Origin of the sequence: Variovorax sp. RCC_210 (genome assembly GCF_041355175.1) — a bacterium.
Classification (GTDB): Bacteria; Pseudomonadota; Gammaproteobacteria; order Burkholderiales; family Burkholderiaceae_C; genus Variovorax.
In genome coordinates this window covers 53,883-111,157 of sequence record NZ_JBFUPJ010000008.1, presented here as the reverse complement: position 1 = coordinate 111,157, position 57,275 = coordinate 53,883, and the positions used below count along the sequence as shown (strand labels likewise).

Annotated in this window: 51 protein-coding genes (2 of these 51 cut by a window edge); 37 read left to right on the top strand and 14 right to left on the bottom strand. The window is 68.9% G+C overall.

Annotated features, from left to right (window positions below):
• From AB6807_RS22025 to AB6807_RS22010, 4 genes are all read right to left on the bottom strand, one after another.
• Nucleotides 1-681, bottom strand: partial view of a DMT family transporter gene (locus tag AB6807_RS22025; protein ID WP_116911016.1) — the 5' portion only. It extends 297 nt beyond the left edge of the window; only the first 681 of its 978 coding nucleotides appear in the window; its start codon is at nt 679-681; the stop codon falls past the left edge of the window.
• Nucleotides 678-1,535, bottom strand: coding sequence for a 3',5'-nucleoside bisphosphate phosphatase (locus AB6807_RS22020; protein WP_116911017.1), 858 nt, complete (start codon nt 1,533-1,535; stop codon nt 678-680). The genes AB6807_RS22025 and AB6807_RS22020 overlap by 4 nt, the downstream gene beginning before the upstream one ends.
• A gap of 97 nt (nt 1,536-1,632) precedes the next feature.
• On the bottom strand, nt 1,633-2,676 hold the full coding sequence (locus AB6807_RS22015) for a transporter (RefSeq protein WP_116911018.1): 1,044 nt from the start codon (nt 2,674-2,676) through the stop codon (nt 1,633-1,635).
• Between the two features lie 53 nt (nt 2,677-2,729).
• Nucleotides 2,730-4,364, bottom strand: a complete 1,635-nt coding sequence (locus tag AB6807_RS22010; protein WP_116911019.1) for an inorganic phosphate transporter — start codon at nt 4,362-4,364, stop codon at nt 2,730-2,732.
• A gap of 158 nt (nt 4,365-4,522) precedes the next feature.
• Between AB6807_RS22010 and ppk2 the strand changes: the two genes are divergently transcribed.
• Complete coding sequence (gene ppk2, locus AB6807_RS22005; protein WP_207786743.1) at nt 4,523-5,452, top strand: polyphosphate kinase 2; 930 nt, start codon at nt 4,523-4,525, stop codon at nt 5,450-5,452.
• Nucleotides 5,453-5,552: 100 nt separating this feature from the next.
• Entirely contained in the window at nt 5,553-6,599 is a 1,047-nt protein-coding gene (locus AB6807_RS22000) for a PHB depolymerase family esterase (RefSeq protein ID WP_371086244.1), read from the top strand.
• 13 nt (nt 6,600-6,612) lie between these two features.
• Here the strand turns inward: AB6807_RS22000 and AB6807_RS21995 are convergent, their stop codons facing one another.
• Nucleotides 6,613-7,173: an AraC family transcriptional regulator gene (locus tag AB6807_RS21995; RefSeq protein ID WP_371086243.1), complete on the bottom strand. Its 561-nt coding sequence runs from the start codon at nt 7,171-7,173 to the stop codon at nt 6,613-6,615.
• Between the two features lie 106 nt (nt 7,174-7,279).
• On the opposite strand from AB6807_RS21995, the gene AB6807_RS21990 reads away from it, so the two are divergent.
• From AB6807_RS21990 to AB6807_RS21955, 8 genes are all read left to right on the top strand, one after another.
• Nucleotides 7,280-8,758: an MFS transporter gene (locus tag AB6807_RS21990; protein WP_371086242.1), complete on the top strand. Its 1,479-nt coding sequence runs from the start codon at nt 7,280-7,282 to the stop codon at nt 8,756-8,758.
• Nucleotides 8,759-8,846: 88 nt separating this feature from the next.
• Nucleotides 8,847-9,164, top strand: a complete 318-nt coding sequence (locus tag AB6807_RS21985; protein ID WP_116911023.1) for a nucleotide pyrophosphohydrolase — start codon at nt 8,847-8,849, stop codon at nt 9,162-9,164.
• 127 nt (nt 9,165-9,291) lie between these two features.
• Nucleotides 9,292-10,560 (top strand): urea ABC transporter substrate-binding protein, encoded by a 1,269-nt coding sequence (gene urtA, locus AB6807_RS21980; protein WP_116911024.1) that lies wholly within the window; start codon nt 9,292-9,294, stop codon nt 10,558-10,560.
• Between the two features lie 194 nt (nt 10,561-10,754).
• A complete protein-coding gene (gene urtB / locus AB6807_RS21975) occupies nt 10,755-12,302 on the top strand; it encodes an urea ABC transporter permease subunit UrtB (RefSeq protein WP_371086241.1) in 1,548 nt (515 codons plus the stop codon).
• Nucleotides 12,299-13,537 (top strand): urea ABC transporter permease subunit UrtC, encoded by a 1,239-nt coding sequence (gene urtC, locus AB6807_RS21970; protein WP_371086240.1) that lies wholly within the window; start codon nt 12,299-12,301, stop codon nt 13,535-13,537. Before urtB ends, urtC begins: the two co-directional genes overlap by 4 nt.
• Nucleotides 13,534-14,412: an urea ABC transporter ATP-binding protein UrtD gene (gene urtD / locus AB6807_RS21965; protein ID WP_116911027.1), complete on the top strand. Its 879-nt coding sequence runs from the start codon at nt 13,534-13,536 to the stop codon at nt 14,410-14,412. Before urtC ends, urtD begins: the two co-directional genes overlap by 4 nt.
• 141 nt (nt 14,413-14,553) lie before the next feature.
• Nucleotides 14,554-15,246 carry an urea ABC transporter ATP-binding subunit UrtE gene (gene urtE, locus AB6807_RS21960; RefSeq protein WP_371086239.1) on the top strand — a complete coding sequence of 231 codons (693 nt, stop codon included), beginning with the start codon at nt 14,554-14,556 and terminating at the stop codon, nt 15,244-15,246.
• A gap of 154 nt (nt 15,247-15,400) precedes the next feature.
• On the top strand, nt 15,401-16,651 hold the full coding sequence (locus AB6807_RS21955) for an MFS transporter (protein WP_116911029.1): 1,251 nt from the start codon (nt 15,401-15,403) through the stop codon (nt 16,649-16,651).
• Nucleotides 16,652-16,715: 64 nt separating this feature from the next.
• On the opposite strand, the gene AB6807_RS21950 is transcribed toward AB6807_RS21955, so the two are convergent.
• Together AB6807_RS21950 and AB6807_RS21945 are read right to left on the bottom strand one after the other, a co-directional pair.
• Entirely contained in the window at nt 16,716-17,486 is a 771-nt protein-coding gene (locus AB6807_RS21950) for an anti-sigma factor (protein ID WP_371086238.1), read from the bottom strand.
• Complete coding sequence (locus AB6807_RS21945) at nt 17,473-18,105, bottom strand: sigma-70 family RNA polymerase sigma factor (RefSeq protein ID WP_371086237.1); 633 nt, start codon at nt 18,103-18,105, stop codon at nt 17,473-17,475. The genes AB6807_RS21950 and AB6807_RS21945 overlap by 14 nt, the downstream gene beginning before the upstream one ends.
• 167 nt (nt 18,106-18,272) lie before the next feature.
• On the opposite strand from AB6807_RS21945, the gene AB6807_RS21940 reads away from it, so the two are divergent.
• The 13 genes from AB6807_RS21940 (at nt 18,273) to AB6807_RS21880 (ending at nt 36,516) form a co-directional block, all read left to right on the top strand.
• Nucleotides 18,273-19,565 (top strand): plastocyanin/azurin family copper-binding protein, encoded by a 1,293-nt coding sequence (locus AB6807_RS21940; protein ID WP_371086236.1) that lies wholly within the window; start codon nt 18,273-18,275, stop codon nt 19,563-19,565.
• An 86-nt stretch (nt 19,566-19,651) separates the two neighbouring features.
• Nucleotides 19,652-21,220, top strand: a complete 1,569-nt coding sequence (locus AB6807_RS21935) for an alkaline phosphatase (protein ID WP_371086235.1) — start codon at nt 19,652-19,654, stop codon at nt 21,218-21,220.
• A gap of 115 nt (nt 21,221-21,335) precedes the next feature.
• Nucleotides 21,336-22,346, top strand: a complete 1,011-nt coding sequence (locus AB6807_RS21930) for an aldo/keto reductase (RefSeq protein WP_116911033.1) — start codon at nt 21,336-21,338, stop codon at nt 22,344-22,346.
• Between the two features lie 273 nt (nt 22,347-22,619).
• Complete coding sequence (locus AB6807_RS21925) at nt 22,620-24,191, top strand: efflux transporter outer membrane subunit (protein ID WP_371086234.1); 1,572 nt, start codon at nt 22,620-22,622, stop codon at nt 24,189-24,191.
• A 4-nt stretch (nt 24,192-24,195) separates the two neighbouring features.
• Nucleotides 24,196-25,494, top strand: coding sequence for an efflux RND transporter periplasmic adaptor subunit (locus AB6807_RS21920; protein WP_371086233.1), 1,299 nt, complete (start codon nt 24,196-24,198; stop codon nt 25,492-25,494).
• Nucleotides 25,491-28,670 carry an efflux RND transporter permease subunit gene (locus AB6807_RS21915; protein ID WP_371086232.1) on the top strand — a complete coding sequence of 1,060 codons (3,180 nt, stop codon included), beginning with the start codon at nt 25,491-25,493 and terminating at the stop codon, nt 28,668-28,670. Before AB6807_RS21920 ends, AB6807_RS21915 begins: the two co-directional genes overlap by 4 nt.
• A 32-nt stretch (nt 28,671-28,702) precedes the next feature.
• Nucleotides 28,703-29,482, top strand: coding sequence for a heavy metal response regulator transcription factor (locus AB6807_RS21910; protein ID WP_371086231.1), 780 nt, complete (start codon nt 28,703-28,705; stop codon nt 29,480-29,482).
• The gene (locus AB6807_RS21905; RefSeq protein WP_116911035.1) at nt 29,479-30,864 is read left to right on the top strand and encodes a heavy metal sensor histidine kinase; all 1,386 of its coding nucleotides are present in this window, start codon (nt 29,479-29,481) and stop codon (nt 30,862-30,864) included. The genes AB6807_RS21910 and AB6807_RS21905 overlap by 4 nt, the downstream gene beginning before the upstream one ends.
• A gap of 141 nt (nt 30,865-31,005) precedes the next feature.
• Entirely contained in the window at nt 31,006-31,944 is a 939-nt protein-coding gene (locus tag AB6807_RS21900; RefSeq protein WP_116911036.1) for a DedA family protein/thiosulfate sulfurtransferase GlpE, read from the top strand.
• Nucleotides 31,945-32,074: 130 nt separating this feature from the next.
• A complete protein-coding gene (locus AB6807_RS21895; protein ID WP_371086230.1) occupies nt 32,075-33,379 on the top strand; it encodes an MFS transporter in 1,305 nt (434 codons plus the stop codon).
• 12 nt (nt 33,380-33,391) lie between these two features.
• Nucleotides 33,392-34,381, top strand: coding sequence for a hypothetical protein (locus AB6807_RS21890; protein ID WP_371086229.1), 990 nt, complete (start codon nt 33,392-33,394; stop codon nt 34,379-34,381).
• A 67-nt stretch (nt 34,382-34,448) separates the two neighbouring features.
• A complete protein-coding gene (locus AB6807_RS21885; RefSeq protein WP_371086228.1) occupies nt 34,449-35,858 on the top strand; it encodes a cache domain-containing protein in 1,410 nt (469 codons plus the stop codon).
• Nucleotides 35,859-35,877: 19 nt separating this feature from the next.
• The gene (locus tag AB6807_RS21880) at nt 35,878-36,516 is read left to right on the top strand and encodes a response regulator (protein ID WP_371086227.1); all 639 of its coding nucleotides are present in this window, start codon (nt 35,878-35,880) and stop codon (nt 36,514-36,516) included.
• A gap of 615 nt (nt 36,517-37,131) precedes the next feature.
• Here the strand turns inward: AB6807_RS21880 and AB6807_RS21875 are convergent.
• Nucleotides 37,132-37,434 carry an excalibur calcium-binding domain-containing protein gene (locus tag AB6807_RS21875; RefSeq protein WP_371086226.1) on the bottom strand — a complete coding sequence of 101 codons (303 nt, stop codon included), beginning with the start codon at nt 37,432-37,434 and terminating at the stop codon, nt 37,132-37,134.
• A 99-nt stretch (nt 37,435-37,533) separates the two neighbouring features.
• Nucleotides 37,534-37,812 carry a hypothetical protein gene (locus AB6807_RS21870; protein WP_371086225.1) on the bottom strand — a complete coding sequence of 93 codons (279 nt, stop codon included), beginning with the start codon at nt 37,810-37,812 and terminating at the stop codon, nt 37,534-37,536.
• Between the two features lie 248 nt (nt 37,813-38,060).
• Between AB6807_RS21870 and AB6807_RS21865 the strand changes: the two genes are divergently transcribed.
• The 3 genes from AB6807_RS21865 to AB6807_RS21855 all read left to right on the top strand — a co-directional run bounded on the left by AB6807_RS21865 (nt 38,061) and on the right by AB6807_RS21855 (nt 39,526).
• A complete protein-coding gene (locus AB6807_RS21865; protein ID WP_116911041.1) occupies nt 38,061-38,348 on the top strand; it encodes an HU family DNA-binding protein in 288 nt (95 codons plus the stop codon).
• A gap of 213 nt (nt 38,349-38,561) precedes the next feature.
• A complete protein-coding gene (locus AB6807_RS21860; RefSeq protein WP_371086379.1) occupies nt 38,562-39,083 on the top strand; it encodes a C40 family peptidase in 522 nt (173 codons plus the stop codon).
• Entirely contained in the window at nt 39,080-39,526 is a 447-nt protein-coding gene (locus AB6807_RS21855) for a hypothetical protein (protein WP_371086224.1), read from the top strand. The genes AB6807_RS21860 and AB6807_RS21855 overlap by 4 nt, the downstream gene beginning before the upstream one ends.
• A 25-nt stretch (nt 39,527-39,551) precedes the next feature.
• Here the strand turns inward: AB6807_RS21855 and AB6807_RS21850 are convergent, their stop codons facing one another.
• Entirely contained in the window at nt 39,552-39,887 is a 336-nt protein-coding gene (locus AB6807_RS21850; protein WP_371086223.1) for a hypothetical protein, read from the bottom strand.
• Nucleotides 39,888-40,108: 221 nt separating this feature from the next.
• Nucleotides 40,109-41,383 carry an FAD-dependent oxidoreductase gene (locus AB6807_RS21845; RefSeq protein WP_371086222.1) on the bottom strand — a complete coding sequence of 425 codons (1,275 nt, stop codon included), beginning with the start codon at nt 41,381-41,383 and terminating at the stop codon, nt 40,109-40,111.
• A 256-nt stretch (nt 41,384-41,639) separates the two neighbouring features.
• On the opposite strand from AB6807_RS21845, the gene AB6807_RS21840 reads away from it, so the two are divergent.
• The 3 genes from AB6807_RS21840 (at nt 41,640) to AB6807_RS21830 (ending at nt 44,902) form a co-directional block, all read left to right on the top strand.
• Nucleotides 41,640-43,712: a carbon starvation CstA family protein gene (locus AB6807_RS21840; RefSeq protein ID WP_371086221.1), complete on the top strand. Its 2,073-nt coding sequence runs from the start codon at nt 41,640-41,642 to the stop codon at nt 43,710-43,712.
• A gap of 4 nt (nt 43,713-43,716) precedes the next feature.
• Nucleotides 43,717-43,959 carry a YbdD/YjiX family protein gene (locus AB6807_RS21835; RefSeq protein WP_371086220.1) on the top strand — a complete coding sequence of 81 codons (243 nt, stop codon included), beginning with the start codon at nt 43,717-43,719 and terminating at the stop codon, nt 43,957-43,959.
• A gap of 139 nt (nt 43,960-44,098) precedes the next feature.
• Nucleotides 44,099-44,902, top strand: coding sequence for a class I SAM-dependent methyltransferase (locus AB6807_RS21830; protein WP_116911133.1), 804 nt, complete (start codon nt 44,099-44,101; stop codon nt 44,900-44,902).
• Here the strand turns inward: AB6807_RS21830 and AB6807_RS21825 are convergent.
• Complete coding sequence (locus AB6807_RS21825; protein ID WP_371086219.1) at nt 44,872-45,828, bottom strand: LysR substrate-binding domain-containing protein; 957 nt, start codon at nt 45,826-45,828, stop codon at nt 44,872-44,874. The genes AB6807_RS21830 and AB6807_RS21825 overlap by 31 nt on opposite strands.
• 76 nt (nt 45,829-45,904) lie before the next feature.
• Between AB6807_RS21825 and AB6807_RS21820 the strand changes: the two genes are divergently transcribed.
• Both AB6807_RS21820 and AB6807_RS21815 read left to right on the top strand, forming a co-directional pair.
• Entirely contained in the window at nt 45,905-46,996 is a 1,092-nt protein-coding gene (locus AB6807_RS21820) for a YeiH family protein (protein WP_371086218.1), read from the top strand.
• Between the two features lie 124 nt (nt 46,997-47,120).
• The gene (locus tag AB6807_RS21815; protein WP_371086217.1) at nt 47,121-47,540 is read left to right on the top strand and encodes a sel1 repeat family protein; all 420 of its coding nucleotides are present in this window, start codon (nt 47,121-47,123) and stop codon (nt 47,538-47,540) included.
• Nucleotides 47,541-47,562: 22 nt separating this feature from the next.
• Here AB6807_RS21815 and AB6807_RS21810 read toward each other — a convergent pair whose 3' ends face one another.
• Together AB6807_RS21810 and AB6807_RS21805 are read right to left on the bottom strand one after the other, a co-directional pair.
• On the bottom strand, nt 47,563-48,399 hold the full coding sequence (locus AB6807_RS21810) for a hypothetical protein (protein WP_371086216.1): 837 nt from the start codon (nt 48,397-48,399) through the stop codon (nt 47,563-47,565).
• Nucleotides 48,396-49,853, bottom strand: a complete 1,458-nt coding sequence (locus AB6807_RS21805; RefSeq protein ID WP_371086215.1) for a DUF2314 domain-containing protein — start codon at nt 49,851-49,853, stop codon at nt 48,396-48,398. Before AB6807_RS21805 ends, AB6807_RS21810 begins: the two co-directional genes overlap by 4 nt.
• 329 nt (nt 49,854-50,182) lie before the next feature.
• On the opposite strand from AB6807_RS21805, the gene AB6807_RS21800 reads away from it, so the two are divergent.
• The 6 genes from AB6807_RS21800 to AB6807_RS21775 form a co-directional block, all read left to right on the top strand.
• Nucleotides 50,183-51,226, top strand: coding sequence for an alpha/beta fold hydrolase (locus AB6807_RS21800; RefSeq protein WP_371086214.1), 1,044 nt, complete (start codon nt 50,183-50,185; stop codon nt 51,224-51,226).
• 530 nt (nt 51,227-51,756) lie between these two features.
• Nucleotides 51,757-52,239, top strand: a complete 483-nt coding sequence (locus AB6807_RS21795; RefSeq protein ID WP_116911054.1) for a type VI secretion system tube protein Hcp — start codon at nt 51,757-51,759, stop codon at nt 52,237-52,239.
• A gap of 293 nt (nt 52,240-52,532) precedes the next feature.
• Entirely contained in the window at nt 52,533-54,794 is a 2,262-nt protein-coding gene (locus AB6807_RS21790; RefSeq protein ID WP_371086213.1) for a type VI secretion system Vgr family protein, read from the top strand.
• Between the two features lie 22 nt (nt 54,795-54,816).
• Nucleotides 54,817-56,163 carry a DUF2169 domain-containing protein gene (locus AB6807_RS21785; protein WP_371086212.1) on the top strand — a complete coding sequence of 449 codons (1,347 nt, stop codon included), beginning with the start codon at nt 54,817-54,819 and terminating at the stop codon, nt 56,161-56,163.
• Nucleotides 56,160-56,516 (top strand): DUF4150 domain-containing protein, encoded by a 357-nt coding sequence (locus tag AB6807_RS21780; RefSeq protein WP_116911056.1) that lies wholly within the window; start codon nt 56,160-56,162, stop codon nt 56,514-56,516. Before AB6807_RS21785 ends, AB6807_RS21780 begins: the two co-directional genes overlap by 4 nt.
• 5 nt (nt 56,517-56,521) lie before the next feature.
• Nucleotides 56,522-57,275, top strand: partial view of a hypothetical protein gene (locus AB6807_RS21775; RefSeq protein WP_371086211.1) — the 5' portion only. It continues 452 nt past the right edge of the window; the window shows 754 of its 1,206 coding nt (coding positions 1-754); its start codon is at nt 56,522-56,524; the stop codon falls past the right edge of the window.

Genomic DNA, 57,275 nt, shown 5'->3' with positions numbered 1-57,275 from the left:
GAAGGGCAGCGCCACCGACGCGATCAGCGTGCCGACCCAGCCCGTGTAGAAGTGCATGGTCAGGGGGTTCTCGGTCTGCGCCAGCTTGCTGGTGAGCACCTGGAACCACGCGTTCGTCAGCACCAGCCCCAGCGGCAGCAGGATGGCCCAGCTGAACGCGCTGCCGCCCGGGCGCAGGATGACCAGCGTGCCCGCGAAGCCCCCGGCCACCAGCGCCCAGCGCAGCGGCGACACATGCTCCTTGAGCGTGGTGGCGGCCAGCAGCGTGATCACCAGCGGCGCGATCAGCACGATGGACGTGAACTCCGCCAGCGGCATGTAGCGCAGGCTGAAGAACGCGAACACGCTCGAGGCCAGCAGCAGCGCCCCGCGCAGCACCTGGTAGCGCGGATGGCGCGTGCGCAGCAACCCCACGCCGTGCAGCGGCAGCAGCACCAGCGTGGTGGCCACCGCCTGGAAGGCATAGCGAAACCACACGCCCATGAGGATGGGCACGCCCAGCGTGGAGAACTTGGTGGCGGTGTCCAGCGTGGCGAAGCAGCCGACCGCCAGCACCACCAGGCCGATGCCCGCGAGGATGCGTTCGGACTCCCTGCTGCGGCTGGCCTGCTGGGCGGCGCGTGCATTGGCCAGCGCAACGGTCGCCGCGCTGTCGGTGCCGGGCCGCGGGCTCTGGCTCACTGCTGGATGCGGTCGCCGAGCAGTTCCCACACGGGAGTGAGCGCGCCGGGCAACGGCGGCAACTTGCCCAGGTCGCAGTGGCTTTCGTCGGGGCTGTGGAAATCGCTGCCGCGCGAGGCGGCGAAGTCGAACTCGAGCGCCTTGTCGGCGTACTCGACGAACTCGGCCGGCGTGTGGCTGCCGGTGACCACCTCGATGGCCTGGCCGCCGTGCGCCTTGAACTCGAGGAACAGCGCGTACTCCTCGTTGGCCGTGAACTTGTAGCGGCCCGGGTGAGCGATCACGGCCATGCCCTTGGCGGCGGTGATCCAGTGCACCGCGTCCTTCAGCGTGGCCCAGCGGTGCGGCACGTAGCCGGGCTTGCCTTCGGTGAGGAACTTGCGGAACACCTCGGGCGTGTCGCGGCAGTGGCCCTGCTCGACCAGGAAGCGCGCGAAGTGCGTGCGCGAGATGAGCTCGGGGTTGCCCACGAACTTCAGCGCGCCTTCGTATGCGCCCTGGATGCCGACCTTGGCCAGCCCCTCGGACATTTCCTGCGCGCGCTTGCCGCGGCCGCCGCGCGTGTCGTACAGGCCCTGCGACATGGCGGCGTCGTCGGGGTCGAAGCCCAGGCCGACGATGTGCACCGTTTCGTTGGCGAAGGTCACCGAAATCTCGGTGCCCGTGAGGTAGCGCATGCCGTTTGCACGCGCTGCCGCCGCGGCGCGGTGCTGGCCGCCTATTTCGTCGTGGTCGGTGAGGGCCCAGAGCTCCACGCCGTTGGAGGCCGCGCGCGCGGCCAGTTCTTCGGGCGTCAATGTGCCGTCGGAGACCACGGAGTGGCAGTGAAGATCGGCGTTGAGAATGGAGGACACCCCTGCATTCTATGGGGTCTGGAACATCGGTGCGGGCGCGTGGATGCTATGCAATGCGCTACTAAATAAATAGCATTACCGCACCGCTGGACGCGGCTCAGCGCTTCTTGCGAAAAGCCGCCCAGGCCGCCACCGCGGTGAAGCTGGCCACGATGGCCACCACGATCCAGAAGCCGTGCTTGTGGTCGGCCAGCGGAATGCCGCCCACGTTCATGCCGAACAGGCCCGCCAGGATGTTGATCGGCAGCGCCAGCACCGTGACCACCGTCAGCACGAACAGGCTGCGGTTGTTGTCCTCGTTCACGTTGGCGGCAATTTCTTCCTGCAGCAGCTTGATGCGCTCCTGCAGCGCCTGCATGTCGCGCAGCACCACCGAGAACTCCTCGGTCGAGCCGCGCAGCTCTTGCGCGTCGGGCTCCGACATCCAGGCCGGCGGCCCCTGCAGCAGGCGGAAGAGGGCGGCCGGCTCGGGCGCCAGCAGCCGCTGCAGCCGCACCAGCAGCCGGCGCAGCACGCCCAGGCGCGCGCGCTTGTGGTCCAGCCGGCCGGCCAGCAGTTCGTCTTCGATGCGGTCGATGCGCGAGGTCACGCCGCGCACGATCTTCACCAGCACGTCGGCCTGCGCGCGCAGCAGGTGCTCGAGCAGTTCGGTGCTCGAGCGCGGCGCGTCGCCGGCCTTTACCGCCGTGCGCAGCGCATCCACCGAGCGCAGCGGCTTGGTGCGCGCCGTGACCACCAGGCGCGGGCCCACGCTGATCCACAACGTGGAGATGTCCGAGGGCTCGAAGCTGAACTCGAAGTGCACGTCGTTGATGACGGCAATCAGCGAGTCGTCCGCGCGCTCGATGCGCGTGGAGGGCAGGCCTTCGTGCAGCGTCTCGTAGAAGGTGTCCGACAGGTTCGCGTGCCGCAGCAGCCAGCGCTCCGCGTGCGCGTGGCTCAGGTTGAAGTGCAGCCAGACGTAGGCCGGATCGCGCTCGCTGCATTCGCGCTCGCGCTCCTCGGCCAGCCACGCCGCGGCCTGCGCCGAGTCGATGGCCCGCGCGGGCTCGGGCGCCGAGGCGTCGAACAGGTAGCCGGAGATCAGCCCGGCTTCGTCGCCGCCGTAGGACTGGGCGGCGAGGTCATGAAATGCCGACAAGGTGCGTGGTCAGGAAAAGGAGCGGATCGAAAAACGCGAATCAGGCGGCGTGATCAGAAGACCCGCGTGAACAGCCAGTACAGCGAACCCGACAGCAGCATCGCCACCGGCAGCGTCAGCACCCAGGCCAGCGCCAGGTTGCGCAGCGTGGACATCTGCAGGCCCGAGCCGCTGGCCGTCATGGTGCCCGCCACGCCGGAAGACAGCACGTGCGTGGTGGACACCGGCAGCCCGTACATGTCGGCCGCGCCGATGGTGATCATGGCCACCACCTCGGCCGAGGCGCCCTGGGCGTAGCTCAGGTGCGTCTTGCCGATCTTCTCGCCCACCGTGACCACGATGCGCTTCCAGCCGATCATGGTGCCCAGGCCCAGCGCGATGGCCACCGCCACCTTCACCCACAGCGGAATGAAGCGCGTGGCGCTGTCGAGCTCTTCGCGGAAGGCGTTCACGCGCATTTTGGTGTCGGCGTCGAACTTGGCGGCGCCGCTCTTGTCGAGGTGGCGAATCGCTTCCGAGGCCAAATACATGTCGTTGCGAACGTTGGCCACGGCCTCGGCCGGCACGGCGGCCAGCGAGCCGTGCTTGCGCACCTGCTCGCCGATGCTGCCGGCGGTAATGGCCAGCGCCGGCACCACCGTGGGGGCGAACTCGCGGGTGCGCACATAGGTCGACAGCGCGTCGCGCGCGGCGGCGGGCTGCAGCGCCGGCAGCGAGGTCGGCACGCTGCGGTTGAGCGCGGTCTGCGCCATCTCGGCCACGGCCACGAACTTGATGGTTTCGTCGGCCGGCATCGCGCGGTTCAGCGCATAGGCCATGGGCACCGTGCCCACCAGGATCAGCATGATCAGCCCCATGCCCTTCTGGCCGTCGTTGGAGCCGTGCGCGAACGACACGCCCGTGCAGGTCAGGATGAGCAGGCCGCGAATCCACCACGGCGGCGGCGCGCTGCCCTTGGGTTCTTCGTACAGCGCGCGGTTCTTCACGAAGGCGCGCAGCGCCAGCAGCAGCAGCGCCGCGCAGCCGAAGCCCACCAGCGGCGACAGCAGCAGCGAGTAGCCCACCTTGGTGGCCTGCGCCCAGTCGACACCGCTGGTGCCGTCGCGCCCGTGCATCAGTGCATTGGCCACGCCCACGCCGATGATCGAGCCGATCAGCGTGTGCGACGACGACGCCGGCAGCCCCAGCCACCACGTGCCCAGGTTCCAGATGATGGCGGCGATGAGCAGCGCGAACACCATCGCGAAGCCCGCGCCCGAGCCCACCTGCAATATGAGCTCCACCGGCAGCAGCGCGATGATGCCGAAGGCCACCGCCCCGCTGGACACCAGCACGCCCAGGAAGTTGAAGAAGCCCGACCACACCACCGCGAAGTTGGGCGGCAGCGAGTGCGTGTAGATCACCGTGGCCACCGCGTTGGCCGTGTCATGGAAGCCGTTGACGAACTCGAACCCCAGCGCAATCAGCAGCGCCACGCCCAGCAGGATGTACGGCACCCAGGTGGTCACCGGCGCGCCCGAGGACGTCACGTCGCCCACCAGGCTCCAGGCCGTGAAGAGCAGGCCGGCGGCCAGCAACCCCACGAAGGTGATCAGCGTGAGCGGACCGGGCTTGGCATCGAGCTTGGGCCGGTGCGCGGCGCCGGGCGCCGGTGGCATCTCGGCTTTGGGGGCGGCGAGGGTGTTCATGGCGGCGGTTTTTTAAGCTGTTGGTATGCCGCGGATGGTGTTCCGGGTATATGACAACTTTGTGTCGGGACCTGTAAAAGAGCGTTCGTCCGTCACGCAGCGGTCATACAGGCGGCGCAGCATGCTTTTTCCTTCGCCTTCCCATTCGAGCTTCCATCATGCTGAACAGCGCCCTCCCGGACCACGAAGAACTGATGCAACGCATCGCCCGCGACCTGATCGACAGCTACGACGAAGAGCTCGAGCTCGAGATCGAGGACCGCAACATCGACGCGCTCGACCCTGCCGCCAGCATTGCCAGCAGCAGTGCCGACAAGGCCGCGCGCCAGGCCTACTTCAAGGAACTGTTCCGCCTGCAGGGCGAGCTGGTGAAGCTGCAGGACTGGGTGCAGCACAGCAAGCAGAAGGTGGTCATTCTTTTCGAAGGCCGCGACGCCGCGGGCAAGGGCGGCGTCATCAAGCGCATCACCCAGCGGCTGAACCCGCGCGTGGCCCGCGTGGCCGCGCTGCCCGCGCCCAACGACCGCGAACGCACGCAGTGGTACTTCCAGCGCTATGCCGCCCACCTGCCCGCCGCCGGCGAAATGGTGCTGTTCGACCGCAGCTGGTACAACCGCGCCGGCGTGGAGCGCGTGATGGGCTTCTGCTCGGACGACGAGTACGAGGAGTTCTTTCGCACCGTGCCCGAGTTCGAGAAGATGCTGGTTCGCTCGGGCATCAAGCTCATCAAGTACTGGTTTTCCATCACCGACGACGAGCAGCACATGCGCTTTCTCGGCCGCATCCACGACCCTCTGAAGCAGTGGAAGCTCAGCCCGATGGACCTGGAAAGCCGCCGCCGCTGGGAGGAATACACCAAGGCGAAGGAAATCATGCTCGAGCGCACCCACATTCCCGAGGCGCCGTGGTGGGTGGTGCAGGCCGTCGACAAGAAGAAGGCGCGCCTGAACTGCATCAGCCACCTGCTGGGCCAGCTGCCCTACAACGAAGTGCCGCACCCGACGGTCGAGCTGCCCGAGCGCGTGCGCCACGCCGACTACCTGCGCCAGCCGGTGCCGGCCAACATGATCGTGCCGGAAATCTACTGAAGCACGCCGGGGCCGGGGCCGGGGCCGGGGCGGGGACGGCCGCCGGGCAGGTTCCTGGCGGACAGCTAGGCCGCCCGGCGCTTTGCCTTCACACTGCGCCATGGCCCGCCGCTCCACCGCCTCCGTCTTCGCCCGCGCGTACCGGCGCAACCTGCGTGCGCTGACCAAGGTCACGCTGAGCAACAGCAAGCGCATCGCGGGCCAGGTGCAGCGCGCCGCCGCCAAGCGGCTGAAGCCACCGCCCGGCAAGGGCGACTGGCTCAGCGGCATGGCCGTGGGCGCGGGCGGGGCGCGGGGCTACCACCTGTTTCGCCCGGCCGACCTGCAGCTCGCGCCCGGCGAGAAGCTGCCGCTGATGGTCATGCTGCACGGCTGCGGCCAGACCGGGCGCGACTTCGCGGCCAGCACGCGCATGAACGCGCTGGCCGTGCGCCACCGTTTCCTGGTGCTCTACCCCGAACAAGACCGCCTCGCCCACCCGCAAGGCTGCTGGAACTGGTACGAGCGCCGCTCGGGCAAGGCCGACGCCGAGGCAGCCACGCTGATGGCCGCGGTCGACCAGGCCTGCATGCTCTACCCCGCGGACCGCGAGCGCGTGGCCGTCGCCGGGCTCTCGGCCGGCGCCAGCATGGCGGCGCTGCTGGCCACGCGCTATGCCAACCGCTTTCGCGCCGTCGTCATGCATTCGGGCGTGGCGCCCGGCGCGGCCAAGTCGTCGGCCACGGCGCTGGGCGCCATGCGCGGCAAGAACGTGCCGCCCATGCCCACCACCGCCGTCGGCAAGGCCATGGGCGCCGCGGCCGTCTTCGCCACCTTGCCGCCGATGCTGGTGCTGCACGGCGATGCCGACGCCGTGGTGGCACCGAGCAATGCCGTGAGCAGTGCTGCGGTGTGGGCCACGGCCCTGGGCGCGCGGCCCGGCATGCCGCGCAACATGCAGCGCGGCAAGCGCCGCGCCATGCAGGTGACCGACTTCAAGCGCAAGGGCCGCACCGTGGTCACGCTGTGCGAGATCGCGGGGCTCGGGCATTCGTGGAGCGGCGGCGCCTCGGCGCTGATGTTCAGCGACCCGACCGGGCCCGATGCCACGCGCATGGCGTGGGCTTTCGCGCTGGCGCAGTTCAAGGCGACGCAGAAGACGGTCTAGCAGCGTCGCGCTGTCATGCCGCGACCACGTCGCGCGCCGCGGCCCGCCACGCGCCCGGCGCCATGCCCTTTTCGCGCTTGAAAGCCTTGCTGAATGCCGCCTCCGAGTCGTAGCCGACCGCCTCGGCAATCGTGCCCACCGCGGCGTTGCCCTGGCCGAGCATGTTGCCGGCCTTGAACATGCGCCATTGCGTCAGGTATTCGAAGGGCGCCTGCCCCACGCGCTTCCGAAAGCGCTGCGCGAAGGCCGAGCGCGACAGGCTCGCGGCCGCCCCCAGCGACGCCACCGTCCAGTTGCGGGCGATGTCCTTGCGCATCGCGCGCAGGGCGGGGCCGATGCGCGCGTCGCCCAGCGCCGCGAGCCAGCCCGTCTGCGATTCGCCGTGGGCCGCGACATGCGCGCGCACCGCCTGCACGAAAACGATGTCCGCCAGCCGGCTCACCAGCAGGCTGGAGCCCAGGCCGGGCTGGCCGGTTTCCATCGCCAGCAGCTGCAGCGTGCCCTGCAGCGCGAGGGCGCGGGCCTCTCCATCTTCACGTGCAGCGGCACCGTCAGCAGGTTGAGCAGGGGGCACGCCGCGCGCTGGTCGACATGGAACCAGCCGCAGATCGATGACCTCCCGGCGATGACCTCCAAGGTCATTGCCGCCATGCGCCTTCCTCCCAACACTGGAGCCCACCATGACGCAGTCGCACTTCGCTGCCCCGGCAGCCTCGCTTCCTTCTACGGCCCGCGCGGCCGTGCCGGGCCGCCTCGCCCTGTGGGTGATGCTCAGCGGCACCTTCCTGGTGGTGCTGGACTTCTTCATCGTCAACGTCGCGCTGCCCTCGATGCAGCACGAGCTGCACGCCGGCGCCGCGACCTTGCAGCTGGTGGTGGCGGGCTACGGCCTCGCCACGGCGGCGGGCCTGGTCACAGGTGGCCGGCTGGGCGACCTGTTCGGCCGCCGCCGCATGTTCATGCTGGGCCTGCTGCTGTTCACGCTGGCATCGGCCGCCTGCGGCTTCGCGCCGAATGCCGAGCTGCTGGTGGCGGCGCGCGTGCTGCAGGGCCTGGCCGGCGCGCTGCTGCAACCGCAGGTGCTGGCGATGATCGGCTTGGCGTACACCGGCGAAGACCGGGCACGCGCCTTCGCGGCCTACGGGCTCACGCTCGGGCTGGGCGCCACGCTGGGGCAGCTGGTGGGCGGCGTGCTGATCCATGCGGACCTTGCCGGGCTCGGCTGGCGCAGCTGCTTTCTCATCAACGTGCCCATCGGCCTGCTGGCGCTGGTGCTGGCACCGCGCGTGATGCCGCCGCTGGCGAACGGCGGCCAGGGGCGGAGCGGGCTCGACCTCGTCGGCATGCTGCTGGTGGCCGCGGGCTCGGTGGCCGTGGTGCTGCCGCTGGTCGAAGGGCGCGAGCAGGGCTGGCCGCCGTGGAGCTGGGTGTGCCTGGCCGCGGCGCTGCCCTTGCTCGGCGCCTTCGCGCTGCAGCAGCGTCGCCTGGCCGCACGCGGCGGTTCGCCGCTGGTCGCGCCGGTGCTGCTGGCCGACGGCCGCTTCGTCGCCGGGTTGTTCACCACGCTGGCCTTCTACGTGGGCAACGCCTCGCTCTACTTCGTGCTGGCGCTGTACCTGCAGCAGGGGCTGGCGCTGGGCCCGTTGGCCTCGGGGGCGGTCTTCACTTCGCTGGCGGTCGGGTTCTTCGCCACGTCGATGGCCGCCGCGCGGCTGGCGCGGCGCTTCGGCGGCAAGCCGCCCATCGCGCTCGGCGCGCTGGTGCTCGCGACGGGGCATGCACTGCAGTTCGCCAACGTGGCCGGCTGGCCGGGGCACACGCATGCGGCGCATGTGGTCGCGTGGATGGTGCCGCTGCTGCTGGTGCAGGGCGCCGGCCTGGGCATGGTGATGGCGCCGCTGGTGGCGACCGTGCTGGCCGGCCTGCCGCCGCAGCACGCGGGCGTGGCGTCGGGCGTGCTGTCGATGGTGCAGCAGGCGAGCAACGCGCTGGGGGTGGCGCTGATCGGGATTCTTTTCTACGGGCGGCTGGGACAGGGGGCGGATGCGGCCAGTTACTCCGGGGCGTTCGGCGTGGCGTTGCTGTACCTGGTGGTGTCGGCGCTGCTGGTGGCGGTGCTGCACCGGCGTGGAAGCCGGGCAACGCCAGCGCCCTCGTGACGACGTACCCAATCTGGGCTTGTACAAGCCCAGATTGGGCTTCTTCAGGGAGCCCATGCCACACTCGCCGCCCGATTACAGGTGCGCCATGGACTCCGATCTGAAACTTCTGACCCAAGCCCTGCGCGACTTCGCCCAGGCCCGCGACTGGGAGCAGTTCCATTCCCCCAAGAACCTCGCCGCCGCGTTGTCGGTCGAGGCGGCCGAATTGCTCGAGCACTTCCAGTGGCTGACCGAGGCGCAGAGCCGCTCGCTGCCGGCGGACAAGCGCGCCGAGATCGGCACCGAGATCGCCGACGTGCTGCTCTACCTGCTGCAGCTCGCCGACAAGCTCGGCATCGACGTCGTCGAGGCGGCCAGAAGCAAGATGCTCCTCAACGCGAAGAAGTACCCCGCGCAAGGTTGACTCCCGCTGAGTACCTCCGTGTACGCCACCCGGCGTATTTCACCTTCATGGTGCATTCCGCAGACTCCTCTCCACGCCAGCACAGCGCTGGCGACCCCGTTCAAACCACCCCGGAGCAGGAGTCCACATGCAACGTCGTTTCACACTCAAGGCGCTCACCGCCGCCGTCGCGCTGGCCAGCATTTCTGCTGTGCCGGCATTCGCTGCCGACACCATCAAGGTCGGCGTGCTGCACTCGCTGTCGGGCACGATGGCCATCTCGGAAACCGTGCTGAAAGACACGGTGCTGATGGCCATCGACGACATCAACAAGAAGGGCGGCGTGCTGGGCAAGCAGCTCGAGCCCGTGGTGGTCGACCCGGCCTCCAACTGGCCCCTGTTCGCTGAAAAGACCAAGCAGCTGCTCGGCCAGGACAAGGTCTCGGTGATCTTCGGCTGCTGGACCTCGGTGTCGCGCAAGTCGGTGCTGCCGGTGGTCGAGGAAATGAACGGCCTGCTGTTCTACCCGGTGCAGTACGAGGGCGAAGAACTCTCCAAGAACGTGTTCTACACGGGCGCCGCGCCCAACCAGCAAGCCATTCCGGCGGTCGACTACCTCATGAGCAAGGAAGGCGGCGGCGCCAAGCGCTGGGTGCTGCTGGGCACCGACTACGTGTACCCCCGCACCACCAACAAGATCCTGCGCGCCTACCTGAAGAGCAAGGGCGTGAAGGAAACCGACATCGACGAGAAGTACACCCCCTTCGGCCACAGCGACTACCAGACCATCGTCGCCGACATCAAGAAGTTCTCGGCCGGCGGCAAGACGGCCGTGGTGTCCACCATCAACGGGGACTCCAACGTGCCCTTCTACAAGGAGCTCGGCAACGCCGGCCTGAAGGCCAAGGACGTGCCGGTGGTGGCCTTCTCGGTGGGCGAGGAAGAACTGCGCGGCGTGGACACCAAGCCGCTGGTGGGCCACCTGGCCGCCTGGAACTACTTCATGAGCCTGAAGAACCCGACCAACACGGCCTTCATCAAGGAGTGGAGCGAGTACGCCAAGGCCAAGAAGATCCCGGGCCACATGGACAAGCCGCTCACCAACGACCCGATGGAAGCCACCTGGATCGGCATCCACATGTGGAAGCAGGCCGTGGAGAAGGCCAAGTCGACCGACACCGACAAGGTGATCGCCGCCATGGCCGGCCAGACCTTCACCGCGCCCTCGGGCATCGTGTCGAAGATGGACGAGAAGAACCACCACCTGCACAAGAGCGTGTTCATCGGCGAGATCAAGGCCGACGGCCAGTTCAACGTGGTGTGGAAGACGCCCGGCCCGGTGAAGGCCAAGCCGTGGAGCCCGTACATCGAAGGCAACGACAAGAAGCCTGATTACCCGGCTGGCAAGTCGATGTAACTCATCGGGCAAGTCCCTGGCCTTGCTCCCTCTCCCCTCGGGGAGAGGGCGGGGGTGAGGGCAGCGGCGGCCAATCTGGCGGCCGCGTCTGTTGGAAGGCCGCCGGCCCTCACCCCAACCCTCTCCCCCAGGGGAGAGGGGGCAACACGAAACTCATCATGCTTCGACGAACCCTTCACTGCGCACTCGCCGCCATGCTCCTCATGGCATCGGCCGCCCACGCGCTGACCGCCGACGAAGCCCGGGCCATCGCCTCCGGCGAGTCCGAAGCCCGCATCGCCGCGCTCAACAAGGCCGTGCTCACGGCCGACGAGAAGACCGCCGCCTTCATCCAGGCCATGTCCGACGACGCGGTCAAGTTCACCGAGGACAAGGTCTTCGTGATGAAGGACGACAAGGGGTTCGACCCCGTCACCGGCGCCGAGCTGAAAGTGCCCGACACCGCCGAAGACGTCGTCAACAACAACCTCATGCGCGGCGCGCTCGATGCCGCGCAGGCCGCCCTCAAGCTCACGAGCAAGGACGACGCGGTGCGCGCCGAAGCCGCGCAGGCGCTATTCAAAGAGCCCGACGAGTCGCGCCTTCCCATGGTCGAGAAGGCGCTGGCCGCCGAGACCAACCCGAAGATCAAGGCGCAGCTCGAACTCGTGCGCGCCGCCGGCATGCTCACCAGCGCCGACAAGGCCAAGCGCCTCGCCGCCGCGAAGGAGCTGGGCAACAACCTCAACCCCGACACCAAGCTGCTGCTCAACCAGCGCTTCGCCGACGAGACCGAGGCCGACGTCAAGGCGGCCATCGTCGCCTCCATTGCCAACATCGACGCCTCGCTGGTGTGGGGCGACCGCATCAACGCCGTGTTCAGCGGCATCAGCCTGGGCTCGGTGCTGCTGCTGGCCGCGCTGGGCCTGGCCATCACCTACGGGCTGATGGGCGTCATCAACATGGCGCACGGCGAGCTGATGATGATCGGCGCCTACGCCACCTACGTGATGCAGGGCGTCTTCCAGAAGTACCTGCCGGAGGCCATGTTCGGCTGGTACCTGGTGGCCGCCATTCCGGTGTCGTTCCTGGCCTCGGCGCTGGTCGGCGCCATCCTGGAGCGCGGCGTCATCCGCTTCCTGTACGGCCGGCCGCTGGAAACCTTGCTGGCCACCTGGGGCATCAGCCTGATGCTGCAGCAGCTGGTGCGCACCATGTTCGGCGCGCAGAACGTGGGCGTGGAAAACCCCGGCTGGATGAGCGGCGGCTTCACCATGCTGAGCAACGTCACGCTGCCGTGGAACCGCATCGGCATCATCGTGTTCGCGGTGCTGGTGCTGCTGGCCATGGGCTGGCTCATCGGGCGCACGCGGCTGGGGCTGTTCGTGCGCGGCGTCACGCAGAACCGGTCCATCGCATCGTGCATGGGCGTGAACACCGCGCGCATCGACACCTACGCCTTCGCGCTGGGCTCGGGCATTGCCGGGCTGGCCGGCTGCGCGCTGAGCCAGATCGGCAACGTGGGCCCCGACCTGGGCCAGAGCTACATCGTCGACAGCTTCATGGTGGTCGTGATGGGCGGCGTGGGCCAGCTCGCGGGCACCGTGTACGCGGCGCTGGGGCTGGGCATTCTCAACAAGTTCATCGAAGGCTGGGCGGGCGCGGTGCTCGCCAAGATCGCGGTGCTCGTTTTCATCATCATCTTCATCCAGAAGCGCCCGCAAGGCATCTTCGCGATGAAGGGCCGGAGTGCAGAGGCATGAGCAAGGTCACATTGCCAACCAAGGGGCCGCTGCTGAGCGGCAAGGGCTGGACAGCCTTCTTCGTCGCGCTCATCGTGGTGTGCGCGGTGGCGCCCATGCTCAACATGTGGGTGCCGGCGGACAGCCCGCTGCACATGAGCGACTACGCGGTGGCGCTGGTCGGCAAGATCATGTGCTACGCCATCTGCGCGCTGGCCATGGACCTGATCTGGGGCTACACCGGCATCCTGTCGCTGGGCCACGGCCTGTTCTTCGCGCTGGGCGGCTACATGATGGGCATGTACCTCATGCGGCAGATCGGGCGCGACGGCAACTACAAGAGCGACCTGCCCGACTTCATGGTGTTCCTCGACTGGAAGGAGCTGCCCTGGCACTGGACCTTCAGCGGCAGCTTCGTCATGACGCTGGTGATGATCGTGGCGGTGCCCGGCCTCATCGCCTTCGTGTTCGGCTTCTTCGCGTTCCGCTCGCGCATCAAGGGCGTGTACTTCTCGATCATCACGCAGGCCATGACCTTCGCGGCCATGCTGCTGTTCTTTCGCAACGAGACGGGCTTCGGCGGCAACAACGGCTTCACCGACTTCAAGCGCATCCTGAACATTCCGATCGCCACGCAGGAGATGCGCATGACGCTGTTCGCGCTCACGGGCATCACGCTGCTGGGCTTCTTCCTGTTCGCCAAGTGGCTCATCGGCAGCAAGTTCGGCCGCGTGCTGCAGGCCATTCGCGACGCCGAAACGCGCGTGATGTTCTCGGGCTACAACCCGCTGCCGTACAAGCTCACGATCTGGGTCATCTCGGCCGTCATGTGCGGCGTGGCCGGCGCGCTGTACGTGCCGCAGGTGGGCATCATCAACCCGGGCGAAATGAGCGCGGCCAACTCCATCGAGATCGCCATCTGGGCGGCGGTGGGCGGACGCGCCACGCTGATCGGTCCCATCATCGGCGCCTTCATCGTCAACGGCGCCAAGAGCTGGCTCACCGTGGCCTACCCGGAGTACTGGCTGTACTTCCTGGGTGCCCTGTTCATTGCTGTCACGCTGTTCCTGCCGAACGGCATCGTGGGGTTGGTGCGCAAGTGGATGTCGAGGGAGAAGAGAGGGCCGGCGGCCGACGCGCCAGCAGTGAGCGACGGCCGCGAGGCCGCGCAGCGTGCCATCGCCGCCGAGCAAGGCATGGCGCCCGAGTCGCTGCACGCGCCGCTGGCCGCCGAACCGAAGGGAGCGCGCGCATGACGCCCGATCTGATGGAAGCCGGCGCCGAGCGCAACGCGCGCGCGCACGGCCTGCCGTATGCGAGCAGCATGACCGAGTCGGGTGGCCGCAGCGCCGACTTCGGCCGCCACGTGACGCCGGGCGAGGTCGACGTGACGCACGGGCGCATCCTGTACCTGGAAGACGTGAGCGTGAGCTTCGACGGCTTCAAGGCCATCAACAAGCTGTCGCTGGACATCGCGCCGGGCGAGCTGCGCTGCATCATCGGGCCGAACGGCGCGGGCAAGACGACCATGATGGACATCATCACCGGCAAGACGCGGCCCGACTCGGGCACCGTGTTCTTCGGCAGCACCATCGACCTGCTGCGCCACCGCGAGGCCGACATCGCGCAGCTGGGCATCGGCCGCAAGTTCCAGAAGCCGACCGTGTTCGAGCACCTGACGGTGTTCGAGAACCTGGAGCTCGCCCTGAAGACCAACAAGGGCGTGCGCGCGTCGATGCTGTTCAGGCTCGACTCCGCGCAGAGCGACCGGCTGGCCGAGGTGCTGGAGACCATCCACCTGGCCGACAGCGTGTCGCGCCTGGCGGGCAACCTGAGCCACGGCCAGAAGCAGTGGCTGGAAATCGGCATGCTGCTGATGCAGGACCCCAAGCTGCTGCTGCTCGACGAGCCCGTGGCCGGCATGACCGACGAGGAAACGGCGCGCACGGCGGAGCTGTTCCTCACGCTGAAGGGCAAGCATTCGCTGATGGTGGTGGAGCACGACATGAGCTTCATCCGCACCATCTCCGAGATCGTCACCGTGCTGTGCGACGGCTCGGTGCTGGCGCAAGGCACGCTGGACGAAGTGCAGGCCGATGAACGCGTGATCGAGGTGTACCTTGGTCGCTGACCAAGGCAGCGCCACGGCGCGGCGCCTGCATTGCTCCCTCTCCCTCCGTGAGAGAGCAGGGGTGAGGGCCGACGGCGCACACGACACGGCCGCGCCGGATACCGGGCGCTTTCAACAACGCCAGACGAAGGGCGCACGAACATGCTGACAGTCAAGAACATCCACCAGTACTACGGCGGCTCCCACATCCTCAGGGACGTGAGCTTCGAGGCGAAGCTCGGCAAGGTCACCGTGCTGCTCGGGCGCAACGGCGTGGGCAAGACCACGTTGCTGAAGTCGCTCATGGGCCTGGTGCCCATCAAAAGCGGCAGCATCGAGCTGGAAGGCAAGCCGATCCAGAAGTCGACCCCCTACGACCGCGCCAGGGCCGGCATCGGCTTCGTCCCGCAGGGCCGTGAAATCTTCGCCAGGCTCACCGTCGAAGAAAACCTGCGCATGGGCCTGGCCTACAAGAGCGGCAGCACGCCGGTTCCGGCCGAGCTGTACGAACTGTTCCCCGTGCTCAAGCAGATGATCAACCGCCGCGGCGGCGACCTCTCGGGCGGGCAGCAGCAGCAGCTCGCCATTGCGCGCGCGCTGGCACCCAAGCCGCGCCTGCTGATCCTGGACGAGCCGACCGAAGGCATCCAGCCGAGCATCATCAAGGACATCGGGCGCGTTATTCGCATGCTGGCCGACCGTGGCGACATGGCCATCGTGCTGTGCGAGCAGTACTACGACTTCGCCCAGGAGCTGGCCGACGACTACCTGGTGATGGAGCGCGGCGAAGTGATTGCGCGTGGCCTCGGCAAGGACATGGAAGCGCAGGGCGTGCGCCAGCTGGTGGCGATCTGAGCGTCAGCGGGGCCGGCCCCGCGCTGGCAAACCGGTGGCCGGTGCCGGTGCCGGTACCAGGGCCTCGGCAATTCCGTATCGGCACAAATTCAGGGTTTACCCTAAAATCCGGGTTCTGCCCGCGGCCGCCGGGCACCTTCCCAGGAGCCTGGCCTTGAACGCCTCCCCACCCGCGCTGGACAGCGCGGACACCGACATTTCCGTTTCTTCTTCTTCGTCTGCAGCACCCGTCAATTTCCTGCGCGCGGTGCTCGCGCTCGGCGTCGGCGGCTTTGCCATCGGCACCGGCGAGTTCGTCATCATGGGTCTGCTGCCCGAGGTGGCGAAAGACATCGGCGTGAGCATTCCAGAGGCCGGCCACGTCATCAGCGCCTATGCGCTGGGCGTGGTCATTGGCGCGCCGGTGCTCGCGGTGCTGGCGGCGGGCTGGCGCCGGCGTGCGCTGCTGATCGCGCTCATGGCCGTGTTCGCGGCCGGCAACTTCGCCAGCGCCGCGGCGCCCACCTACCTGCTGCTCAACCTGCTGCGCTTTGCCACCGGCCTGCCGCACGGCACCTATTTCGGCGTGGCCGCGCTGGTGGCCGCGGCGCTCGCGCCGCCGGGGAAACGGGCGCGGGCCGTGGGGCTCGTCATGCTGGGGCTCACCGGCGCCACGCTGGTGGGCGTGCCGATCGCGGCGTGGTTGGGCCAGCTGTTCGGCTGGCGCGCGGCCTTCGTGTTCGTGGGTGTCATCGCGCTGGTGGCCATCGTGCTGCTGCGCCGTGACATTCCCGACCTGGCACCGCCGGCCGGCGCCAGCCCGTGGCGCGAGCTGGGCGCGCTCAAGCGCAAGCAGGTGTGGTTCACGCTGGGCATCGGCGCCATCGGCTTCGGCGGCATGTTCTCGGTGTTCAGCTACATCAAGCCCACGCTGATCGAGGTGGCCGGCATGCCGCTGGGTGGCGTGCCCCTGGTGCTGGCGCTGTTCGGCCTGGGCATGGTCATGGGCAACCTGGTGGGCTCGCGCCTGGCCGACAAGTCGCTCATGCGCACCATCGGCGGCCTGCTGGTGTACGCGGCCGTGGTGCTCGCGCTGTTCACCTTCGCGGCGCACAACGTGTACACGGCGGCGTTCAACGTGTTCCTCATCGGCACCACGGTGGCGATCGGCCCGGCGCTGCAGATCCGCCTGATGGACGTGGCCGGCGACGCGCAGACGCTGGCCGCCGCGCTCAACCACTCGGCCTTCAACATGGCCAACGCGCTGGGCGCCTGGCTCGGCGGCGTGGCCATTGCCGCGGGGCTGGGCTGGACTTCGACCGGCTGGGTCGGCGCCTTGCTGGCGCTGGCCGGCATCGGCGTGTTCGGTTGGGCCGTGGCCAGCGCGCGCGCCACGGCACGGCAGCCGGCCGCGGCAGCCTGCTGAAACATCGGCTGAACACCTGCCGATCGCCTGCCGACGCGCTTCGGCGTTCGCAAGGATGCAAGGATCAGGGCGCGCGCGGCGCGGTGCGCGCGTGCAGCAGCGCCGCAAAGTTGCGCAGCTCCGCCGCGTTCAGGTCCGACACGGCCCACGCCTGCATGCCGCCCTGCGTCCAGTGCGCCAGCTGGTAGCCCTGGCGCGTGGAGAACACCGGCGCCATCGCCTTGCCCGTGTCCTCCCGCGTACCCTTGCCCTCGGCCGCGGGCCACACGAACAGGTTGATCACGTGCGGCCCCGCGCGGTATACCAGCGCCGCCACGGTGCGCCCGTCGAGGTAGTCCAGCCGGCCACCGGCGAGCGGAAAACCTTCGTCGGCCAGGTCGACCACGGGCGGTGAAAAGTCCAGCTTGCCGGCGAACCACGGCTTGACCGTGTGCTGGTCGGTGGAGGCCACGTCGGCCAGGTGCGCGGCCATCAGCGAGCGCACGTGGTTGCCGGTGACGGCCTCGGCGAGTGCGTCGGAAGAGGGCGCCAGCGGCGACAGCGGCCCCGCGAGCAGCAACAGCGCCAGCCCCCAGGCCGTGGCCGCGCCCGTGCCGAACCAGGCCAGCCCGTGCCACCAGCCGCGACGCTTCGGCGACATGCCCGCTGCAGGCGCAGGCGAAGCAACCGGCACAGGCACAGGCACTGTCGCAGGCAACGGCACCGGTGCCGCAGGCATGGCCCCCGCCTCCGCCCGCACAGCCCGCCCGATGCGCTGCGCCAGCCCGCCCGGCGGCGCATGCCGCGCAGCCTGCCGGCGTATCAGCATGCCCATTTCGTCGTCAGACATTGCCATGGTGCGTCCTTCCTCCCTCATCCCTGTGATCGCCGTGGTCGCCGCGATTGCCCTGGCCGCCCGGGCGGTCGTCGCGCAGGCTCTCGCGCAGCAGCGCCCGCGCGCGCGACAGCCGCGACATCACCGTGCCCAGCGGCACGCCCGCGATGCGCGCGATGTCTTCGTAGCGCATTTCTTCCAGCTCGCGCAGCACCACCACCTCGCGGTACACCGGCGGTAGCGCGTCGATGGCAGCGTTGATGCGCTCGCCCTGCGCGCGCAGTTCCCATTGCCGCGCCGGGTCGCCGCCGGCGGCTGGTACAGCCGAGCCTGCGCCTGCGTTTTCCATGGCCGTTTCGCTGTCGCGCAGCTCGTCGAATTCGACCTGGTCGGCCAGCTGGCGGTTCTGCCGCATCCAGTCGAAGCAGGCGTTGCGCACGATGCCCAGCAGCCATGGTCGCGCGCTTTCGCCGCGCAGCCCGTCGAAGAAGCGAAAGGCGCGCAGGTACGCCTCCTGCACCGCGTCTTCGGCGAGCTGGTCGTCGCGCAGCAGCCAGCGCGCAAGGTTCCAGGCCGCGTCCAGGTGCGGCAGCGCGGCGGCTTCGAACTGGCGTGTGCGGTCGGTGGTCAACAGGCTCAAGGGCTCCTTCTTCCTGCATGACGGAGCGGGCCGGCGGTTTATTCCCGCGCGAAGGAAATTTTTTCTTTGCGCTGCACGGAATAAGCAGGCCATGTCGTGCGTCATGCCCTGTACGGAATTTTCGGATTCTGCGTGCTCCCGCCCTTTTCAACAGGAGGTTTTTCACCATGCTCGCCCACCCCGCAATGTCCCGCTTCGCCCGAACACTGGTCGTGCTCTCGGCATTGGCCGCTTCGGCCGCGCCCGCTCTGGCGGCCGGCCCCAAGGCCTACGTCGGCAACTTCAAGGACAACACCGTCAGCGTGATCGACACCGCCGCCGAGCGCGTCGTCGCCACCGTGCCCGTGGCGGCGGGGCCCGACGGCATCGTGCTGGCGCCCGGCGGGCGCAGCGCGTTCGTCAGCGGCTCCAGCGCGTCGGCAGTGAGCGAGATCGACACCGCCACCGACAGCGTCACCCGCAGCATCGACGTGGGCAAGGGCCCGCAGGGCCTGGCCATGACGGCGGACGGCAAGTGGCTGCTGGTGGCCGTCAATGGCGACGACCGCGTGGCCTTCGTCGACACCGCGGCGCACGGCGTGAGCGCCAGCGTGGCGGTGCCCAAGCCGCACACCATCGCCATCCGGCCCGACGGGCGGCAGGCGTACGTGGCCTCGCAGGAGCCCGGCCATTTCGCGCTGGTCGTCATCGACATGGCCACCCGCGCCGTGGTCACGCAGATTCCGCTGGACAAGCCGCCGCGCGACCTGGAGTTCGACGCCGACGGCAAGTCGCTGTACCTCACGCTGGCCGGCGTGCCCGCAGTGCAGGTGCTGGACGCGGCCACCAACCAGTGGGGCGCCCCGGTGTCCACCGGCGTGTCGCCGCACATCGCGCAGCACTTCGCCGGCATGGCGAGCGGCGTGGTGGTGGTGCAGGGGCCGGGGGAGCTGATGCTGTTCGACCCCGTCGCGCGCGCGTCGGTGCGCAGCATCGGCGTGGGCAAGCAGCCGCACTGGCTCGACCTGTCGGCCGACGGCAGGAAGCTGTGGGTGAGCAACGAGGGCTCCAACGACGTGAGCGTGGTCGACCTGGCGGGCGGGCCGATGCACACGGTGGCGGTGGGCAACGCGCCGCGCAAGATCGCGGTGCAGCGCGTGGCCGCTTCGCAGGGCGCGAAGGCTGTGCAAGCCGTGCAAGCCACGCATGCCGCCGGCTCCGCCCACGTGGCCATTCGCAACTTCGCCTTCGAGCCCGCGCAGGTCACCGTCGAGGTCGGCCAGACGCTGACCTGGCAGAACGACGACGGCGCGCCGCACGGCGTCGTCTTCAAGAACGGCACCGGCGGCATCGACCTGCTGCTGCCGGGCAAGGCCTTCGCGCGCAGCTTCGACAAGCCGGGCGTGTACGAGTACGCCTGCTCGGTGCACCCGTACATGACGGCGCGGGTCACGGTGGTGGCGCCGCAGTCACGCTCCTGAGCCCGCGGGTTGACAGGAGCGAGCGAAGCGAACGACAGTGCGGCGCATCGATCTGATGTGGGCACCGTCGCGTGCGAAGAATGAAGATGGAAAGAATTTCGCGCCGGCGCCTGCTGTGCGGCGGGCTGGCGGCCGCGTCGCTGGGGCATCCTTTTTTGCGGCTGCACGCGCAGGGGTCGTCGCGCGAGCTGTTCACGCTGGGCGTGGCCTCGGGCACGCCGCAGCCTGATGGTTTCGTGCTGTGGACGCGGCTCGCGCCCGACCCGCTGCAGGGCGGCGGCATGGGCGATGCGCCGGTCGAGGTGCGATGGGAAGTCGCCGACGACGAGCGCTTCGGCCGCGTGGTCGCCAAGGGCTCGGCCACCGCGACCGAGGCGCTGGCGCATTCCGTGCACGTCGAGGTGAGCGGCCTTGCGCCGGGCCGGCCGTACTGGTACCGCTTCACCGCCGCCGGTGCGCGCAGCCCCGTCGGCCGCACGCGCACCGCGCCGGCCGATGCAGACGAATCGACGCGGCCGGTGCGCTTCGCCTTCGCCTCCTGCCAGCACTACGAGCAGGGCTTCTACGCCGCATACCGCGACATGGCCGAGCAGCCGCTGGACTTCGTCGTGCACCTGGGCGACTACATCTACGAGAGCTCGCGCGGCGCGGAGCGCGTGCGCCAGCACCAGGGCGGCATTCCGACGCAGCTGGCCGGTTTTCGCGACCGCTACGCGCTGTACAAGACCGACCCGCAGCTGCAGGCCGCGCACGCCGCGTTTCCGTGGCTGGTGACCTGGGACGACCACGAGGTGGCCAACGACTACACGAACGACATGTCGCCGCGCACGCCCGACCCGGCGCAGTTTCTCGCCATTCGCGCGGCCGCCTACCAGGCCTGGTACGAGCACATGCCGGTGCCCGAGCGCATGCGCCCGCGCGGTGCCGATGCCGTCATCTACGGGCGCCATCGCTTCGGCCGCATGGTCGACCTGCTGCTGACCGACGGGCGCCAGTACCGCTCGCACCACGTGTGCCTGTCGGGCCGCAGCGCGTCGCCGCTGGCCGACTGCGCCGACCGCTTCGCGCCGGGGCGCAGCCTGTTCGGCGCGGCGCAGGAGGCATGGCTGGCGCGCGAGCTCGCGGCGCCGCCCGCGCGCTGGACCGTGCTCGCGCAGCCCACGCTGCTGGCCGAGGCCGACCGCAAGCGCGGGCCCGAGCACGGCTACTGGATGGACGGCTGGGACGGCTACGCCGCGGCGCGCACGCGCCTGCTGAACGGGCTGGCGTTGAACAAGGCGAACGGCGGCAGCGCGCTGGTCGCCAGCGGCGACGTGCATGCGTTCTGGGCGGCGGACCTGCGGCAAGACCCGCAGGATGCCCAGGACCCGCAAGGCCAGCGCGGGACCGCCATCGCGACCGAGTTCGTCGGCGGCGCCATCACCTCCGAGGGGCCGAGCGCCAAGAGCGTGGCGAACATGCTCGCGAAGAACGCGCACCTGCGCTACGGCCGCGCCGACAAGCGCGGCTATGCGCTGGTGACGCTCGATGCCGGCGCCGCCGCGGTCGAGTTCCGCGCGGTGGACGACGAGACGCAGGCCGGCTCGGCCGTGCGCACCATGGCGCGCTTCGGCGTGGAGCGCGGCGCGCCGGGCGTGCATGTCGAGAGCGCATGAAAGTGTTTTGAAAGCGTCTCATCGTGCCTGAAACCCGCGCGCGCCTGAAGGATTGGACGGCCGTGTCTATGATGGCCGCCGCCCTTTTTTCCTCACTTTCCGAGAGCGAAACACCATGAGCATTCCCACCACCCGTCTCGGCCGCACGGGCCTCACCGTGTCGCGCCTTGCCCTCGGCACCATGACCTTCGGCCTGCAGACCGACGAGGCGGTGTCGCACCAGATCCTGGACAAGGCGGCCGAAGGCGGCATCAACTTCCTCGACACTGCCGACGTGTACCCGCTGGGCGGCACGGTGGAAACCACGGGCCGCACCGAGGAAATCATCGGCCGCTGGCTGCAGAAGCAGGGCCCCACCGGGCGGCGCCGCTTCGTCGTCGCCACCAAGGCGGTCGGCAAGGTCGGCCCCAACAGCTGGGACCAGGGCGCCTCGCGCAAGCACCTGCTGGACGCCATCGACGCCTCGCTCAAGCGGCTGCAGACCGACCACGTCGACCTGTACCAGCTGCACAGCGACGACCGCGAGACGCCGCTGGAAGAAAGCCTGGAGGCGCTGGACATCATCGTGAAGTCGGGGCGTGCGCGCTACATCGGCGTGTCGAACTTCCTGGCCTACCGGCTGGCGCGCGCGCTGGGCAAGGCCGAGCTGCACAAGCTCACGCGCTATGTGTCGGTGCAGCCGCGCTACAGCCTGCTGTTCCGCGAGATCGAGCGCGAACTGCTGCCGCTGGTGGGGGAAGAGGGGCTGGGCGTGATTCCCTACAACCCGCTGGCCGGCGGCCTGCTCACCGGCAAGTACAAGCCCGGTGCCAAGCCCGAGGAAAACACCCGCTTCACGCTGGGCACCGCCGGCAACATGTACCAGGACCGGTACTGGAACGAGCGCAGCTTCAACACCGTGACGCAGTTGCACAAGCTGGCGGACGAAGCCGGCGTGCCGCTGGCGACGCTGGCGGTGGCGTGGGTGATGGCGAACCCGCTGATCACCGCGCCGCTGCTGGGCGCGAGCCGGCCTGAGCAGCTGGATGCGACCCTGGCTGCGGCTGAATACAAGCTGGAGCCGGCGCTGAAGCAGAAGCTGGACGAGCTGACGGCCGAGTACCGCAAGGGCGACGCGCCGCGCTGATCGGCGGTATTTCTCCTTCCCCCGCTGGGGGAGGAACCCGTTTTGCTCCTTCCCCCTCTGGGGGAAGGCGGGGATGGGGGCAAGCAGCGTTGGAAACAGGCGCGGCATTCAAATGAGCGCCGTCGTGCCCCCACCCCAGCCCTCCCCCAGCGGGGGAGGGAGCAGGACGGGCCCCCGCTCCTCCCTTCGGCAGGGAGCAACTACGGAAACTGTCAGAACTGTCAGTTAACCGACAGCGAGCGGTTTGATGCCGGCACCTAGAGTGCCTTCATCATGGATTCATCCGCCGCCATACCCCCATCGCGCCAGGCGTTCGCGCCGTCCGCCATCGCGCTGGCCGCCTTGCTGCTCGCAGGCTGCGCCGTCGGCCCCGACTACGTTCGCCCGCAGATGGACGTGCCGGTCGCCTACAAGGAAACCGGCGGCCCCTGGAAGACCGCCGCCCCGCAGACCATCGACGCGAGCCACCCCTGGTGGGACGCCTACGGCGACAGCACGCTCGGCGCGCTCATCGTGCAGGCCAACGCGGCCAACCAGAACATCCGCGTCGCCGAGGCCCAGTACCGGCAGGCGCAGGCCATCACCGCGGCGGCGCGCGCCAACTTCTTTCCGAGCGTCGGCCTGAATGCCGGCGCCAGCCGCGCGCAGACCAACAGCACCGGCACCGTCAAGCTGGGCACCACCGACACGCTCGGCCTCGCCGCCAGCTGGGAGCCCGACATCTGGGGCGCGGTGCGCCGCTCGGTCGAGGCCGACAACGCGAGCGCGCAGGCCAGCGCCGACGACCTTGCCGGCGCGCGCCTGAGCATCCAGACCACGCTCGCGCAAGACTATCTGCAGATCCGCGTGATCGACCTGGAGCGCGACCTGTACGCCAGCACCACCGCCGCCTATGCCAAGGCGCTGGAACTCACGCAGCACCAGTACGCCGCCGGCACCGTGCTGCGCTCCGACGTGGCGCTGGCGGAAAGCCAGCTGAAGACCGCGCAGGCGCAGGCGGTCGACCTCGACGCCCAGCGCGCGCAGCTCGAACACGCCATCGCGGTGCTCACCGGGCAGGCGCCGGCGTCGTTCTCGCTGGCGCGGCTGGAAACGCCCGCGCAGCCGCCGACCGCCGAAACGCTGTCTTCCTCCGCCGCGCTGCGGGTGCAGCTGCCGGTGACGCCCGCGAGGCTGCCGTCGGAGCTGCTCGAACGCCGCCCCGACATTGCCGGTGCCGAGCGCCGCGTGCAGGCGGCCAACGCCAACATCGGCGTGCAGAAGGCGGCGTACTTTCCGCAGATCGTGCTCAGCGCCAGCGGCGGCTTCAGCGCGGCCAGCTTGGCCACGCTGTTCAACACGCCCAGCCGCGTGTGGTCGCTGGGCGCGGCGCTGGCGCAGACGGTGTTCGACGGCGGCCTGCGCAAGGCGCACACCGACCAGGCCGTGGCCGCCTACGACGCCTCGGTGGCGCAATACAAGCAGACCGTGCTCGGCGGCTTCCAGCAGGTGGAAGACAACCTGTCCACGCTGCGCGTGCTCGACAACGAATCGGCCCTGCAGGCCGATGCGGTGCGCGCCGCGCAGCTCGCCGAGCGCCTGGCGCTGAGCCAGTACCGCGCGGGAACAGCCACCTACCTCAGCGTGGTGACGGCGCAGACGCTGTCGCTCACCAACCAGCGCACGGCCGCCCAGGTGCTGGGCCGCCAGCTGGCGGCCAGCGTGTCGCTGATCGCGGCGACGGGCGGCGGCTGGAACGCCTCCGATGCCAGTGCCAGTGCCAACACAACTGCCAGTGCGGCTGCCAACGCCACCGCCAACACAAGTGCCACCGTTGCCGCCGCACAGAAGACTTCCGGGAATTGACGCCATGACGACCTCCGCAGACACCACCGCCGCGAACCCGCATCCCTCACACGCGCACCCGCACTCACCCTCGCAGCATCCACAGGAACCGCATCGGCGCCGCGCCACCTGGCTCGCCGCCGCCACGCTCGTGGTGCTGCTGGGCGGCGGGGCCTGGGCGCTCACGCACCAGGCCGCCAACGCCGCCAAGCCCGATGCGCCCAAGACGCCGCCGGTGCAGGTGACCACCGCGCGCGTCACGCCGCAGAACGTGCAGGTCTACCGCTCGGGCATCGGCACCGTCGCCTCGATGGCCACGGTGACGGTCAAGGCGCGCATCGACGGCCAGCTCGACAAGGTCGGCTTCGTCGAGGGGCAGGACGTCAAGGCCGGCCAGCTGCTCGCGCAGCTCGACCCGCGCACGCTGCAGGCGCAGCTCGCGCAGGCCCAGGCCACCAAGGCGAAAGACGCGGCCACGCTCGCCAACGCGCGTGCCGACCTCAAGCGCTACACCACGCTGCTGGGGCAGGACGCCGCCACGCAGCAGCAGGTCGACACGCAGAAGGCGCTGGTCAACCAGCTGGAAGCCGCGGTGCAGAACGACGCCGCGCAGGTGCAGTACGCCGAGGTGCAGCTGAGCTTCACGCGCATCGCCTCGCCCATGAACGGCCGCGTGGGCGCGCGGCTGGTCGACCCCGGCAACATCGTGCACGCGAGCGACGCCAACGGGCTGGTGGTCATCAACCAGATCGACCCCATCGCCGTGCAGTTCACGCTGCCCGAAGACGCGGTGCAGGACATCAACCGCGTGCAGCAGCAAAGCAGCCAGCCGCTGGCCGTGGTGGCCTACGACCGCAGCGGCGCGCAGCTGCTGGGCACCGGCAAGCTGATATTGCTGAACAACCAGATCGACACCACCAGCGGCACCGTGCAGCTCAAGGGCAGCTTCGCCAACCCGCAGCACACGCTGTGGCCCGGCCAGTACGTGAACGTGCGGCTGCAGCTCGACCGCCGGGCCGACTCGCTCACCGTGCCCGCCGCCGCCATCCAGCGCGGCCAGGACAACACCTACGTCTGGGTGATCGATGCCGAGAACAAGGCCGAGAACGTGCCCGTGCACGTGGTGCAGATCGCCGACGGCACGGCCGTGATCGACAAGGGTGTGAGCGCCGGCCAGCGCGTGGTGACCGACGGGCAGTACAAGCTCAAGCCCGGCGCTGCCACCGTGGAGCCGCCGCCCACGCAGAAGGGTGAAAAGGCCGGCAAGGCCGAAAGCTCGACCCCGGCCGCGGGCGCCAGGCCCTCCAGCGGGAGCAGCAATTGAGCATTTCCGCCGCCTTCATCAAGCGCCCCATCGGCACCACGCTGCTGGCGCTGGCCATCCTGCTGGTGGGTGCGGCGGTGTTCCCGCTGCTGCCGGTGGCGCCGCTGCCGCAGGTCGACTTTCCGACCATCCAGGTGTCGGCCAACCTGCCGGGCGCCAGCCCCGAGACCATGGCCTCGAACGTGGCGCAGCCGCTGGAGCGGCAGTTCTCGCTCATTGCCGGCCTGTCGCAGATGACCTCGACCAGCGGCCTGGGCTCCACGCAGATCACGCTGCAGTTCGACCTGGACCGCAGCATCGACGCCGCCGCGCTCGACGTGCAGGCCGCCATCAACGCCTCCACCGGCCAGCTACCGGCCAACCTGCCGAGCCCGCCGACCTTTCGCAAGGTGAACCCGGCCGACTCGCCCATCCTCATCCTGTCGGTGCAGTCGAAGACGCTGCCGCTCACCGAGGTGAACGACTACGCCGACAACATCCTGGCGCAGCAGATCTCGCAGATCTCGGGCGTGGGGCTGGTGAACATCGGCGGCGTGCAGAAGCCGGCGGTGCGCATCCAGGTCGACCCGGCCAAGCTCGCGGCATTGGGCCTGGGCCTGGAAGACGTGCGCACTGTGCTGGCATCGGCCACCGTCAACGCGCCCAAGGGCACCATCGACGGGCCCAACCAGAGCTTCACCGTCTACACCAACGACCAGCTGCTGAAGGCCCAGCCCTGGAACGACGTGGTGCTGGCCTACCGCAACGGCGCGCCCATTCGCGTGCGCGACCTGGGCGTGGCGGTCGACGGCCCCGAGAACGCGAAGATCGCCGGCTGGGCCTATGCAGGCGCCGCCGCTCCCGAAGGCAGCACCGTGCAGAACGGCCGCTCCATCGTGCTGGCCATCACCAAGCAGCCGGGCGCCAACGTGATCGAGACGGTCGACCGCATCAACGCGGCGCTGCCGCGGCTGAAGGCATCGATTCCGCCGACGGTGGAGGTCAACGCCATCATCGACCGCACGCAGACCATTCGCGCCTCGGTGAAGGACGTGGAGTTCACGCTGCTGCTGACCATCGCGCTGGTGGTGGCGGTGATCTTCGTGTTCCTGCGCAACGTGCCGGCCACGCTCATTCCCAGCGTGACGGTGCCGCTCGCGCTGCTGGGCACGGTGGCCGTCATGTACCTGCTGGGCTACAGCCTGGACAACCTCTCGCTCATGGCGCTGACCATCGCGGTGGGCTTCGTGGTGGACGACGCCATCGTCATGCTGGAGAACATCTACCGCTACGTGGAAGAGGGCATGTCGGCCATGGAGGCCGCGTACAAGGGCGCGGGCGAAATCGGCTTCACCATCATCTCGATCTCGGTGTCGCTCATCGCGGTGTTCATTCCGCTGCTGCTCATGGGCGGCATCGTGGGGCGGCTGTTTCGCGAGTTCGCGGTCACGGTCACGCTGACCATCGTGGTGAGCGTGGTGATCTCGCTCACGCTCACGCCCATGCTGTGCTCGCGCTTCCTGAAGAACGAGCACGGCAGGCAGCATGGGTGGCTCTACCAGCTGTTCGAGCGCGGCTTCGACGCCATGCTCAACGGCTACAAGCGCGGGCTGCACGTGGTGCTCGACCACCAGTTCATCACGCTGATGGTGTTCATCGCCACGGTGGCGGCCACGGGCTTCTTGTTCATGGTGATTCCCAAGGGCTTCTTTCCGCAGCAGGACACCGGCTTCATCTCGGGCTTTGCCGAGTCGGCGCAGGACGCCTCCTTCGCTTCGATGAACGCCCGCATGCTGGCGCTGGCCGACGTGGTGCGCAAGGACCCCGACGTGACCGGCTTCGGCATGAACGGCAGCTCGTCGACCTACAACACGGGCAACTTCTTCATCAGCCTGAAGCCGAAGGACGAGGGCCGCACGGCCACGGCCGACGAGATCATCACGCGGCTGCGCCCGCAGCTGGCCAAGGTGCAGGGCGTGAACCTGTTCCTGCAGGCGGGGCAGGACATTCGCGTGGGCGGGCGCTCGTCGCGCACGCAGTACCAGTACACGGTGACCGACGCCAACCTCGACGAGCTCAACACCTGGGCGCCGCAGCTGCTGGCGCGCTTCAGGCAGCTGCCTGAAATCACCGACCTGGCCTCCGACCAGCAGAACGCCGCCGCGTCGGCGGTGCTCACCATCGACCGCGACCGGGCGTCGAGCTTCGGCATCACGCCGGCCACCATCGACGCCACGCTGTACGACGCCATCGGCCAGCGCCAGGTGGCGCAGTACTTCACGCAGCTCAACAGCTACCACGTGGTGCTCGAGGTAACGCCCGCGCTGCAGCAGGACCCGGCGCTTTTCAGCAAGCTGTACCTCAACTCGCCCATCACCGGGCAGCAGGTGCCGCTGTCGACCTTCGTGAAGGTGGACACCAGCAAGACCGCCTACCTGTCGATCAGCCACCAGGGCCAGTTCCCGGCCGTGACCATCTCGTTCAACCTGGCGCCGGGCCATGCGCTGGGCGAGGCGGTGGACGCCATCAACAAGGCGCAGGCCGACATGGGGCTGCCGCAGTCGCTCACCGGTGCGTTCCAGGGAACGGCCCAGGCCTTCCAGGACTCGCTGTCTTCGCAGCCCTACCTGATTGCCGCGGCGCTGGTGGCGGTGTACATCGTGCTGGGGCTGCTGTACGAGAGCTACATCCACCCGCTGACCATCCTGTCGACGCTGCCCTCGGCCGGCGTGGGCGCCCTGCTGATCTTGATGGCGGGGGGCTACGACCTGAGCGTGATCGCGCTGATCGGCATCATCCTGCTGATCGGCATCGTGAAGAAGAACGGGATCATGATGATCGACTTCGCGCTCAAGGCCGAGCGCGAGCAGGGCATGTCGCCGCACGACGCCATCTACCAGGCCTGCCTGCTGCGTTTTCGCCCGATCATGATGACCACCATGTGCGCGCTGCTCTCGGGCCTGCCGCTGATGCTGGGCCATGGCTCGGGCTCCGAGCTGCGCCGCCCGCTGGGCTACGCGATGGTCGGCGGGCTGATACTCTCGCAGGCACTCACCCTGTTCACGACCCCGGTGGTGTACCTGTACCTCGACCGCGCGCACTACTGGTACCTGAGCCGCAAGGAGGCGCGAAAGGCCCGCAAGGCCGCCCGCGCCGGCGAGGCGCCTCCTGCCGCCGAGGTGCACGGCGCCAGTTGAACCACGACAGCGACAAGAGACATCGCATTGCCATGAAGATCCTGATTGTCGAAGACGAACTGAGAACCGCCGACTACCTCTCCAAGGGGTTGACCGAGCAGGGCTGCACGGTCGACATGGCGCACAACGGCATCGACGGCCAGCACCTGGCGCTCACCCACGACTACGACGTGATCGTGCTCGACGTGATGCTGCCGGGGCAGGACGGCTTCTCGGTGCTGCGCGAGCTGCGCGCCGTGAAGCAGACGCCGGTCATCATGCTCACCGCGCGCGACCGCGTGGAAGACCGCATCAAGGGCCTGCACGAGGGCGCGGACGACTACCTCATCAAGCCCTTCTCGTTCCTGGAGCTGCTCGCGCGGCTGCAGGCGCTGAACCGGCGCGGGCGCAAGCAGGAGCCGATGCAGCTGCGGATCGCGGACCTGCAGATCGACCTGCTGGCGCGCAAGGCCTTCCGGGCGAGCAGCAGCGGTGGCACCAGCACGCGCATCGACCTCACGGCCAAGGAGTTCGCCTTGCTCGCCGTGCTGGCGCGCCGCCAGGGCGAGATCCTGTCGAAGACGGCCATTGCCGAGCTGGTGTGGGACATGAACTTCGACAGCAACACCAACGTGGTCGAGGTGGCCATCAAGCGGCTGCGCGACAAGATCGACGTGCCCTTCGGCACCAAGCTGCTGCACACCATCCGCGGCATGGGCTACGTGATGGAGGTGCGCGACGCGCCGAGTGTGCCGAACACGCCGAACACGCCGAACACGCCCGACGGAGCCCCCGGCGAGCAGGGCCGGCACGGGGAGGGCGCCGCGCCGTGAAGCGCTCCATCACCGCGCGGCTGGTGCTCATGTTCGCCGCCGCGGCGCTGGCCACCTTCACGCTCGCGGGCTTCGCGCTGCACAACGTGCTGGCGCGCGAGCTGGAGCGCCACCAGTACGAAGAGCTGGACACCACGCTGAAGAGCCTGCAGTTCTGGATCGGCGCCATCGGCTCGCCCGACCGCTGGTCGCGCGTGCAGGCGCGCATGGACACCCTGACGCCCGAAGACGGCAGCGTGCGCTTCTGGGTGCTCAGCGACGACCCGCGCTTCCAGTACGGCAAGGGCCTGGCGGAAATAGACGGCCTCACGCGCGAGGCCAACGGCCACACCAGCGCCATCGTGCTGCCGGGCGAAGAAAAGCCGTTTCGCACGCTGTCCGCGCACATCGGCGCCTTCGAGCAGCGCCCGGCGGTGCGGCTCATCGTCGGGCGCAACACCGAGCCTTACGCGCGCACGCGCCATACCTTTCTGACGGCGCTGGTCGCGCTCGGGCTGGGCGCCATGCTGGCGGTGGCCTTCATGGGCTACTGGATCGCCCGCGTGGGGCTGCGCCCGCTGGAGCGGCTGTCGGCCGAGGCGCAGGCGCTGCGGCCCAAGACCCTGTCGCAGCGCCTGCGCGCGCAGCCGCTGCCGGTGGAGCTGTCGGCGCTGGCCGAGGCCTTCAACGGCGCGCTGGCGCGGCTCGAAGAAGCCTACGGCCAGCTCGAGTCTTTCAACGCCGACGTGGCGCACGAGCTGCGCACGCCGCTGGCCAACCTCATCGGCAGCACGCAGGTGGCGTTGTCGCGCCAGCGCAGCGCCGAGGAGTTCGAAGAGGTGCTGCAGGCCAACCTGGAAGACCTGGAGCGGGTGCGCTCCATCGTCAACGACATGCTGTTCCTGGCGCGCGCCGACCGCGGCGAGGTGGCCACCGGGCTGGTGCTCACGCCGGTGGCGCAAGAGGTGCGCAAGACCATCGAGTTCTTCGAGTTCGTGCTCGACGAAACCCGCGCGCAGGTCGCCATCGAAGGCGACGTGCTGGCAGAGGCCCGACTGGAAAGCGCGCTGTTCCGCCGCGCCATGTCCAACCTGCTGCAGAACGCCATCGAGCATTCGAAGCCGGGTGCGCAGATTGCCGTCACGCTGCGCGAAGCGCCGGGCGCCACGTGGATCAGCGTGTCGAACCCCGGCGAGCCCATCGACGCCCAGCACCTGCAGCACCTGTTCGACCGCTTCTACCGCGTGGACGCCGCGCGCAACGACGGCGGCGGGGAGCACCACGGCCACGGCCTGGGGCTGGCCATCGTGAAGGCGGTGGCGCGCATGCACGGCGGGCAGGTGGCCGCGTCGAGCGAAGGCGGGGTGAACACCTTCGGCTTCAGCGTGTCGCGCGGCACCTGAAAAAACGACGGCCTCCCGCGGTTTTTCAATGGCCTGCCGCCGGTACGTTCTTGGGCCATGCAGGACAATCCCGCCTGGCATGAACCCCCCACCCACCCAGCGATTTTTCGCACCACCGACCGCAGCACAAGGGCACCCGGCATGGCACAGCTGATGTCGATGCTCGTGCAGAACGCGATCCTGGTGGTGTTCGCCGCCAGCTTCGCCGCGCGCCTGGGCCTGCCCGTGCCGGCGGCCGCGGTGCTGGTGCTCACCGGGGCGCTGCTGGCCGCGGGCGATGTGTCGGTGCCCGGCGTGGTGCTGGCGGCGGTGGTGGCCAACCTGCTGGGCGACGGTGCCTGGTTCTACGCGGGGCGGCGCTTCGGCTACCGCTTCATGCGCCTGCTGTGCCGCATCTCGCTGTCGCCCGACACCTGCGTGCGGCGCGGTGAATCGCTCATCACCGACTGGGGTGGGCTCTCGCTGGTGGCCGCCAAGTTCGTGCCGGGCGTGTCGGTGGTGGCCCCGCCCATGGCCGGGGCGCTGGGCATGTCGGTGCGGCGCTTCATCGGGTTCGACATTGGCGCCGCGCTGGTCTGGACGGGGTTGTTCCTCGGGCTGGGCTGGGTGTTTCGCAACCAGATCCAGGAGGTGCTGGCCGTCATGGCGCAGGCCGGCGGCATCGCCACCATCGCGCTGGCGGTGCTGCTGGTGGTCATTCTGGCGGTGCGCTACTGGCGGCGCCGCGCCTTCATGCGGCTCACGGGCATGCCGCGCATCTCGGTGGAAGAGCTGCACGCGCTGCTCGAAGGCGAGGAGCCGCCGCTGGTCATCGACGTGCGGGGCAAGGCCGGCGTGCAGGTCGACCCGCGGCGCATTCCGGGGGCGCAGTCGTACACGCTCAAGGCGCTGCAGCAGCGCGGGCTCGACCTGTCGCATGCGGCGGGGCGCGACGTGGTGCTGTACTGCAACTGCCCCAACGAGGTCTCGGCCGCGCAGGCCGCGCGGGTGCTGCTGGCGCGGGGCGCCAAGCGGGCGCTGCCGCTCACGGGCGGGCTCGATGCGTGGGTGGCCTCGGGCCGGCCCACCAGCGTCGACTGACATTCCCCTGGCATGCAGGAACCGGGAGCGCGTGCTAAGGTGCCCCGGCCCGGGTTAACCCTGGGCCACCCCTCTTTCATTTCCTGATCCACCGGGATCTCCCGACACCCGACAGCCACCGAGGCCCTTCGTGCCACTTCCCGACGCCCCCCTTCCCACCGCCGCGCAGAGCGCCCGCGCCGACGCGTCCGACCGGGCGAACGCCCAGGCCAATGCCAATGCCCAGGCCGACGCACGCGCCGACCACGCCCCCGGCCTCAGCCCCGCGCTCACGCTGGTCTTCGCCGTCGCCTGCGGCCTGTGCGTGGCCAACATCTACTACGCCCAGCCGCTCATCGGCCCCATCTCCGAGACGCTGCAGCTGCACGCCGGCCTGGCCGGGCTCATCATGACGCTGACGCAGCTCGGCTACGGCGCCGGCCTGCTGCTGCTGGTGCCGCTGGCCGACGTGGTGGAAAACCGCCGGCTCATCGTCGGCGCGTTGTTCGGCGCGGTCGTCGGGCTGGTGGGCATCGCGCTGTCGAACTCGGCCGTCACCTTCCTGGCGGCCTCTTTCGTGGTGGGCACCTGCGCGGTGGCGGCGCAGGTGCTGCTGCCTTTCGCCTCGCACCTGGCGCCCGAGTCGTCGCGCGGCAAGGTGGTGGGCAACATCATGGCCGGCCTGCTGGGCGGCATCATGCTGGCGCGGCCCTTTGCCAGCATCGTGGCCTCGGCGCTGGGCTGGCGCGCCGTGTTCTGGGTGTCGGCCGTGCTGATGGCCGTGCTCATCGCCGTGCTGTGGCGCGCGCTGCCCGAGCGCCGCCCGCATGCCTCGGTGGGCTATGCGCGCACCATGGCCTCGCTGCCCGGCATCGTGTGGAACACGCCGCTGCTTCGCCGCCGCGGCTTCTACCAGGGAATGATGTTCTCGGCCTTCCAGGTGTTCTGGACGGCCGTGCCGCTGGCGCTGGTGCACGAGTTCGGCATGGGCCAGCGCGGCATTGCGCTGTTTGCGCTGGCCGGCGCGGCGGGCGCCTTGCTCGCGCCCGTGGCGGGCCGGCTGGCCGACCGCGGGCTCACGCGGCCCGCCACAGGCTGGGCCATTGCCGTGGCGCTGCTGTCGTTCGTGCTGGGCGCGGTGTCGATGCACTTCCATTCGCTGGCCGGGCTGGTGGCCGCGGGCATCCTGCTCGACGGCGCCGTGCAGCTGTGCCAGGTGCTGAACTTTCGCAGCCTGTTCATGCTGGCGCCCGAACTGCGCGGGCGGCTCAACGGCCTGTTCATGACCTTCATCTTCATCTGTGCGGCAGTGGCCTCGGGCATTGCCGCGGCGGTGTATGCCTTTCATGGCTGGAGCGGCGTGTGCCTGCTGGGCGGCGCCTACGTGGCGCTGGCGCTGCTGTACTACGGCACCGAGTTCCGCGCGCGGGCTGGAGCCCTGGCCGTGGGCCGCTAGCCGCGGCGTTCGATGGGTTCCCCGGTTTTTTCGCGACGCGTCCACGTCACCCAGTTCGACGGCGCCCTCGTCTGGCCCACGCTGCTGGTCTGCGCGCTGTACACCGCGCTGATCATGGCTGCGACCGTCTGGATCATCGACATGGAGGCGACGGGCTGGTACATCGCGCTCGGCATGGTGGTGTGGCTCATCCTGTTCGCCCTGTGGCTGGTGGGCCTGGTGATCGTGGTGCGCGCATGGATCTGGGTCGAAACGCGCTGGCTGCGCGCGGGCAAGGCCCGGCCCAAGCCGTTCGACGCGACCGCGCAGGTCGACATCGGCGAAGACGGTTTCTCGGTCGAGGGGCTGGGCCGCGTCGACTGGATCGACGTGCTGACCATCGAGGGCATTCCCGACAGCGACAGCTACCTGATCGTTCACACACGCCCCTTCAGGAAGCTGATGCTGGCGGCGCCCGTCGACGAGCTGGCGCCGGTCATCAACCACTACCTCGAGCTGAAAAGCAACGCCGCGCCGACCCGCGCGGGCACCTTGCAGAGCCGCGCGATGGTGGTCTGCTGGCGGTGCTTCCTGGCGTGGATCTGGGCCGGCTATGTGCTGGCGGGCGCCGCGGGCATCGCCGTTTTCTCCAATGCATCGGACGCCGGGTTCCTGAAGACCATGGTGGCCCTGTGCGTGCTGCTGCCGTTGACCGCGTGGCTGGTCTGGGCGATTCCGTTCGCGCAGGTCAGCACCTTCGCGGCCTCGCGGGTGCGCGCCTTCGAACTCGACGGCACGCAGTTGCGCAGCACCGATGGCCAATGGCATGCGGACCTGATGCAGGCCCGCGTGAGCTATCGGCAGGTCAGCGGGGTGGGCTACGCGTTCTTTCTGCTTGCCGTGCGGCTGAAGGCGGGCAAGCGGTTGGACTTGCTTCTTGAGGGGAACGCGGACCAGGAAGCGCTCTTGGACGCGTTGAGGGAGCGGAACGTGCTGCTTTCGTCGGCGAACCCGGAACGCTGAACGCCCCGTTCGCAGCGTTGCTACCGCTGTAGTGGCCTCACGGCCCTGGTGGTAGTCTTGCCGCCCCATGAATCTCCGCACCAAGATCGTTGCGCTCGCCGTGGCACCGCTGCTCGTCGCGTTGGTGCTGGTGGCGCTTGCGGTGCGCCACCAGGAGCACGACCTCGCGCAGCGCGAGCGGGCCCTCATCGAGCGCAGCTACATGGCGCAGCGCCGCAGCGAGCTGCGCAGCTACGTCGACCTGGCCGTGAGCAACCTGCTGCCGCTGTATGAATCGGGGCAGGACGACGAGGCCACGCGCGCCGAGGCGCTGCGCCGCCTGGCGGCGCTGAACTACGGCGACGACGGCTACTTCTTCGTGTACGACCTGGACGGCAACTCGCTCATGCATTCGCGCCAGCCCGAGCTGGTGGGTAAGAACCTGTGGGACATGCGCGACTCGCACGGCCGCTTCACCATCCAGGAGCTGATCAAAGGGGCGAAGGACAACGGCGGCGGCTACGTGGAGTACGAGTGGCGCAAGCCCTCCAGCGCGCAGATGGCGCCCAAGCTGGGCTACGTCACGGCCATGCCGCGCTGGAACTGGATGGTGGGCACCGGCCTGTACCTGGACGACATCCAGTCGACCATGGACACGCTGGACCGGCAGATGAACGCCAACGTGACCGCCACGCTGCTGTGGATCGCCGGCATCGCCGCGCTGTGCCTGGGCACGGTCAGCGCCGCGGGGCTGCTGCTGAACCTCAGCGAGCACCGCACCGCCGAGGCCAAGCTGCGGCTGCTGGCGCGCCGCGTGGTGCAGTCGCAGGAAGAAGAGCGCGGCCACCTCGCGCGCGAGCTGCACGACGGCACCAGCCAGACGCTGGTGTCGGCCAAGCTGCTGATCGAGTCGGCCGTGGAGCAGCTCGACCGCCAGAACCACAGCCCGCCGCCCGCGCTGGGCAAGGCGCTGCAGCGGCTGAACGATTCGCTGGTGGAGGTGCGCCGCATCTCGCACCGGCTGCGACCGGCCTTGCTCGACACGCTGGGCCTGCCCGCCGCGCTCGAACGGCTGGTCGACGAGTTCCGCGAAGAGGGCAGCGTCGATGCCTCGATGATGATCGGCGGCGAGGCCTTCGAGCTGCAGCCCGAGGTGAAGACCGCGCTGTTCCGCCTCACGCAAGAGGCGCTCACCAACGTGCGCAAGCACGCGCAGGCGCAGCGCGTGAGCATCGAGCTGAACTTCGACGAAGAAGCGGGCGTGCGCCTGGAGGTGAGCGACGACGGCACGGGCTTCGACATCGAGGCGGTGCAGCTCGACGCGCGCCGCGGCATCGGCCTGCGCAACATGCGCGAGCGCATGGAGGCCATCGGCGGCAAGCTGGTGATGTGTTCCAACGACGGACGCACGTCCATCGAGGCCGAGGTGCCGGTGCGCAACGCGCGGGCGGATTCAGCAGGCGCGGCGCGTGCGGCTTACGTCGGTGCGATGGGATGACCACGACACCACCACGACCATGACGATTACTAGGACCATCCGCCTCTTCCTGGTCGACGACCACCCGCTGGTGCGCGACGGCCTGCGCGCGCGGCTGGGCTCCATGCCCAACCTGGAGATCGTCGGCGAGGCCGGCCACGCCACCGAGGCGCTGGCGCAGATCGACAGCCTGCGGCCCGACCTGATGCTGATGGACGTCGGCATGAAGGACATGAACGGCATCGAGCTGGCGGCGTTGCTGCTGCAGCGCCAGCCGGGCACGCACATCGTGATGCTCAGCATGTACGACAACCCCGAGTACGTGCAGAAGGCCCTGCAGGCGGGCGCGCGCGGCTATGTGCTGAAAGACGCGCCGGCCGCGGAGATCGTCGCGGCCATCGAGGCCGTGTCCGCGGGCGGCACCTTCCTGAGCCCGGCGGTGTCGAAGAAGCTGTTTCGCACGCAGGCGCCGCGGCCGCTGCTCACCCCGCGCGAGAGCGAGATTCTTTCCGCGCTGGGCCGGGGCGAGTCGAGCAAGCAGATTGCGCGCGACCTGGGCCTGAGCGTGCGCACGGTGGAGGCGCACCGCCAGAGCATCAAGCGGCGGCTGGGCATCGAGGGGCAGGCCGAGCTCATCAAGTACGCGGTGGAGCACGCGCGGGAATTCGGGCACGGCTGACCGGCATCGCTGACGGGCATCTCGCTGTTGACGTGCGTGCCGAGCGCGCAATTTGCGCAAAAGACAACAAACACGAAACCTGAACGAGCAAGCCGCTTCGCCTCGCGGCGGGCTGCAGTTGCCGCACATGCAAGTGGGGCAACGGTGGCGAATGCGAGGCCAAAAAAAGAGAAGAGGCGACGACCGAGGTGCTGAAACACCAAGGCCGTCTGACCACTTGACGTGCACAAAACTTTGACAAAGGAGCACACCAAGTGGCTAAGCGAACTATGGCCGGGTCGAACACCCCGGCGCTTCCCCAGACCCCGCCCGCCCCGGCGCGGCGCAACCGGAGCCGGTCGACCCCCGCTTCCCCGACACCCCCACGGCGGCGGACCGGCTGGAGAACACCCTCGAAAAACTGAACTCCCAGCTGTGGTGCTGCCACGGCACCGGCGACGGATGGTTCGAGGAAGTAGGCGAGCAGCACCGGGACAACCTGCTGTGGATCGCGTCCGACCTGGCGCGTGAGGCGGTGGGGCTGTTCCAGGCGATGCCGAACGACCAACGCCCTTGAACCGTTGCGGCGATTTCGCTGGGGCCGTGGGGCTTGGTCAGCCCTACGGCTGCCTCGGTTCAACGGCACCACTGCTGCTCGCAAGGCACCCCGTCGTTGTTGCCATCCATCTTCACGCCGGGGCAGTTCCGCAGGAAGTAGGTGGCTTCTGCGCACGAGGTCATCTGCGAGCAGTACTTGCGACCGTCGCATGCGAAGTTCGCAGCGGCCTGGCTCGGCTTGCTGGAGAAGTCGAGTGCCGGCAGCCGCTCGCTTTGCCCCGGCCTCGCGCTCTGTCCCGCGGACAACTTTCTTGTCTGGTAGTGCTCGTAGCTTTTCCAGGCGCCGAACGCCAGGAGCGCCAGCACGAGTAGGCGAACCATATGTGTGTCTCCTCCGCCTCCAGGCGTGTTCGCGGGAGCTTACAAGACATGCCTTTTAAAAGGACGGGCCTTGCAAGACGGGCTTCACGAACTGCGCAATCACCGCCAAGGCGACTCCAACCCCTTTACATCGTCAAAGACCAACTCACGCACCGCACCGCCATCGCGCGGCACCACGTACCAGCAGCGCTCCGCCGGAATGCGCCCCGCCATGAACATCACGCGCACCACGGCTTCGTGCGCGTCGATGCGCAGCACATGCGGACCCATCGGCGCTGCATCGTGCGTGCGTCCGAATTCAGTCAGTGCGCGCTCGCATGCATCGCGTCGTGAGCGCTTGCTGTCATGCCAGTTTCGAAGAAGTTCGAACCATTTCATTCTTGATGCGCTCTCATGCAACAAGAACTGCCTCCCGGTAGCGCGCGGTTGACTTCTTGACACACAGATTTCTCCGGCCTTGCCGAATGCATCCGCAGCCCCGCGCCGGGCATCGATCACGATGTTTCAATTTTGAAACCCCCGCGCTTCTCGATCCCCCCGGCGGGGCGTTTAAAGTTCGTCCCCCGGTAGCGCTTTCGCGCTATGGATTTTTCCCCAACCGTTTCATAAAAAAGGAACCACCCGTTTTGAACAAGACCGAACTCATCGCCGCCATCGCCAACGACACCAACCTCAGCAAGGTCGATGCCGCTCGCGCATTGGACTCCGCTCTCGACAACCTCTCGCGCGCCCTGGCCGGCGGCGACACGGTGCAACTCATCGGCTTCGGCGCCTTCTCGGTGGCCGCACGCCCCGAGCGCACGGGCCGCAACCCGTCGACCGGCGAGCCGATGACCATCAAGGCCAGCAAGGCACCCAAGTTCACCGCCGGCAAGGCGCTGAAGGACGCGGTCAACGCTGCTCCCGCCGCCTGATCGCACGCTCCCCCGTGCATGACGCCCTTTGGCGGCCCCGGTGCGAACGCATCGGCCGCGAAGGGCGTTTCGCTTTCAGGTTCCTCTTCAGAGAGATGGCGCGTTCCGCGATAGAGTCTGCGCACACCCACCAGACCCGTCATCCCGATGCATGAACTGCACGTCACGCACGACGCACTCCCGCCCCGGTTGTCGTTTTCGTCTTCGTCGCGCATGCCGCAGCCGTGGCCGCGGCAATGGCTCGCCAGGCTGCTGCCGCTCGCGGCCTGCGTCCTGATCGTCGGCTGCGCGGGCCCCTCCGGCGTCAAGCCGCGGCAAGGGCAGGGCCAGGCTCCCGTCGTCACCGGCGTGCCGCTGACCGACGAGCAATCGAACAGCATCGCCATCCACGCGCTCGGCCTCGTCGGCACGCCGTACCGCTATGGCGGCAACACGCCCGACGGCGGCTTCGACTGCAGCGGGCTCATCGGCTACGTGTACCTCAACAGCGTGGGCCAGTCGCCGCCGCGCACGGTGGCGCGCATGTCGGGCTTCGGCCACCCGGTGGCGATGTCGGAGCTGCGCACCGGCGACCTGGTGCTCTTCGGTTCGTCCACGCCATCGCATGCAGGCATCTACGTGGGCGGCGGGCGCTTCGTGCACGCGCCTTCGACCGGCGGCGAGGTGCGGCTGGACAGGCTCGACGGCGTGTACTGGTCGCGCCAACCGCAGCAGGCACGGCGACCCGGCGCATGACCGTGGCGCGGCCCGACGGCAGCCCCGTCTACATCGGCTACGCAGGCGAAACCGTGGTGTCGCCCAACGGTGCGCACCGCACCGTGTGGACCTACGAAACCGAGATGCCGCGCAGCGACAGCCTGAACAGCGTGATGCTCGACGGCGTCGTGATTCCGGGCCGCTACTGGGGCCGCGGCCACGCGTGGTCGCCGGACTCGGGCTACTTCACGCTGGAGAGCTACGCCGACGAAGGCAGCGTGCTGCGCATCGTGCGCGTGGCCGATCTCGCGTGGTTGAAGGTCGCGAAAAACGCGACCACGGTGTCGCTCGACTTTCCCCATCTCGTGCTGCACGGCTATGGGCGCGGCGACGATGGGTCGCACACGCGCCTCGCGTTCACGGGACACGAGCAATGGGCGCCGCTGGCATCGCCCGCGCGCTGGGCATTCGGCGAACGCTGAGGCTGTGAGGCTGCCGGCCTCGTCGTCAGTCTTCGAGGTCGCGCTGCTTTCTTCGCCGCCATGCGATGCGCTCGTCGGTGGCGCGCGCCGGTTTGCATGCCGGTCTTGCGGTGATCGCCTTACTGCGTTGCAAGGGCTGCCAATCGCCCGGCTGTTCCGCTTGCGACATGCTCAGCCACTCCGCGCCGCAATGGCTGCACGAAGCCACCAGCACGTCGCGCCCGCCGTGGCGTCCGAGCAGGGTCTGCGCGCCCAGCGCGGGCGTGCCGCAGCACGACCAGAGCAGCGTCATGTCGGGCCGCGCCCGCGCCTGACGCGCCCAGGCCGCGGCGCGGTACCAGAGCGTTGCGTTCAAGGCCATGTCAGGCCACCTCAGGCCTGGGTGGCGCGCTTGCCCGGCCTGTCGAGCTTGAGCACGCGCACCAACGCCTCTGCCGAAATCACCCACGCGGCCGCCATGGCGGCCAACCAAACGATGTCCATTGCTCACCCATGCAAATGCAATGCATCGAGTGTCTGCAGGCCCGCATAAAAACGGCATCGAATGTTCACGCGCGCGCGTAAACAAAACATAAAAGGCGCTCAGGCGCGGGGGGACTTCACGTGCTCCGGCCGCACCCCGAGGCCCACCGCGCGCGCCGGCAGCCGGCGCAACATGGGCCAGCGAGACAGCAGGCGCAAGGGCCACGGCACATGGCCCACCTTGGTGTTGACCTTGCCGCCGAGCACCGGCATCAGCACGCGGTCTTGCACCATGCGCTGCGCGGCCTGCGTCACGCGCACGGGCCATTCGCGGCGGCGCTGCAACTGCGGCAGCAGGGTGTCGATCTGCTTGTCGGTGGCGGTGCCCGCGAGCGACGCGGCCAGCAGGTTGGCGGCGGCCACGGCGTCCTGCACGGCCAGGTTGATTCCCACGCCGCCCACCGGCGACATGGCATGCGCCGCATCTCCGATGCACAGCATGCCCTTGCAGGCCCACGACTCCAGCCGGTCGACCGTCACTTCGAGCAGCTTCACCGCGTTCCAGTCGGGCAGGGCCTGCGGCAGCCGGTCCTGCATGAAGGGCGCGACCTTGGCGATCTCGGCGTGGAAGGCGCCGATGCCGCGCTGCTGCAGCGCGTCGTGCCCGCCCTTGGGAATGACGAAGGCGCACTGCCAGTAGTCGCCGCGGTTCAGCGTCACCAGGAAGTGGCCGCCGGCAATGTGGCCCGCGGTGGCGTCGGGGTCGCCGGGCTGCTTGGGAATGCGCATCCACAGCACGTCGATGGGCGCGCCGTAGCTGATGTGCGGCAGCGCCGCGGCATCGCGCAGGGTCGAATGCCGGCCGTCGGCCGCGACCACGAGCGAGGCGTGCAGCTCGACTTCCTGCGGCTTGCCGCCGGCGGGGTTGCCAGGGCTGCCAGGGCCGCGCGCGCCACGCCGGACCTTCACGCCGTTCACGCGCCCGTTGTCCTGCAGCAGGCCGATGGCTTCAGCGTCGGTCCACAGCTCGAAGCCGGGGTAGCGCCGCGCTTCCTCGCACATGAAGTCCAGAAACTCCCACTGCGGCATCAGCACCAGGAACTTGCTGTGCGAGGGCAGGTGGGTGAAGTCGGCCACGGGGAAGCCCTGGCCCTCGAAGGTGGCGCGCAGCTGGTCTACGCGGTCGTGCGGGCGCTGCAGGAAGGCATCGAGCAGGCCGAGCTCGTGCAGGATCTCGAGCGTGGACGGGTGCACGGTGTCGCCGCGAAAGTCGCGCAGAAAGTCGAGGTGCTTCTCCAGCACCACGACCTTCACACCGGCACGGGCAAGCAGCAGGCCCAGCACCATGCCGGCCGGGCCGCCGCCCGCGATGCAGCAGCGGGGGTGGTTGTCCATTGCGTCGATTCGGTTTGCTCCCTTGGACCCGATTGAAGGACCCAATTGGGTCCAAGGAAATATGGTGGCGCCTGGCGCGCTTCATGCGTGTAGGCCCGCAGGCATTGAACAGCGGGCGTGCGTCCGAAGTATTCGGGTTTTTACTTATCCGGGTTTTCCATTAAGCAAAGCCACGCACCCCGCCCACGCAGTCCGACGGATGCGCGGCGGCGCCCGCGCGGGAAGACTCGGCGGGTTCAATACTGGAGACATCCCCATGCACAGCATCCGCCGCCACCTGGTGTGGCTGGTCGTGGCCGTGGTCGGCGCGTTTGCGCTGGGCACCGTGGCCCTGACCCGTGGTGAAAGCGTCAACGCCCTCTGGGTGGTGGCCGCCGCGATCTGCACCTACCTCATCGCCTACCGCTACTACAGCCTGTTCATCGCCGACAAGGTGCTGGGGCTCGACGGCAACCGCAAGACGCCGGCGCACCGCCACAACGACGGGCTGGACTACGTGCCCACCGACAAGAACGTGCTGTTCGGCCACCACTTCGCGGCCATTGCGGGCGCGGGTCCGCTGGTGGGCCCGGTGCTGGCGGCGCAGATGGGCTACCTGCCCGGCCTGCTGTGGGTGCTGGCGGGCGTGGTGTTCGCGGGGGCGGTGCAGGACTTCATCATCCTGTTCATTTCCACGCGGCGCGACGGCCGCTCGCTGGGCGACCTGGTGAAGCAGGAGATGGGCGTGGTGCCCGGCATGATCGCGCTGTTCGGCACCTTCATGATCATGATCATCATCCTGGCGGTGCTGGCGCTCATCGTGGTCAAGGCGCTGGCCGAGTCGCCGTGGGGCACCTTCACGGTGGCCGCGACGATTCCGGTGGCGCTGTTCATGGGCGTGTACCTGCGCTTCATTCGCCCGGGGCGCATCGGCGAGGTGTCGCTCATCGGCTTCGTGCTGTTGATGCTGGCCATCTTCGGCGGCCAGGCCGTGAGCCAGAGCGCCGAGTGGGCGCCGCTGTTCACCTTCGACGGCAAGGCGCTCACCTGGATGCTGGTGGGCTACGGCTTCGTGGCCGCGAGCCTGCCGGTGTGGCTGCTGCTGGCGCCGCGCGACTACCTGTCGACCTTCCTGAAGATCGGCACCATCATCGCGCTGGCCATCGGCATCGTGTTCGTGATGCCCACGCTGCAGATGCCTGCGGTGACGCAGTTCGCGCAGGGCAACGGGCCGGTGTGGTCGGGCAGCCTGTTCCCGTTTCTGTTCATCACCATCGCGTGCGGGGCGGTGTCGGGCTTTCATGCGCTCATTTCCTCGGGCACCACGCCCAAGATGCTCGACAACGAGCGTCACGCGCGCTTCATCGGCTACGGCGGCATGCTGGCCGAGTCTTTCGTGGCGGTGATGGCGCTGGTGGCGGCGTCGTGCATCGAGCCGGGCGTGTACTTCGCAATGAACAGCCCGGGCGCGCTGGTGGGCACCACCGCGCAGCAGGTGGCGGCCACGGTGTCGGGCTGGGGCTTCGTCATCACGCCCGAGATGCTGCTGCAGACCGCCAAGGACGTGGGCGAGACCACCATCCTGGGCCGCGCGGGCGGCGCGCCCACGCTGGCGGTGGGCATGGCGCACATCCTGCACCAGGTGATCGGCGGGCAGGCCATGATGGCCTTCTGGTACCACTTCGCCATCCTGTTCGAGGCGCTCTTCATTCTCACGGCGGTCGATGCCGGCACCCGCGCCGGGCGCTTCATGCTGCAAGACCTGCTCGGCAGCTTCGTGCCCGCGCTGAAGCGCACCGACTCGCTGCCGGCCAACCTCGTGGCCACGGCGCTGTGCGTGGCGGCGTGGGGCTACTTCCTGTACCAGGGCGTGGTCGATCCGCTGGGCGGCATCAACACGCTGTGGCCGCTGTTCGGCATCTCCAACCAGATGCTGGCCGCGGTGGCGCTGCTGCTGGGCGTGGTGGTGCTGTTCCGCATGAAGCGCGAGCGCTACGCGTGGGTGGCCGCGGCGCCGGCGGCGTGGCTGCTGGCCTGCACGCTCACCGCGGGCTGGCAGAAGATTTTCTCGGCCGACCCGAAGATCGGCTTCCTGTCGCATGCGGCCAAATACACCGAAGGCATTGCCAACGGCGTGCTGGTGGCGCCGGCCAAGACGCCCGAGGCCATGTCGCGCATCGTGTTCAACGACCGGCTCGACGCCGCGCTGTGCGCGCTCTTCATGTTCGTGGTGCTCAGCGTGCTGGTGTACAGCATCAAGGCCTGCCTGGCGGCCCGCGCCGCCAACCGACCGACCACGCACGAGACGCCGTTCGAGCCGGTGGGTACCGTGTCGTCGGCGGCGCACTGAGGCCATGGGGCTCGCACTGCCGAAGGCCGGGCTCGAAACCGGACGGGAAGCTGGCCGCGAAGTCGGCCGCTATATCGCGCGCACGCTCAGGCAATCGTTGCGGCTCATGGTCGGGTTGCCCGACTACGACGTGTACCTGACGCACATGGCGGCCACCCACCCCGACCAGCCGCCGATGAGCTACGAGGCCTTCTTCCGCGAGCGGCTCGAGGCGCGGTACGGCGCGGGCAAGGGCCGCTGCTGCTGAGCGCGGTGCCGGTGGTGCCCATGGCACCCGCCGCGCAGGCATCGCGTTACGCTTCTTTCGCGCCGTGCCTATGCGCGCGCCGGCGCCGGGCCTAGAGTTTGCCCACGTCCGCAGCCTCGCGGCCGGCACGGAGGGCGACATGAGCCAGGATCCATTCGCTGAGTTCAAGCAGCGCCAGCGGCAGATGTGGTCGACCTTCGCGCCCACCGCCATGTTCACGCCGCCGGTGGCCGGCCACCTGGTGCGCTTCGCGCAGGTCGAGCCCGGCGAGGCGGTGCTCGACGTGGGCACGGGCACCGGCGTGGTCGCCATCACGGCCGCGCGCCGCGGCGCCAAGGTGACGGGGCTCGACCTGACGCCCGAGCTGCTGGCACTGGCGCGCGACAACGCCCACATCTCGCGCCACGAGGACATCGAGTGGACCGAGGGCGACGCGGAGCAGCTGCCGTACCCCGATGCCTCCTTCGACGTCGTGCTCAGCCAGTTCGGCCACATGTTCGCGCCGCGTGCCGAGGTGGCCATTGCCGAGATGCGCCGCGTGCTCAGGCCCGGCGGGCGCGTGGCCTTCGCGACCTGGCCGCCGGAGCACTTCGTGGGCCGCATGTTCGCCTTTGTCGGGCGCAATTCGCCGCCCCCGCCGGCCGGGGCCTCGCCGCCGCCGCAATGGGGCAACCCGGCCACCGTCACCGAGCGGCTGGCGCCGCACTTCGGCGCGCCCTTCTTCGAGCGCGGCACCATGCACTACCCGGCGCTGAGCATCGACCACTTCCGCATGTTCATGGAGCGCTCGATCGGCCCGATGCAGAAGCTGGTCGAAAGCCTGGCCGCCGACCCGCAGAAGCTGGCCGCGCTGCGCGACGAGTTCGACGCGATGGCCGCGCCGTATTTCTCCGGCAACGTGATGCACCAGAACTATTTGCTCACGCGCGCGCGGGTGCGTTGAGGGGCAGGCGCGGGGGCAGGGGCGGGGGCGGGCCTGGGCCCGGGCTTCGCCGCGTCCAGCAACTCGGCCATCTTCAGCGCCGCGGGTGCCAGCGGCCGGCTCTTCAGCGCCAGCCGGTAGAGCGGCCGGGACAGCCTCGCGTCACCCGCCAGCTTCAGCTCGCGCAGCGTGCCCAGCGCCAGCATGTCGGCCACCACCACGCGCGGCAGCATCGAGATGCCGACGCCGCTGGCCACGGTGCGGGCGATGGCCTCGTTGCTGGCCATTTCCATCCAGGGCAGGGCGGCGATGCCGTGGGCCGCGCACAGCGCCTCGGTGGCCTGGCGCGTGCCCGAGCCCGCCTCGCGCAGGATCCAGTTCTGCCGGCCCAGCAGCTCGGCCGACACTGTGCGCCGCGGCAGCGCTGAATCGGGCGCGACCACCAGCGTGAGCGGGTCGGCCTGCCATTCGTTCACCTCGATGCGCTCGTCGTCCACGCGGCCTTCCACCAGCGCCATGTCGATGCGGCATTCGAGCAGCTGCTCGCACACCCACTGCGTGTTGCCCACCGTCACGCGCGGCACCACCGCCGGGTAGGCGGCGCAGAAGGCGGCCACGTATGGCGGCAGCCAGTAGCTCGCCACCGTGGTGCTCGCGCCGATGGTGAGGCTGCCGCGCTGCACGCCCACGCGGGCGCGCACGTCGTCGAGCGCGGCGCGCTCCATCGCGAAGATGCCGCGCGCATGCGTGAGCAGCGAGGCCCCCGCTTCGCTCAGCCTGAAGCCCTTGCCGGTGCCGCGTTCGATCAGCGTCAGGTCGAGCTGGTGCTCCAGCTCCCGAATGCCCTTGGACACCGCGGGCTGGCTGATCCACAGGCTCTCGGCCGCGCGAGAAAAGCTGCCCGACTCCGCTACGGCGACGAAGAGGCGCAGCAGGTGCAGGTTCATAGCCATAACTTCAGTTCATGCATCGGTGAAGTTTATGTCTTTGACTCATGGGTTGCCAGTTTCTAACCTCGGGGCCATGCAGTCATTCGTCGCTTCGCTGTCCGGGCTTTCGGGCTTCACCTCCGTGGGCTTCACCTTTCTTCGCACCCGCTGGCCCGGCGTGCTGCTGGCCCTGCTGCTCGCGGGCGTGGCGGCGCTGCTCGCGCAGTGGGGGCCGATGGTGCGGATGGGCCTGAGCGCGCTCACGTTGGCCATCGCGCTGGGCATGGTGGTGGGCAACACCGTGTTCGCGCCGGTGGCCGAGCGGGCCGGGCCGGGCGTGGACTTCGCGCGCAGCACGCTGCTGCGCGCGGGCATCGTGCTGTACGGCTTTCGCATTTCACTGCACGACATCGGCGCGGTCGGCTGGCCCGGCCTGCTGATCGCCGCGGCCATGGTGGCGCTCACTTTCTGCGTGGCGCTGTACGTGGGCACGCGCTGGCTGGGGCTCGACCGGCAGACGGCCGCGCTCATCGGCGCGGGCAGCGCCATCTGCGGCGCCGCGGCCGTCATGGCCACGCAACCGGTGGTGCGTGGTGAAGAGCACAAGGTGTCCGTCGCGGTGGCCACGGTGGTGGTGTTCGGCACGCTGTCGATGGTGGCCTACCCGCTGGTGTTCCCGTACCTGGGGCTGTCGGAGCATGCCTTCGGCCTGTTCGCGGGCTCGACCATCCACGAGGTGGCGCAGGTGGTGGCGGTGGGCGATGCCATCGGGCCCGCGGCGGCCAACGCGGCGGTGGTCGAGAAGATGCTGCGCGTGATGATGCTGGCGCCGTTCCTGATGGTGCTGTCGTTCCAGGCCGCCGCATCGTTCAGGGGTGCGGCCACGCAGGGCGCGGCCGGCTTCCGGCAATGCTGCAGCCAGGTGCGCGTGCCGTGGTTCGCGGTGCTGTTCATCGCGGTGAGCGCGGTGCATTCGCTGGGCGTGCTGCCGCGTGATTTGGTGGCGGGGCTGGTGCAGCTCGACACCCTGCTGCTGGCCACCGCCATGGCCGCGATGGGCCTGCGCACCAGCGTCGCGAGCCTGCGCCGCGCCGGGGTGCAGCCGCTGAAGCTGGGGGCGCTGCTGTTCGTGTTCCTGACGGTGGGCGGCTACGTGGTGAACGCGGCGGTGCTGTCGCTGTTCTGAGCCCTGCATGAACACAGCAGGCCGGGCCTCAGCCAGCCGCTGAGGCAGGCTGCGCCAATTCCAGCTTCCGCGAAGCGCGAGCCCGCGAGACCATGTCGTTCACCTCATTCGTGGAGAACCGACGATGTCATCCGAACTCAATCAGATTGCCAGCTGGTCGCTGCGCTGGCGCATCTGCCTCTCGGGCCTGCTGTGCCTGGTGGCCGCGCTGTTCGCGGCCAACCCGTCCGACGCCAGCGCGCAGATACAGGCGGAGCAGCGCTTTCAGATGGCGCTCGAGGCGCAGGCCGACCGCGACTACCGCGGCATGCTCGAACTGCTCCGGCAGGCCGCCGAAGAGGGCAGCGCCGAGGCGCAGGAAATGCTCGGCATGGTGCTGCTGAGCGGCCCCACGCTGTACGGTCCGGCCGTGCAGGCCGACCGCTGCGAGGCGCGAGAGTGGATGCACCGCGCGGCCGTGCAGGGCAGCGAAACCGCGAAGGTGCAGCTGGCCTTCCTGAACCGGCTGCGCGGCTCGCCGGAAGGGCGCAACGTGTGCGGCTGATGCTTGCTTGCGCCGCAGGCCGCTAGGCGACCGCCCCGCGAACCATCGGCTCCCGTATCGCGGCCCGCGCCAGCCGCCACGCCGCGAACAGGAACACCAGCGGCAGCACGATGGTCTGCAGCACGAAGAGGGCGATGAGCTTCACGATGCGCTCGGCCCAGTCGGAGGCAGACTTCGCGATCGAGTCGTATGTGGCCTTCAGGTCGGCTGGCTTCATCAACCAACGCGCGATGCGTTCTCTCAAGCTTTCCTTCGCCACAGGCACTTCCTTTGTGGCCTCGACGACGCTGGTGGGTGATCGCTCGATGTCCGACAGCGCGACTTGGTAGTCGCTGGCCATGAATGTGCGATAGATGCCTTCACTCGCCATGGCACTCAGCGGGACCGCAAAGCGCACCAGCAATACCCCGATCAGGAGCGATTGCAGCCAGCGTGGCGAACGTCCGAACTGCCAACGCCACATGAACCAGACTACCGCTATGCCGCTCACGATCCAGGGCATCAGGTGGTGGGCGCCAATCTTCAGCAGGGTGAGTTGAATGCCGAACGAAACGCTGACTGCCAGCATGACCGCTGCGAACTGCTCGAGGAGTTCATTCAGCGGCTTCAGTGCTTGCCCCGGCGCAAAGCTCACACCGACCCCCGCTGGCGTGGCCTCGACTTGAGTGCCTTGTGCGACCGAAACGACCGCGCCGATCGCACGCGCAGCGGCAAAGGTGGTCAGTGCGCGCTTCAGTCCGGCTTCGACTTGTTCTTGCGCGGGCTTGTAGATCGGCGCGATCCAGCACCCGGCAAGCACGGCGATAGCTATCACCAACAGGTAGAGCCGCTGCCGGCTGACGTTCGTCACGGTATTCACTTCTTTGCTCCTTGCATGCGCTGGATGATCTTGCTCGTCTCGTTGCCTTCTTCACGCCCGTCAGGGTGCCTGCGCGCGTAGTCGAACACCTTGGCCTGCGACACCTTCACCATCTGGCCCGCGTGCAGGCTGGGCACGTCGACCGGCTCGTTCTTCAGCAGCCCTTCGATGGTGTCGCCGTTCCACTTCGCGACCTCCACCCACATCCATTCGTTGCCTCCGTCGCGCGTGGCGAAGGGCGCCTTCACCAGGATGTATTCGCCGGGCTGCAAGCCCTTGGCAAAGGCGTCGCGCAGCTGGGGCAGTTGGGCATTGGCCGCCTTGCTGGCCGCGCGCAACTCGTCGTTGTGCTTCAGCCGCGTGACCGCGTCTTCGTCGGTGCCGAAGGCCGCGACCAGCATGGCCGTCTGCTGCGCATAGCGGTCGGGGCCGGCGTAGCGGTCGAAGCGAATCTCGTACAGCCGGTTGCGCGGGTCGCCGTCTTCCCACTTGCCGGTGACCAGGGAGAGCTTCGCCGTGGCGCTGGCGTTGGGCTTCAGGTTGGCCAGCAGCGGGTCGCGCGCGGCGGCGAGGCGCAGCGCGCGCACGTCCAGGTCGTACTGGCCGGCGCGCGGCAGCGTGGCGCCTTCGCCCAGCGCCTGCGCGAAGGTGTTCACCAGGTTGCCCATGGCGCGGTTGCTCGACCATGCGAAGTCGCTCACCACCACGTCGGGCAGCCCGAACTTCGACATGCCCAGCGTGATGGCGCGCACCAGCGTGTCGCTGCGGTAGGCGTGAATGATGGTCTGCTTCGCCATGTCGGGCACGTTGCCCGACCACGAGTCGATGCGCCGCGCCTGCCACGCGTCGGGCGTGAAGACCTCGCGCGTTTCCTCGTCCCACAGCAGGCCGTTGGTGTCGCGCGCCACCTGCTGCGCCAACTGCAGCGCCTTCAGCATGGCGGCGGACGACTGCTGCGCGGGGTGCGCGAAGTCGAGCACCAGCGCGCGGTCGGCCTTCTGCAGGGCTTCGGCCTGCTCGCGCGACAGGCCGCGGCCGAAGCGCTGCAGCATCTCCAGGCTGGGCGCGCGGTAGTCCTGCAGCACGGTGGTGGTGTTCCAGTTCGCGAAGACCACGGGCTCGGTCGCCTGCGCGGGCGTGGGCATGGCGCCCAGCAGCTTGGGGCCGCCCAGCTTGGCGAGCCGGCTGCGCAACGCGGCCATCGGGTCGGTGGCCGGGGGCTTGGCGTAGTAGATGGCGAACTGGAAGTGAATGGGTCCGGCCTGCGGCGAGCCGGCGGGCACGGGCGTGCCGGGCGCTGCCTTGGCAACGCCGGGCGTCGCTGCCTGGGGTTGCTGTTGCTGTTGTTGCTGCTGTTGTTGCGCAGTCGGGTTCGCGGCAAGGCACGGCGTGCCCGCGCAGAGAACCAGCGCCGCGAAGGCGATGCGATGGATGAAGGTCGTTGGCAGGGGCATGGGTGTGAACGTCTGTCGATGCTGCGGAAGGCCGCATTCTCGTTGCGGCGAAAGACGTGGATGCACGCAGCGGGCCACCGATGAACTTCGCGCGGCCGGGCCGCCTCGGTCCTGCGGAATGAAATTTAGTGTCTGCAAAACCCCCGTCGATACACAGCGATACGAAACGCCGGTTCTTCGGCGGCCAGGGGAAGAAGATCGCGGCCGTCAGTCGCTGCAACGCTTGCACGTGTCACTCACGAGCAAGGCATCGACCGCCCTTCAACCCCGTTCAACACTGTTCAACGCTGTTCAACCGCGAACTCTTGCCACGCAAAAAGGAGATCCCCATGTCCGCTCCCTTCCAGCTCCCCCGCCGCTCGTTCCTCGGCACCGCCGCGCTCGGCGTGGCCGCCGCCCAGCTCGCGGTGGGCCTGCCTGCCTTCGCCCAGTCGTCGGGTGCCTCCGCACCGAAGAACGCGCAAGTCCCGCTGCGCCGCCTCGAGCCCTTGAAGAGCATCGATGCCGGCTCGCTCAACGTCGGCTATTACGAGGCCGGCCCCGCCACCGGCGAGCCGGTGATCCTGCTGCACGGCTGGCCCTACGACATCCACATGTTCGTCGACGTGGCGCCGCTGCTGGCCGCCGCGGGCTTCCGGGTGATCGTGCCCTACCTGCGCGGCTACGGCAGCACGCGCTTCCTGTCGGCCGACACGGCGCGCAACGGCCAGCAATCGGTGGTGGCGGTGGACATCATTGCCCTGATGGACGCGCTGAAGATCAAGACCGCCACCGTCGCCGGCTGCGACTGGGGCGCGCGCACGGCCTGCATCATGGCCGCGCTGTGGCCCGAGCGCGTGAAGGCGCTGGTGTCGGTCAGCGGCTACCTCATCGGCAGCCAGGAGGCCGGCAAGACGCCGCTGCCGCCCGCCGCCGAGTTGCAGTGGTGGTACCAGTACTACTTCGCCACCGAGCGCGGTCGCGCGGGCTACGAGAAGAACCGGCACGACTTCGCCAAGCTCATCTGGCAGACCGCGTCGCCCAAGTGGGCGCTCGACGACGCCACCTTCGATCGCAGCGCCGCCGCGCTCGACAACCCCGACCACGTGGTCATCACCGTGCACAACTACCGCTGGCGCCTCGGCCTGGCCGAGGGCGAGGCCAGGTACCAGCCGCTGGAAGACAGGCTCGCCAAGGCCCCGGTGATCGGCGTGCCCACCATCACGCTCGAAGGCGATGCCAACGGCGCGCCGCACCCCGAGCCCGCCGCCTACGCGAAGAAGTTCTCGGGCCCCTACGAGCACCGCACGGCCACCGGCGGCATCGGCCACAACCTGCCGCAGGAAGCGCCCGAGGTGTTCGCCAAGGCCGTGGTGGACGTGGCGCGCCGCTGAGCACCTTGCTTTTTTCAGTTGCACTGCAGGCCCCCGCGCGGGGCCTGTAGTGCTTTTTGCGCATGACCTTCGGCACTGGCTGCGCGAATACCCCTCGCCTAAGGTTCGAGCCTCGCGCGCCCGAAGACCCGCGCCGAAGTCATCGCCAAAGAAGCCTTTGTCTCATTGCCTCGTCGGGCGATGCATCAACTTAAAACTTATTGTCTTGTTTGGCGCGTGGCGTGAAGAGATCGACAAAAAAGATCTGCGAAAGCTGTCGATCAATTGCAAAAAGTTTGTTAAAAATCGGGCGCCTTGCAGACGCTGTGTCGCCGTTTGATCGAACGCACAGTGGGCAAGAATGGATTCGAAGGTGCGATGTAGCGCGAAAGCGTTGCTCTTGAGAAATATCCCGGCCCCGCTGTGTCACCAGCGCCCGGGTGTCATCAAAGTTTATTTCGCGGCCGTCATCCTGCAGGCAAACGTGGTTGGTTGGTGGCTGGTTTTCACAGTGTCCGAGCGGACACGCAACAACTGAGGGAGTTGATTTCATGGCAGTAGACATGTTCATGCGCGTCGAAGGCGCAGGCGGCGAATCGAAGGACGCGAACCACAAGGAGTGGAGCGACATCAAGTCCTTCGCCTGGGGCGCGACCCAACCCGGCAACATGGTGAGCGGCGGCGGAGGCGGCGTGGGCAAGGCCAGCTTCAACGACCTGCAAGTGCTCGCGCGCATCGACAAGGCCGCGCCTTCCGTGCTGAAGAACTGCGCCAGCGGCAAGCACCTGGCCAAGGTCGAGGTGTCGGTGTGCAAGGCCGGCGGCTCGCAGATCGAATACACCCGCGTCACCCTCGAAGAAGTGCTGGTCACTTCGGTGCAGTACACCGCCGAGCAAGGCTCCGACGCGGTGTTCGTGCAGTACGCCTTCCAGGCCGCGAAGGTGAAGCAGCAGTACTGGGAACAGACCGACAAGGGCGGCAAGGGCGCCGAGACGGTGCTGGGCTGGAACCTGAAGGAAAACAAGGAAGCCTGACCCCGCTGCGGCGGTCCTCTTGCACCCGCAAGAGGACGCGCAGGGCCAAAGGAGCCGAAGAGGCCAAAGGGGCCAAAGAGGCCGAAGAGGCCACAGGGAACGGCAGAAGAGGGAAGGCGCGCGCAGCGCGGCAAGAACGACAACAACGGGGAGCGCGCAAGCACACACACGCGCGCCTCCTAGCCGCGCATTCACGCAACCGCACAGGCACTTTGCATGGCAACGCCGCAGGCGTCGCTTGCTGCGCGCGCCTGTGCCATTCGCAAGTCGATTCGAATACCAGGGAGAGTGTCATGCCACCAGGCGCCGCGCAGTCCGTTCGCGTCCTGACCGCGTCGTCGGCCGCGATGCCGACCTTGGGCGGCCAACCGGCGCTGGAGCCCATCGCCATCGAGGGCGACGAAGGCCTGGGCAGCCTGTTTCGTTACACCGTCACCCTGGGCACGCCCGACCAGGCCGGCTTCAACGAGCGGCAGGCGGCCAATGTCGACATCAAGCAGCTGGTGGGCCAGGCGTTCACCGTGCACCTGGTGCTCGACGGGCGGCCCGGCGCGGGGGAAGAGAAGCGCCACATCTCGGGCCTGGTCACGCGCGTGCGCTTCCTGCGGCTGGAGGGCCGGCGCGCGCTGTACGAGGCCGTCATCGAGCCCTGGCTCACGCTGGCCACGCGCACGAGCGACTACCGCATCTTCCAGAACAAGAGCGTGCTCGACATCGTGGCCGAGGTGCTGGGCGACTACGACTTCGCGCACGAGATCAAGGCCTCGCGCAGCTACCCGCCGCGCGAGTTCCAGGTTCAGTACGGCGAGAGCGACCACGACTTCATCGCGCGGCTGCTGCACGAGTGGGGCCTGTACTACTTCTTCGCGCACGCCGACGGCAGCCACCGGATGGTGATCGTCGACGACATGGCCGCGCACCAGCCCTACGCCAACGCGGCGTACCAGAAGGTGCCCTTCCACGGCGCCGAAGACACGGTGCGCGAAGAGCACTGCGATCGCTTCAACGCCTGCGAAACGCTGCAGAGCGGCCGCTGGGTGACCGACGACTTCGACTTCAAGCGGCCCAAGGCCCGCCTGCAGCAGGTGAGCGCCATGCCGCGCAAGACCGCGCAGAACACGCAGGAGCGCTACGGCTGGCCGGGCGACTACGTGGTCGAGTCCGAGGGCGAGCAGCTGGTGCGCACGCGCATGGAAGAGCAGGGCAGCCAGGGCGAGCGCGCCAGCGGCTCGGGCAACCTGCGCGCCGTGGTGCCGGGCTGCCTGCTCACGCTGGAGCGGCATCCGCAGAACGAGTCCAACCGCGAGTACCTGGTGACCGACGCGCACCTGCGGGTGCAGGACATTGGCGACGCCAGCGGGCAGCAGGCCTTCGAGTGCCGGGTCGACTTCGAGGTCATTCCCAGCAGCAAGGTGTTCCGCTGCGCCGCGCCCGCCGTGCCGCGCCCGCGCACCACCGGCCCGCAGACCGCCATCGTCACCGGCCCCGCGGGCCGCGAGATATGGACCGACGAGTACGGCCGCGTGAAGCTCAGCTTTCACTGGAACCGCTACTGCAGCAAGGACGAGAACAGCTCCTGCTGGGTGCGCGTGTCGTCGCCCTGGGCCGGCACCAACTTCGGGGGCATCCAGATACCGCGCATCGGGCAGGAGGTGATCGTCGACTTCGAGCATGGCGACCCCGACCGCCCCATCGTCACCGGCCGCGTCTACAACGCCGACAACATGCCGCCGTGGGCGCTGCCGGCCAACGCCACGCAAAGCGGCCTGCTCACGCGCAGCAGCGAAGGCGCGAGCGACGCCAACGCCAACGCGCTGCGCTTCGAGGACAAGAAGGGCGCCGAGCAGCTGTGGCTGCACGCCGAGCGCAACCAGGACATCGAGGTCGAGAACGACGAGACCCACTGGGTGGGCCACGACCGCAGCAAGACGGTGGACCACGACGAGACCGTGCACGTGAAGCACGACCGCACCGAAACCGTGGACCACGACGAAACCATCACGGTGCACAACGACCGCACCGAGACCGTGGACGGCAACGAGACCATCACCATCCACAAGAACCGCACCGAGACCGTGGACCTCGACGAGCGCATCACCGTGCACAAGAACCGCACCGAGCGCGTCGACCTGAACGAGACCATCGGCATCGGCATGAACCGCACCGAGACCGTGGGGCTGAACGAAACCATCCACATCGGCGAGCACCGCAGCGTGACCGTGGGCGGCGCGAAGATGGAAACCGTGGCGCTGGCCAAGGCCGAGACCATCGGCCTGGCCAAGGCGCTGACCATCGGGCTGGGCTACCAGGTGTCGGTGGGCGCGGCGATGAACACCACGGTGGCGTTGATGCAGACGGAGCAGGTGGGGTTGTCCAAGCGGGTGGATGTGGGCAAGACGCTGACGCTGCAGGCCGGCGAGCGCATCGAGCTGGTGTGCGGCAAGAGCTCGCTGGTCATGACCTCGCAGGGCGTGGTGACCATCAACGGCTCGTCCTTCGATTTCTCCGCGAGCGGGCCCGTGCAGGTGAGCGGCAAGGACATCGACCTCAACTGACCCCACGAAGAAGACACGCACCGTGGAGTTCCGCAATCTCACGCCCTTCGACGCCCTGTGCTTTCGCGCGGCCACGCCCAGCGACCGCGAGTACCGGGTGGTCGCGATGAAGGTGGGCTACCGGCTCGTGCAGGATGCGCGGGGCGCGTGGGCGGCCGAAGTGAACGACGACGACCCCGTGCCGCTGGCAATGGCCGACGCCTACTGGGGCGAGGAGGGCGCGTCGAGCCCGCGCGAAGAGAGCGATCTCGCACCCTGCAAGCCGCGTTGCGACGTGATCGTGAATGCCACCGCCCATGCGCCCCACGGCGTGGCGGCAAGCGAATGGGACGTGCGCGTGAAGGTGACGGCCGGCCGCCAGTGGGTGCGGGCCCCTGAGCCGCCCCGGCCCCTGCACCCGGGCGCACGGCTCACCTCGCAGCAGCAAGCCGCGTGGGACGACGAGCGCCAGCGTGCCAGCGCGCAGGCCGTGCCGCGCGCCGTGCTCGACAAGCGGTTGCGCGTGAGCGGTCCGTCGCTCTTCTACCTGCGCAACGGGCGCGAATGGGCGCGCACCGCCAGCGAGCCCATGCTGAGCCTGGACATGCGATGGGAGCACGCGTTTGGCGGCCGCACCTTGCTGCGCAAGCCCGGTGCGCGCGACGACGCGCCGCCGCTGCTGAACGAGGTGTGCTTTTCGAACCCCCTCGGCCAGGGGTGGCTGGACCGCCGCGCCATCGAGCAGGCGCGCCACGCCGGCCTGCCCGACATCGAGCGCATGCCGGCGCCGCGCATCGAATTCGCGCACGAGCGCATGCATCAGCCCCTGCTCGCCACACATGCCGGCACCGACCTGGACGCGCGGGCCATGGCAGAAACCGCCAGGGGCTACGGTCGCGCGCCGGCCGGCCTGGGCGTGGTGGGCCGGGCCTGGGCGCCGCGGCTGGCGCTGGCCGGCACCTACGACGATGCCTGGCTCGCGCAGCGCCACCCCTGGCTGCCGCACGACCTCGACTTCGGCTACTGGAATGCCGCGCCCGCCGACCAGCAGGTGCCCTACCTGCCGCCCGATGCATGCATCGAGCTGTGGAACCTGAGCGAGCCGGCATCGACGCCCGACGGCCACTTGCGCGTCACGCTGCCCGGGCACCGCGCGCTGGTGCTGCTGCGGCTGGAAAACGGCGCGCTCCTGCCCCTGCCCATGGTGACCGACACGCTGCTCGTCGATGCGCAGGCCATGACGCTGTCGCTGGTGCACCGCGTGTGGATCCCGTCGGACGCGCCCGTGCGGGTCGTCGAGACGCGCTTCGAGACCGACCCCGCCGCGCCATTGGTTCGCCCCGCGCCGCACGCGGCCGCCGCACCGGGTGCGATGGAGCCCGTGGCATGACCGCCAACGTCGCCGCCCGCAAGCAGGGCAGCTGGCGTGTCGTGAGCCTGGCGCCTGACGTGTGCAAGACCCCGATGGGGAGCGCCATTCCGCCCGTGCCGTATCCGGTCACCGCGCAGCTGGCGAGCACCACCGCGGTGGCCAGCAGCGTGCGCGCCAACGGGCACCCGGTGGTGGTCTACGACATGAGCGTGGTGCCCACCACCATCGGCGACGCGGCCGGTGCCGCCAAGGGCGTGAAGAGCGGCACCGTGCAGGGCAAGTGCTACCCCAAGGACCACAGCCGCACCGTGCGCGCCGAGGGCAAGCTGCTCGTGCGCCACGACGACCTGTTCTGGATGAACGGAAAGTAGCGCGCATGGCCGTCACGGTGGACATCGCTCCCGCGTTCAGCAGGTCGGTCGGCAATGGCGGGCGGCTGGTGGGCTACAACCACGCCGACTCGGTGTCGCTGCTGTACTTTCCGTCCGACCTGGGGCCGGCGCAGAACACCTGGAACATGTCGCACGAACAGTACGAGGCGCTGCGGCAGGAAAAGCCCACGCTCGAACTGCCCGAGCTCAAGCCGCGCAAGCCCGGCACCAACGCCAACGGCAACACCCTGGGCACCGTGGTCGGCGAAACCCCCTCGACCGCCGCCAAGGCGCAGCAGGCCAACCCCGAGGTGAAGCCCGAGACGCCGAAGGAAGAGAGCTGGTGGAGCAGCTGGGGCAGTTCGGTCACGCACACGGTGCTCGACATCGGCGGCGTCATTCCGGTGGTGGGTATTTTTTCGGATGGTGCCAACGCGGCCATCTACGCGGCCGAAGGCGACTACGCGAATGCCGCGATCTCCGGCGCGTCGGCGGCGGCCAACCTGGTGCCCGGCGGCGGCATCGCCGCCAAGGCGGGCAAGGTGGCGATCAAGGGGGCGTTGAAAGGCGGCGAGCGCGCCGGGATCAAGCAGGCCGAGAAGCTGCTCGCGGAGCGCATTGCGAAAGAGAAGCTCGAGAAGGAAGCCGCGGAGGCCGCGGCCGAAAAAGCGGCGCAGGAAGCGGCGGAAAAGAAGGCCGCTTCAAAGGCCGAGTCGGGTGGCTCCAAGAAGAAGGACACCCAGGTCAAGAAGAAGCCCA

Excerpts from the sequence above, each read along its gene's own strand:
- AB6807_RS22010 (WP_116911019.1), bottom strand. The coding sequence starts at position 4,364 with ATGAACACCCTCGCCGCCCCCAAAGCCGAGATGCCACCGGCGCCCGGC.
- ppk2 (WP_207786743.1), top strand. The coding sequence starts at position 4,523 with ATGCTGAACAGCGCCCTCCCGGACCACGAAGAACTGATGCAACGCATC.
- AB6807_RS22000 (WP_371086244.1), top strand. The coding sequence starts at position 5,553 with ATGGCCCGCCGCTCCACCGCCTCCGTCTTCGCCCGCGCGTACCGGCGC.
- AB6807_RS21990 (WP_371086242.1), top strand. The coding sequence starts at position 7,280 with ATGACGCAGTCGCACTTCGCTGCCCCGGCAGCCTCGCTTCCTTCTACG.
- AB6807_RS21985 (WP_116911023.1), top strand. The coding sequence starts at position 8,847 with ATGGACTCCGATCTGAAACTTCTGACCCAAGCCCTGCGCGACTTCGCC.
- urtA (WP_116911024.1), top strand. The coding sequence starts at position 9,292 with ATGCAACGTCGTTTCACACTCAAGGCGCTCACCGCCGCCGTCGCGCTG.
- urtB (WP_371086241.1), top strand. The coding sequence starts at position 10,755 with ATGCTCCTCATGGCATCGGCCGCCCACGCGCTGACCGCCGACGAAGCC.
- urtC (WP_371086240.1), top strand. The coding sequence starts at position 12,299 with ATGAGCAAGGTCACATTGCCAACCAAGGGGCCGCTGCTGAGCGGCAAG.
- urtD (WP_116911027.1), top strand. The coding sequence starts at position 13,534 with ATGACGCCCGATCTGATGGAAGCCGGCGCCGAGCGCAACGCGCGCGCG.
- urtE (WP_371086239.1), top strand. The coding sequence starts at position 14,554 with ATGCTGACAGTCAAGAACATCCACCAGTACTACGGCGGCTCCCACATC.
- AB6807_RS21950 (WP_371086238.1), bottom strand. The coding sequence starts at position 17,486 with ATGGCAATGTCTGACGACGAAATGGGCATGCTGATACGCCGGCAGGCT.
- AB6807_RS21940 (WP_371086236.1), top strand. The coding sequence starts at position 18,273 with ATGCTCGCCCACCCCGCAATGTCCCGCTTCGCCCGAACACTGGTCGTG.
- AB6807_RS21935 (WP_371086235.1), top strand. The coding sequence starts at position 19,652 with ATGGAAAGAATTTCGCGCCGGCGCCTGCTGTGCGGCGGGCTGGCGGCC.
- AB6807_RS21930 (WP_116911033.1), top strand. The coding sequence starts at position 21,336 with ATGAGCATTCCCACCACCCGTCTCGGCCGCACGGGCCTCACCGTGTCG.
- AB6807_RS21925 (WP_371086234.1), top strand. The coding sequence starts at position 22,620 with ATGGATTCATCCGCCGCCATACCCCCATCGCGCCAGGCGTTCGCGCCG.
- AB6807_RS21920 (WP_371086233.1), top strand. The coding sequence starts at position 24,196 with ATGACGACCTCCGCAGACACCACCGCCGCGAACCCGCATCCCTCACAC.
- AB6807_RS21910 (WP_371086231.1), top strand. The coding sequence starts at position 28,703 with ATGAAGATCCTGATTGTCGAAGACGAACTGAGAACCGCCGACTACCTC.
- AB6807_RS21900 (WP_116911036.1), top strand. The coding sequence starts at position 31,006 with ATGGCACAGCTGATGTCGATGCTCGTGCAGAACGCGATCCTGGTGGTG.
- AB6807_RS21890 (WP_371086229.1), top strand. The coding sequence starts at position 33,392 with ATGGGTTCCCCGGTTTTTTCGCGACGCGTCCACGTCACCCAGTTCGAC.
- AB6807_RS21885 (WP_371086228.1), top strand. The coding sequence starts at position 34,449 with ATGAATCTCCGCACCAAGATCGTTGCGCTCGCCGTGGCACCGCTGCTC.
- AB6807_RS21880 (WP_371086227.1), top strand. The coding sequence starts at position 35,878 with ATGACGATTACTAGGACCATCCGCCTCTTCCTGGTCGACGACCACCCG.
- AB6807_RS21875 (WP_371086226.1), bottom strand. The coding sequence starts at position 37,434 with ATGGTTCGCCTACTCGTGCTGGCGCTCCTGGCGTTCGGCGCCTGGAAA.
- AB6807_RS21870 (WP_371086225.1), bottom strand. The coding sequence starts at position 37,812 with ATGAAATGGTTCGAACTTCTTCGAAACTGGCATGACAGCAAGCGCTCA.
- AB6807_RS21860 (WP_371086379.1), top strand. The coding sequence starts at position 38,562 with ATGCCGCAGCCGTGGCCGCGGCAATGGCTCGCCAGGCTGCTGCCGCTC.
- AB6807_RS21855 (WP_371086224.1), top strand. The coding sequence starts at position 39,080 with ATGACCGTGGCGCGGCCCGACGGCAGCCCCGTCTACATCGGCTACGCA.
- AB6807_RS21850 (WP_371086223.1), bottom strand. The coding sequence starts at position 39,887 with ATGGCCTTGAACGCAACGCTCTGGTACCGCGCCGCGGCCTGGGCGCGT.
- AB6807_RS21845 (WP_371086222.1), bottom strand. The coding sequence starts at position 41,383 with ATGGACAACCACCCCCGCTGCTGCATCGCGGGCGGCGGCCCGGCCGGC.
- AB6807_RS21840 (WP_371086221.1), top strand. The coding sequence starts at position 41,640 with ATGCACAGCATCCGCCGCCACCTGGTGTGGCTGGTCGTGGCCGTGGTC.
- AB6807_RS21835 (WP_371086220.1), top strand. The coding sequence starts at position 43,717 with ATGGGGCTCGCACTGCCGAAGGCCGGGCTCGAAACCGGACGGGAAGCT.
- AB6807_RS21830 (WP_116911133.1), top strand. The coding sequence starts at position 44,099 with ATGAGCCAGGATCCATTCGCTGAGTTCAAGCAGCGCCAGCGGCAGATG.
- AB6807_RS21825 (WP_371086219.1), bottom strand. The coding sequence starts at position 45,828 with ATGAACCTGCACCTGCTGCGCCTCTTCGTCGCCGTAGCGGAGTCGGGC.
- AB6807_RS21820 (WP_371086218.1), top strand. The coding sequence starts at position 45,905 with ATGCAGTCATTCGTCGCTTCGCTGTCCGGGCTTTCGGGCTTCACCTCC.
- AB6807_RS21815 (WP_371086217.1), top strand. The coding sequence starts at position 47,121 with ATGTCATCCGAACTCAATCAGATTGCCAGCTGGTCGCTGCGCTGGCGC.
- AB6807_RS21805 (WP_371086215.1), bottom strand. The coding sequence starts at position 49,853 with ATGCCCCTGCCAACGACCTTCATCCATCGCATCGCCTTCGCGGCGCTG.
- AB6807_RS21800 (WP_371086214.1), top strand. The coding sequence starts at position 50,183 with ATGTCCGCTCCCTTCCAGCTCCCCCGCCGCTCGTTCCTCGGCACCGCC.
- AB6807_RS21795 (WP_116911054.1), top strand. The coding sequence starts at position 51,757 with ATGGCAGTAGACATGTTCATGCGCGTCGAAGGCGCAGGCGGCGAATCG.
- AB6807_RS21790 (WP_371086213.1), top strand. The coding sequence starts at position 52,533 with ATGCCACCAGGCGCCGCGCAGTCCGTTCGCGTCCTGACCGCGTCGTCG.
- AB6807_RS21780 (WP_116911056.1), top strand. The coding sequence starts at position 56,160 with ATGACCGCCAACGTCGCCGCCCGCAAGCAGGGCAGCTGGCGTGTCGTG.